The sequence below is a fragment of the Blastocatellia bacterium genome (assembly GCA_035275065.1).
In the GTDB taxonomy this organism is placed as follows: Bacteria; Acidobacteriota; Blastocatellia; order UBA7656; family UBA7656; genus DATENM01.
In genome coordinates, this window is sequence record DATENM010000085.1 from 57,672 (window position 1) to 115,342 (window position 57,671).

The 57,671-nt window shown below is 62.1% G+C and carries 53 protein-coding genes (1 of these 53 only partly in view); 23 read left to right on the forward strand and 30 right to left on the reverse strand.

Annotated features, from left to right (window positions below; genetic code table 11):
- Window positions 1–54: 54 nt before the first annotated feature.
- The 4 genes from VJ464_19790 to VJ464_19805 all read right to left on the reverse strand — a co-directional run bounded on the left by VJ464_19790 (window position 55) and on the right by VJ464_19805 (window position 6,566).
- Window positions 55–1,467: a serine hydrolase domain-containing protein gene (locus VJ464_19790; GenBank protein ID HKQ07377.1), complete on the reverse strand. Its 1,413-nt coding sequence runs from the start codon at window positions 1,465–1,467 to the stop codon at window positions 55–57.
- Window positions 1,468–1,541: 74 nt separating this feature from the next.
- Window positions 1,542–3,356 carry a long-chain fatty acid--CoA ligase gene (locus VJ464_19795; GenBank protein HKQ07378.1) on the reverse strand — a complete coding sequence of 605 codons (1,815 nt, stop codon included), beginning with the start codon at window positions 3,354–3,356 and terminating at the stop codon, window positions 1,542–1,544.
- 225 nt (window positions 3,357–3,581) lie between these two features.
- On the reverse strand, window positions 3,582–6,221 hold the full coding sequence (locus tag VJ464_19800) for an ABC transporter permease (GenBank protein ID HKQ07379.1): 2,640 nt from the start codon (window positions 6,219–6,221) through the stop codon (window positions 3,582–3,584).
- A 12-nt stretch (window positions 6,222–6,233) separates the two neighbouring features.
- Window positions 6,234–6,566, reverse strand: coding sequence for a PadR family transcriptional regulator (locus VJ464_19805; protein ID HKQ07380.1), 333 nt, complete (start codon window positions 6,564–6,566; stop codon window positions 6,234–6,236).
- A gap of 173 nt (window positions 6,567–6,739) precedes the next feature.
- On the opposite strand from VJ464_19805, the gene VJ464_19810 reads away from it, so the two are divergent.
- From VJ464_19810 to VJ464_19835, 6 genes are all read left to right on the forward strand, one after another.
- A complete protein-coding gene (locus VJ464_19810; GenBank protein HKQ07381.1) occupies window positions 6,740–7,432 on the forward strand; it encodes an ABC transporter ATP-binding protein in 693 nt (230 codons plus the stop codon).
- Window positions 7,433–7,442: 10 nt separating this feature from the next.
- Complete coding sequence (locus tag VJ464_19815) at window positions 7,443–10,121, forward strand: ABC transporter permease (protein HKQ07382.1); 2,679 nt, start codon at window positions 7,443–7,445, stop codon at window positions 10,119–10,121.
- On the forward strand, window positions 10,121–11,350 hold the full coding sequence (locus tag VJ464_19820; GenBank protein ID HKQ07383.1) for a lipocalin-like domain-containing protein: 1,230 nt from the start codon (window positions 10,121–10,123) through the stop codon (window positions 11,348–11,350). The genes VJ464_19815 and VJ464_19820 overlap by 1 nt, the downstream gene beginning before the upstream one ends.
- A 39-nt stretch (window positions 11,351–11,389) precedes the next feature.
- Window positions 11,390–12,256 (forward strand): sterol desaturase family protein, encoded by an 867-nt coding sequence (locus VJ464_19825; protein ID HKQ07384.1) that lies wholly within the window; start codon window positions 11,390–11,392, stop codon window positions 12,254–12,256.
- Between the two features lie 167 nt (window positions 12,257–12,423).
- A complete protein-coding gene (locus VJ464_19830; GenBank protein HKQ07385.1) occupies window positions 12,424–13,350 on the forward strand; it encodes a TonB family protein in 927 nt (308 codons plus the stop codon).
- Between the two features lie 66 nt (window positions 13,351–13,416).
- Window positions 13,417–14,517 (forward strand): UDP-N-acetylmuramate dehydrogenase, encoded by a 1,101-nt coding sequence (locus tag VJ464_19835; GenBank protein HKQ07386.1) that lies wholly within the window; start codon window positions 13,417–13,419, stop codon window positions 14,515–14,517.
- 53 nt (window positions 14,518–14,570) lie between these two features.
- On the opposite strand, the gene bshA is transcribed toward VJ464_19835, so the two are convergent.
- Both bshA and bshB1 read right to left on the reverse strand, forming a co-directional pair.
- Window positions 14,571–15,737 carry an N-acetyl-alpha-D-glucosaminyl L-malate synthase BshA gene (bshA, locus tag VJ464_19840; protein ID HKQ07387.1) on the reverse strand — a complete coding sequence of 389 codons (1,167 nt, stop codon included), beginning with the start codon at window positions 15,735–15,737 and terminating at the stop codon, window positions 14,571–14,573.
- Between the two features lie 103 nt (window positions 15,738–15,840).
- On the reverse strand, window positions 15,841–16,584 hold the full coding sequence (gene bshB1 / locus VJ464_19845; GenBank protein HKQ07388.1) for a bacillithiol biosynthesis deacetylase BshB1: 744 nt from the start codon (window positions 16,582–16,584) through the stop codon (window positions 15,841–15,843).
- A gap of 147 nt (window positions 16,585–16,731) precedes the next feature.
- Between bshB1 and VJ464_19850 the strand changes: the two genes are divergently transcribed.
- From VJ464_19850 to VJ464_19910, 13 genes are all read left to right on the forward strand, one after another.
- A complete protein-coding gene (locus VJ464_19850) occupies window positions 16,732–17,562 on the forward strand; it encodes a hypothetical protein (GenBank protein ID HKQ07389.1) in 831 nt (276 codons plus the stop codon).
- Window positions 17,534–18,010: a hypothetical protein gene (locus VJ464_19855; protein ID HKQ07390.1), complete on the forward strand. Its 477-nt coding sequence runs from the start codon at window positions 17,534–17,536 to the stop codon at window positions 18,008–18,010. Before VJ464_19850 ends, VJ464_19855 begins: the two co-directional genes overlap by 29 nt.
- A 207-nt stretch (window positions 18,011–18,217) precedes the next feature.
- A complete protein-coding gene (locus tag VJ464_19860) occupies window positions 18,218–18,733 on the forward strand; it encodes a DUF177 domain-containing protein (GenBank protein ID HKQ07391.1) in 516 nt (171 codons plus the stop codon).
- Between the two features lie 21 nt (window positions 18,734–18,754).
- Entirely contained in the window at window positions 18,755–18,940 is a 186-nt protein-coding gene (gene rpmF, locus VJ464_19865; protein HKQ07392.1) for a 50S ribosomal protein L32, read from the forward strand.
- A gap of 156 nt (window positions 18,941–19,096) precedes the next feature.
- Window positions 19,097–20,149: a phosphate acyltransferase PlsX gene (gene plsX, locus VJ464_19870; GenBank protein ID HKQ07393.1), complete on the forward strand. Its 1,053-nt coding sequence runs from the start codon at window positions 19,097–19,099 to the stop codon at window positions 20,147–20,149.
- A gap of 85 nt (window positions 20,150–20,234) precedes the next feature.
- Window positions 20,235–21,167: an ACP S-malonyltransferase gene (gene fabD, locus VJ464_19875; protein ID HKQ07394.1), complete on the forward strand. Its 933-nt coding sequence runs from the start codon at window positions 20,235–20,237 to the stop codon at window positions 21,165–21,167.
- A 120-nt stretch (window positions 21,168–21,287) separates the two neighbouring features.
- Window positions 21,288–21,530: an acyl carrier protein gene (locus VJ464_19880; protein HKQ07395.1), complete on the forward strand. Its 243-nt coding sequence runs from the start codon at window positions 21,288–21,290 to the stop codon at window positions 21,528–21,530.
- Window positions 21,531–21,557: 27 nt separating this feature from the next.
- Entirely contained in the window at window positions 21,558–22,808 is a 1,251-nt protein-coding gene (gene fabF, locus VJ464_19885) for a beta-ketoacyl-ACP synthase II (GenBank protein HKQ07396.1), read from the forward strand.
- Window positions 22,809–22,961: 153 nt separating this feature from the next.
- On the forward strand, window positions 22,962–23,744 hold the full coding sequence (locus VJ464_19890; protein HKQ07397.1) for an electron transfer flavoprotein subunit beta/FixA family protein: 783 nt from the start codon (window positions 22,962–22,964) through the stop codon (window positions 23,742–23,744).
- Between the two features lie 88 nt (window positions 23,745–23,832).
- Window positions 23,833–24,819, forward strand: a complete 987-nt coding sequence (locus VJ464_19895; protein ID HKQ07398.1) for an electron transfer flavoprotein subunit alpha/FixB family protein — start codon at window positions 23,833–23,835, stop codon at window positions 24,817–24,819.
- Window positions 24,819–26,495, forward strand: coding sequence for an electron transfer flavoprotein-ubiquinone oxidoreductase (locus VJ464_19900; GenBank protein HKQ07399.1), 1,677 nt, complete (start codon window positions 24,819–24,821; stop codon window positions 26,493–26,495). The genes VJ464_19895 and VJ464_19900 overlap by 1 nt, the downstream gene beginning before the upstream one ends.
- A gap of 21 nt (window positions 26,496–26,516) precedes the next feature.
- Window positions 26,517–28,043, forward strand: a complete 1,527-nt coding sequence (gene nadB / locus VJ464_19905) for an L-aspartate oxidase (protein HKQ07400.1) — start codon at window positions 26,517–26,519, stop codon at window positions 28,041–28,043.
- Window position 28,044: 1 nt separating this feature from the next.
- Window positions 28,045–28,503 (forward strand): hypothetical protein, encoded by a 459-nt coding sequence (locus tag VJ464_19910; protein HKQ07401.1) that lies wholly within the window; start codon window positions 28,045–28,047, stop codon window positions 28,501–28,503.
- A gap of 214 nt (window positions 28,504–28,717) precedes the next feature.
- Here the strand turns inward: VJ464_19910 and VJ464_19915 are convergent, their stop codons facing one another.
- Both VJ464_19915 and VJ464_19920 read right to left on the reverse strand, forming a co-directional pair.
- Window positions 28,718–29,272 (reverse strand): CarD family transcriptional regulator, encoded by a 555-nt coding sequence (locus VJ464_19915; protein HKQ07402.1) that lies wholly within the window; start codon window positions 29,270–29,272, stop codon window positions 28,718–28,720.
- Window positions 29,273–29,622: 350 nt separating this feature from the next.
- A complete protein-coding gene (locus VJ464_19920) occupies window positions 29,623–31,137 on the reverse strand; it encodes a trypsin-like peptidase domain-containing protein (GenBank protein ID HKQ07403.1) in 1,515 nt (504 codons plus the stop codon).
- Between the two features lie 212 nt (window positions 31,138–31,349).
- On the opposite strand from VJ464_19920, the gene VJ464_19925 reads away from it, so the two are divergent.
- Window positions 31,350–32,546 carry an AI-2E family transporter gene (locus tag VJ464_19925; GenBank protein ID HKQ07404.1) on the forward strand — a complete coding sequence of 399 codons (1,197 nt, stop codon included), beginning with the start codon at window positions 31,350–31,352 and terminating at the stop codon, window positions 32,544–32,546.
- A 54-nt stretch (window positions 32,547–32,600) separates the two neighbouring features.
- A complete protein-coding gene (locus VJ464_19930; protein ID HKQ07405.1) occupies window positions 32,601–33,350 on the forward strand; it encodes a ParA family protein in 750 nt (249 codons plus the stop codon).
- A 109-nt stretch (window positions 33,351–33,459) separates the two neighbouring features.
- Here the strand turns inward: VJ464_19930 and VJ464_19935 are convergent, their stop codons facing one another.
- The 14 genes from VJ464_19935 to VJ464_20000 all read right to left on the reverse strand — a co-directional run bounded on the left by VJ464_19935 (window position 33,460) and on the right by VJ464_20000 (window position 46,583).
- A complete protein-coding gene (locus tag VJ464_19935) occupies window positions 33,460–34,104 on the reverse strand; it encodes a redoxin family protein (GenBank protein HKQ07406.1) in 645 nt (214 codons plus the stop codon).
- A 33-nt stretch (window positions 34,105–34,137) separates the two neighbouring features.
- Window positions 34,138–35,079, reverse strand: coding sequence for an Hsp33 family molecular chaperone HslO (hslO, locus tag VJ464_19940; protein ID HKQ07407.1), 942 nt, complete (start codon window positions 35,077–35,079; stop codon window positions 34,138–34,140).
- Between the two features lie 47 nt (window positions 35,080–35,126).
- Window positions 35,127–35,627: a MogA/MoaB family molybdenum cofactor biosynthesis protein gene (locus VJ464_19945; protein ID HKQ07408.1), complete on the reverse strand. Its 501-nt coding sequence runs from the start codon at window positions 35,625–35,627 to the stop codon at window positions 35,127–35,129.
- A gap of 54 nt (window positions 35,628–35,681) precedes the next feature.
- Window positions 35,682–36,287 carry an RNA 2',3'-cyclic phosphodiesterase gene (gene thpR, locus VJ464_19950; protein HKQ07409.1) on the reverse strand — a complete coding sequence of 202 codons (606 nt, stop codon included), beginning with the start codon at window positions 36,285–36,287 and terminating at the stop codon, window positions 35,682–35,684.
- A 7-nt stretch (window positions 36,288–36,294) separates the two neighbouring features.
- Window positions 36,295–38,439 (reverse strand): polyphosphate kinase 1, encoded by a 2,145-nt coding sequence (gene ppk1 / locus VJ464_19955; protein HKQ07410.1) that lies wholly within the window; start codon window positions 38,437–38,439, stop codon window positions 36,295–36,297.
- A 3-nt stretch (window positions 38,440–38,442) separates the two neighbouring features.
- On the reverse strand, window positions 38,443–38,817 hold the full coding sequence (locus VJ464_19960; GenBank protein HKQ07411.1) for a VOC family protein: 375 nt from the start codon (window positions 38,815–38,817) through the stop codon (window positions 38,443–38,445).
- Between the two features lie 60 nt (window positions 38,818–38,877).
- Window positions 38,878–40,092: an alanine--glyoxylate aminotransferase family protein gene (locus VJ464_19965; GenBank protein HKQ07412.1), complete on the reverse strand. Its 1,215-nt coding sequence runs from the start codon at window positions 40,090–40,092 to the stop codon at window positions 38,878–38,880.
- A complete protein-coding gene (locus tag VJ464_19970) occupies window positions 40,082–41,308 on the reverse strand; it encodes a trypsin-like peptidase domain-containing protein (protein HKQ07413.1) in 1,227 nt (408 codons plus the stop codon). Before VJ464_19970 ends, VJ464_19965 begins: the two co-directional genes overlap by 11 nt.
- Window positions 41,309–41,556: 248 nt before the next feature.
- The gene (locus VJ464_19975) at window positions 41,557–42,135 is read right to left on the reverse strand and encodes a hypothetical protein (GenBank protein ID HKQ07414.1); all 579 of its coding nucleotides are present in this window, start codon (window positions 42,133–42,135) and stop codon (window positions 41,557–41,559) included.
- 166 nt (window positions 42,136–42,301) lie between these two features.
- Window positions 42,302–43,093: a TlyA family RNA methyltransferase gene (locus VJ464_19980; protein ID HKQ07415.1), complete on the reverse strand. Its 792-nt coding sequence runs from the start codon at window positions 43,091–43,093 to the stop codon at window positions 42,302–42,304.
- Between the two features lie 5 nt (window positions 43,094–43,098).
- A complete protein-coding gene (locus tag VJ464_19985; protein ID HKQ07416.1) occupies window positions 43,099–44,391 on the reverse strand; it encodes a DUF5715 family protein in 1,293 nt (430 codons plus the stop codon).
- Between the two features lie 97 nt (window positions 44,392–44,488).
- Window positions 44,489–45,196, reverse strand: coding sequence for a formylglycine-generating enzyme family protein (locus tag VJ464_19990; protein ID HKQ07417.1), 708 nt, complete (start codon window positions 45,194–45,196; stop codon window positions 44,489–44,491).
- Between the two features lie 89 nt (window positions 45,197–45,285).
- Window positions 45,286–45,480, reverse strand: coding sequence for a YwbE family protein (locus VJ464_19995; GenBank protein HKQ07418.1), 195 nt, complete (start codon window positions 45,478–45,480; stop codon window positions 45,286–45,288).
- 32 nt (window positions 45,481–45,512) lie between these two features.
- Window positions 45,513–46,583 (reverse strand): hypothetical protein, encoded by a 1,071-nt coding sequence (locus VJ464_20000; protein HKQ07419.1) that lies wholly within the window; start codon window positions 46,581–46,583, stop codon window positions 45,513–45,515.
- A gap of 170 nt (window positions 46,584–46,753) precedes the next feature.
- On the opposite strand from VJ464_20000, the gene VJ464_20005 reads away from it, so the two are divergent.
- Together VJ464_20005 and VJ464_20010 are read left to right on the forward strand one after the other, a co-directional pair.
- Window positions 46,754–47,149, forward strand: a complete 396-nt coding sequence (locus VJ464_20005; protein ID HKQ07420.1) for a Dabb family protein — start codon at window positions 46,754–46,756, stop codon at window positions 47,147–47,149.
- A gap of 102 nt (window positions 47,150–47,251) precedes the next feature.
- Window positions 47,252–48,046 (forward strand): zinc ribbon domain-containing protein, encoded by a 795-nt coding sequence (locus VJ464_20010; GenBank protein ID HKQ07421.1) that lies wholly within the window; start codon window positions 47,252–47,254, stop codon window positions 48,044–48,046.
- Window positions 48,047–48,154: 108 nt separating this feature from the next.
- Here the strand turns inward: VJ464_20010 and VJ464_20015 are convergent, their stop codons facing one another.
- From VJ464_20015 to VJ464_20050, 8 genes are all read right to left on the reverse strand, one after another.
- Window positions 48,155–49,129, reverse strand: a complete 975-nt coding sequence (locus VJ464_20015; GenBank protein ID HKQ07422.1) for a DUF58 domain-containing protein — start codon at window positions 49,127–49,129, stop codon at window positions 48,155–48,157.
- Between the two features lie 21 nt (window positions 49,130–49,150).
- A complete protein-coding gene (locus VJ464_20020; protein ID HKQ07423.1) occupies window positions 49,151–50,479 on the reverse strand; it encodes an acetamidase/formamidase family protein in 1,329 nt (442 codons plus the stop codon).
- A 41-nt stretch (window positions 50,480–50,520) separates the two neighbouring features.
- The gene (locus VJ464_20025) at window positions 50,521–51,567 is read right to left on the reverse strand and encodes a MoxR family ATPase (protein HKQ07424.1); all 1,047 of its coding nucleotides are present in this window, start codon (window positions 51,565–51,567) and stop codon (window positions 50,521–50,523) included.
- 145 nt (window positions 51,568–51,712) lie between these two features.
- On the reverse strand, window positions 51,713–52,198 hold the full coding sequence (locus VJ464_20030; GenBank protein HKQ07425.1) for a DinB family protein: 486 nt from the start codon (window positions 52,196–52,198) through the stop codon (window positions 51,713–51,715).
- A gap of 31 nt (window positions 52,199–52,229) precedes the next feature.
- A complete protein-coding gene (locus VJ464_20035; GenBank protein HKQ07426.1) occupies window positions 52,230–54,401 on the reverse strand; it encodes a hypothetical protein in 2,172 nt (723 codons plus the stop codon).
- Window positions 54,398–55,225: an ABC transporter permease subunit gene (locus tag VJ464_20040; GenBank protein ID HKQ07427.1), complete on the reverse strand. Its 828-nt coding sequence runs from the start codon at window positions 55,223–55,225 to the stop codon at window positions 54,398–54,400. Before VJ464_20040 ends, VJ464_20035 begins: the two co-directional genes overlap by 4 nt.
- A gap of 124 nt (window positions 55,226–55,349) precedes the next feature.
- The gene (locus VJ464_20045; GenBank protein HKQ07428.1) at window positions 55,350–57,248 is read right to left on the reverse strand and encodes an ATP-binding cassette domain-containing protein; all 1,899 of its coding nucleotides are present in this window, start codon (window positions 57,246–57,248) and stop codon (window positions 55,350–55,352) included.
- Window positions 57,245–57,671, reverse strand: part of the annotated coding region (locus VJ464_20050; GenBank protein HKQ07429.1) for an HlyD family efflux transporter periplasmic adaptor subunit (this coding region is incomplete at its 5' end). 771 nt of the annotated region lie beyond the right edge of the window; 427 of its 1,198 annotated nt are in view. The genes VJ464_20050 and VJ464_20045, both read right to left, overlap by 4 nt.

A 57,671-nucleotide genomic window follows, 5' to 3' on the forward strand; every position in this document is an offset into this window, starting at 1 on the left:
CAGACAAGATGCCTGCGCTCCCAGGCTGCGCGCGATTGATTATCGCTCTACTCCTTACTGATCCTCGGCCACTTGATACTGCTCCAGCTTCCCGTCCGGCATTTCATAGGTCCAGGCGCGCAGTGTCTTCTGCGCGAAGGCTACGGTGTAGACGCGCAGCGTCATGCCGCCGCGCAGTCCCTGGCGGGTTTGCTTGAACTCTTGCGGCGGTCCCAGTGGCCCCAGGCTACTGGCGAAGTCTTTCAGCGCCTGCTCGCTGAAGTAGAAGTTGGCGTCTTCGGTGAAGAGCGAGCGGTCTATCTTGCCTTGCTGTAACCCCTCGAAAATCTTGCGCGCCTGCTCCTGCTTCTTCGGGGTCGCGGGATCGTCCGAAGCTAGCAAGAGCGGCGCGATGCCGTGCACAATCACGCCGGCAGCGCCGGCGGCGTCCTGGTTAGTTAGCACGGCGACCGCGACGCGCTCGTCGGGGAAGACGAGATTTTCGGCGGTGAAGCCTGAGACCTCGCCATTGTGTGAGATGGCGCGGTGCCCCTCCACTCTGGCGACGCCGACGCCAAGTCCGTACTGCGTGCCCAGGCCGTTCTTGAGCCGAACTTCGGTCTCAAGCTCGTGGTAAGAAGCGGGCTGCATCACCTTTCGATCAATGATCGAGATGTCCCAGCGCGCCAAGTCCTGAGCCGTCATCGCCAGCTCGCCTGCCGCGAACAGCCAGCCGCGCCCTTCCTTTGGCGCCGGGCGCAGCGGCGCGAGGGCATAACGCATGTAGCCGGTCGGATCGCTCTCTGTAAGTTTTTCTTGATCGATGTCCGTGACGCTTCGCATGCCGAGCGGCGCAAAGACTTTTTCGCGCAGGAATTCGAGCAGCGGCTTACCGGCGGCCTTTTCGACAATCACCCCGGCGATGACGTAGTTGGTGTTACTGTACTGCCATTTCGTGCCGGGATCGAAGTCGAGCGGCTTGCGCGCCCAGCGGTCGAGAATCTGCTGCGCCGTCACCGGCTTCAGCATAAAGGGCATCACATAATCCTGCGGCCAGTAGTCCTGATAGCCGGAGGTGTGCGAGAGCAACTGGCGGATGGTGACTTCGTTGGCGCGCGTCAGGTCGGGGATAAACCGTGCAACACGGTCGTCGAGCGACAGCTTGCCCTGCTCCTGCAAGAGCAGGATGGCCGCCGCCGTGAACTGCTTGCTGATCGAGCCGATGCTGTAGCGCATCTCCGGTGTGGCCGCCGTGCGCGGCTCGGTGCGCGCATCGCCGTAGGCTTTGACGTAAACGATCCGGCCATTCTTGACCACCGCAATGGACGCGCTCGGCACGCCGCCTTTAGCCAGCGCTTCGGCGGCGAGCTTATCTATCTTCTCGCGCAACTCGGCGGAGAGCGGCGTCTGCGCGGTCGCGGTAAGATTCGCCAGTGTCAGGACCAAGACGAAGGTAAGGCTGTAAAGCAAGCCATAAGGTCGGCGCATGGAAGTCTCCTTGAGGATGATCATTATTCAGCGCGAGCCGATTCATTTTACGAGCCGTCGGCGCTGACAAGAAACTAATCGTTGCCGGTGTAGAGCGATTCGATCAGGCTGGAATACTTCTGCTCGACGACGCGGCGGCGAATCTTCAGCGTCGGCGTCAGCTCGCCGCCGTCAATCGTGAACTCGTCGGCAAGCAAAGCGATGCGCTTCACCTTTTCGTAGTCGGCCAGCTCGCGTGTCAGCCGCGTGACTTCGGCTTTGAAGAGATCAAAGACGCGGCGGTCCTCGACGAGCGTCGCCTTGTCTCTGGTTTCGATGCCCTGCGCTTTGCTCCAGGCGCGCAGCCGCTCAAAATCCGGCACCAGCAGCGCCGACACATACTTGCGTTTGTCGCCGACGATGACCGCCTGCTCGACGTATTCGCTCTGGCTGAGCAAGCCTTCGATCATCTGCGGCGCGACGTACTTGCCCGCCGAAGTCTTAATCAAATCCTTCTTGCGGTCGGTGATGAAGAGAAAGCCGTCACGGTCAATGTGACCAATATCACCGGTCTTGAACCAGCGCAGGCTCGCGTCGGCCTCGTCTGTGAAAGCGGCGGCAGTCTCTTCCGGCTTATTGAAATAGCCCTGAAAGACGTGCGGCCCGCGCGTCAGGATTTCGCCGTCTTCGGCAATCCGCACTTCGACGTCGGGCAGCACGCGACCGACCGCCCCCATGCGATTGTGACGCAAGGTATTCACGGCGATGACCGGCGCGGTCTCAGTCAAGCCATAGCCTTGCAGCACCGGCACGCCGGCGCCCGTAAAGACTAGCGCGATCTCCATAGGCAGTGCCGCGCCGCCCGACACCATGCGCCGAATGCGCCCGCCGAGCGCGGCACGAATCTTATGAAAGACCAGCCGGTCGGCGATGTCGCGTTGCAGCTCAAGCAGCGGCGGCACGCGCTCGCCGCGGCTATAAATCTCGCCCAGCCGCCGCGCTATGGCGAGCGACCAGTCGAAGAAACGCTTGCTCAATCCGCCTTTGTCCGAAGCGCTCTTCTGCATGCGCGCATAAACTTTTTCGAGCAGGCGCGGCACCGTCGACATCAACGTCGGGTGGACATCGAGCATGTCGTTGGCCACGGTTTCGATGCCGCCGGCGTAATTGATCTGCACGCCGCGGTGCAGGCAGAGGTACAAAACCATGCGCTCGAAGATGTGCGACATCGGCAGGAACGACAGCATCGTGCCGCCGGCTTCGATCTCCAGAAACTTGCCGGCGGCGTAGGCGTTAAAGGCGATGTTGTCATGCGTCAGCATGGCGCCTTTCGGCTCGCCGGTCGTTCCCGAAGTGTAGATGATCGAAGCGAGGTCTGACGACTGCACGTCAGAGGCGATCACGTCGTAAAGCTCCGTTCGTTCGGCGGCGATTGCTGCGCCGCGCGCTTCGATAGCCGAGAACGGAATGCTGCCTTCGCCATTGGCGTTCGCCTGAAACGGCGCGATACGCAGGTCGGGAAAGTGTTTGAGAACGGCTTCGACGCGCTTCATCTGCCGCGCCGTCGAAATGAAGAGCAGCTTGGGCGCTGACTCTTTCAAAATATATTCGACCTGATGCGGCGGCTGCGTCGGATAGATGGGCACGTTTACCGCGCCGTTTGAGAGGATGGCGTAATCACTGATGCTCCACATTGGGCCGCTTTCGGCAAGGATGGCGACGCGGTCGCCTTTGCGTATGCCAAGGTCGTAGAGGCCGAGCGCGACGTGGCGCACGCGGTCGAGCAACACCTGACCGCTAAGACCTGTCCACTGCTTGTCTTGCTTGTAACGGATGACCTCTGCGGCAGGGCGCGCAGTAGTAGCGCCTTTGAGCAGATCAACCAGCGTCCTGGGCCGTGAGTCAGTCATGTAGTTCGCTCGGGTGATTGATTTGACGACCTGAAAAGCGCGCCTATTGTAATGCGCCATCGCGGAATTGTAAATCGGGAGTCAGGAGGCAGGAAGCAGGAAGCTGGAGGCAGGAGGCAGTCAGGACATCCGTACAAATGCAGAAGGCAGCAGGCCATGATGCGAAGATCACATGCCTTGCTGCCTTCACGGCTTTATTCCTGCCTCCTGCTTCCTGCCTCCTGCTTACTCGTAGCGGAGCGCGGCCATCGGATCGATGCGTGTGGCGCGGCGCGCCGGCAGGTAGCTGGCCGTCAGGGCGACGGCGATCAGGATGACGCAGATCGAAGCGAAGGTTAGCGGGTCGGTGGCGCTGACGCCGAAAAGCAGGCTCGACATGAAGCGGGTCAATGCCAGCGCGGCGGCCAGTCCAATGGCAACGCCGATCAGGGCAAGCTGAATGGCCTGGCTCAAGACGAGCTTCAAGACGTCGGCGCGGCTTGCCCCTAAAGCGACGCGGATGCCGATCTCATGGCGGCGCTGCGCGACCAGATAGGCGATCACGCCATACAAGCCGATGGCCGCTAGCAGCAATGCCAGCGCCGCGAACATGCCGAGTAAGGTGACGGCGAATCGCTTCGTTTCGAGCGAACGCGCCAGCCGCTCGTCCATCGTCTTGATGTCGTAGACCGGCAGATTCGCATCCACCGCTTGCACCTGCTCGCGGATAGTTTGCGCCAAGCGGTGCGGGTCATCCGTAGTCCGAACGACAAGCGCCGAAGAGCTCACCACGGACCACGGGAAGTAGATCGTGCCTTCAGGCTCTTGGATCAGGTCTTTCGGGCGTACCGTGCCGACGACGCCGACAATCCTCGCCCACGGCCCCTTGCTGCCCCAGCCGAGGCTCGCGCCAATCGGGTCGCGGTCCGGCCAGAAACGCTTCGCCAGGGCTTCATCAATGACGACCGCGGAGCCGTCGCCTATGGGGCCGTCAACGCGCATATCCGACGATTCGAGCAGCCGCCCCTTGACCAGCGGTATGCCCATCGCACGGAAATAATCCCAGGTGACGTAGAGGTATTCGGCATGTGGCGGCGGCGCGTCCGGGCCTGCCTGCCGATCACGGATTGAAAACATGGAATTGTCGCCGCCCATAAACGGCGGCTGGAAGGCGACTGCCGCATGCTCGACGCCCGGCGTCGCCGCGACGCGTTCAAGCACCGCATCCATGAAGCGTGCGACCTGCGGCGAGTCGCTGTACTGCGTGCGCGGCAGCGCCCAGCGCAGCGTCAGGACGTGATGCGGCTCGAAGCCCGGACTGACGTCGAGCAGCCTGGCGAAGCTGCGCAGCAACAAGCCAGCGCCGATCAACAGGACAACTGCCAGCGAGACTTCGGCGACCACGAGGGCGCGGCGCAAGCGGTGGCGCGAAGGGCTGGCGGTGTCCGAGCGGCCCGATTCTTTGAGCGAGCTGACGAGGTCTGTCTTCGATGCAACCAGCGCCGGCACTAGGCCGAAGATGATGCCCGAAAGTAACGAGACGGCTACCGTGAAGCCCAGCACTCTGGCGTCCAGGCGCGCTTCGCTGACGCGTGGCAGGTCAGCCGGCGCCAGGGCGATCAATGCGCGCAAGCCCCAGGCGGCAAACAGCACGCCGAGCGCGCCGCCGCCGACCCCCAGCAGCACGCTTTCGGTGAGCAGTTGTCTTAGAATGCGGCGGCGTCCGGCACCTAGCGCCGAGCGGATGGCCATCTCGCGGGAGCGCACGCTCGCCCGCGCCAGCAGCAGGTTGGCGATGTTCGCGCAGGAGATCAACAACACGATCATCACCGCGCCTAGCAGAAGGTAGAGCGGGCGGCGCACGTCGCCAACCTGCTCGTCGTCGAGGGGCCGCACTTCGATGTTGAAATCATCGAGTTTCATGCCCTTGGCGTCCTGCGCCAGGGCGCTCATCGCCGCCTGCGCCTGTGACAGCGTGACGCCCGGCTTCAGCCGCGCGAGCATCGAATAAGCCAGGCTCGAACGGCGCTCCTCTGAAAGCTCTCGCGGCGAGAACGCCATCGGAATCCAGAGGTCGGTGTACGGATAAAGCTCCGCGAAGCTCGGCGGCAGCACGCCGATGATCTGATAGCCTTCGCCGTCGAGTTGCAGCGTCCGACCGATGGCCGCGGCGTCGGCGTTGAACAGGCGCTTCCACAGGCTGTGACTGAGCAGCGCGACATGCTGATTGCCGAAGCGGTCTTCTTCATCGCTGAACGCGCGCCCGACGAGCGGTGCGACGCCGAGCATCGGGAAGAGGCTCGCGGTGGCGCGCCCGGCCTGCAATCGCAAAGGCGCGTCAACGCCCGTGAGGTTAAAGTTCCTCTGGGTGAGCGCCGCCGTCGCCTCGAAGACGTCAGTCTTGCTGCTGTAGTCGAGGTAGTGCAGCGCCGACACAGAGGTGCGCGGCAGATTGAGCCGGGGCAGTTGATTATGAATCACCACGACGCGCTCAGGCTCGCTGATCGGCAGGCGGCGAATCAAGACGGCGTTAACGACGCTGAAGATAGCTGTGGTTGCGCCGATGCCCAGGCTCAAGGTCAGCACGGCGATCAGGCTAAAGCCGGGCTGCTTGCGTAACACGCGAGCGGCGAAGCGCAAATCCTGCAACAGAGTTTCCAGATAATGACCCACACGCACCTCCCGCACGCTCTCTTTGACCTGCTCGATGCCGCCGATTTCGATTAAGGCTTGCCGGCGGGCCGCTGCCGCTTCCATCCCCTGAGCGAGCTTTGCCTCGATCAGCAAATCGAGATAGGCAGTGACTTCTTCGCTTAGCTCATGCTCAACCCGTTCCTTGCGAAACAGGTTGCGGCAGAAACTCGTCAGGCGCGGCCATAGCGACATTTCGTTGCCCCTTTACGTGGCTTTCAAGGCGGCGCTGATCGCCACCGAGATCAACTGCCACTCGCGCGTCTCGGCCTCCAACTGGCGGCGTCCGGCGGCGGTCAGGCGATAGAACTTCGCTCGCCGCCGGTTCTCGGATTCGCCCCACGATGCTTTCAGCCAGCCGGCCTCTTCCAAGCGGTGCAGGGCGGGGAAGAGCGAGCCGGGCTTGACCTGAAACGTTCCGCGCGTGATCTGTTCGATGCGCTGCGAGACCCCCAGCCCGTGCAGCGGCCCCAGCGCCAGCGCCTTCAGCACCAGCAGGTCGAGCGTGCCTTGCAAAAGATCTTTCTTGTAATCCGTCATCGTCCGCCTCCTATAGACAGCCTGTAGGTTACGCCGGCTCGTATAGAATGTCAATAGGAGGCGGCCGGCCAGGCAAGCGCCGGGGTTGCCGAGAAGCGCCGTCTTGCCTGGGCGGCGTGGCGAGGTAATACTCTCTGGTTGACGCTTCCATCTTCATCCTGGGAGAGGCTGCCTTGCCGCTTCTGCTGGTTGCTCAGGTCGAGAAAGTTTATGCCGGTGGGCGCGGCGGTGTGGCGGCGCTGCGCGGCGTCAGCTTTGCGGCGGAGGCCGGTGAGTTCATTGCGCTGATGGGGCCGTCGGGCTGCGGCAAATCATCGCTGCTGCATATCGTCGGCGGCATGGATCGTGCCTCTAGCGGGCGCGTGACGCTTGCCGATATATCATTCGCCTCGCTTAGCGAAGAAGACCTGGCACGGCTGCGGCGGCGGCGCATCGGTTTCATCTTCCAATTCTTCAACCTGCTGCCGACGCTCACTGTGGCAGAGAATGTCGCGCTGCCGCTGTTGCTCGATGGCGCGCCGGAACGCGAGACCGACAATCGCACGCGGGATTTGCTCACGCGCGTCGGCCTTACGGACCGCGCCGATCATTATCCGGCTGAACTGTCGGGCGGCGAGATGCAACGCTGTGCGGTCGCCCGCGCCATCATCACACGGCCTCAACTCCTGCTTGCCGACGAGCCGACCGGCAACCTCGATTCCGAAAACGGTCATCAGGTCATGCAACTGCTCGCCGAGCTGAACCGTGAAACCGGCGTCACGATTATCCTGGCCACACACGCGAGCGAATCGGCTGACTATGCGCGCCGCATCATCCGCATGCGTGACGGCTTGATCGCAAGCGACACCGCCGAGCCGCGCGCCTGAAGTCATCACGATGAAGGCTTACGTCATCCTTTTTCGTCAATTCATCCTGCGCGCACTGCTGCGCCAGAAGCTCCGCACCTTGATCACGGCGCTCGGCGTGGCGCTCGGCGTCGGCGTCACCGTAGCGATCCGGCTGGCGAATGCGAGCGCCCTGGAATCTTTTCGCACCGCGACGGAATCGATAGCCGGGCAGACCTCGATTCAGATCACCGGCGCCGCCGGTCGCTTCGATGAGCTACGGCTCGGCGACCTCGGCTGGCTGCGCGATTATGGCGATATCAGCCCGGTCATCACCGGCTACGCGATGACCGATCCGCGGATGCGCGCCGATAGCCCGCCCGCCGCGCCTTCTTCATCTGTAAGCAATGCCACAAAGCCGCTGCCGCGCTATGGCGAGTTTCTCGAAGTCCTCGGCGTAGACGTGCTGCGCGAGCGGCCATTCCGCGAATACCGATTGATCCGCACAGGCGAGGGCGAAGCGCAGCCGAACGCCCGCGATTTTCTGCTGCTGCTCGCCGACCCTTCGTCCATCGTCGTTACTGAAACCTTTGCCGCGCGGCATCGCCTCAATATCGGCGACCGGCTGGCGCTGACGATGGGCGAAGCGCGCCGCGAATATGTCGTGCGCGGGCTGCTCGCGAACGAGGGCCCGGCGCGCGCCATGCAGGGCAACTTCGTTTTGATGGACATCGCCGCCGCGCAGTGGGCGTTCAACCGCCTCGGCTTGCTCGACCGCGTTGACGTGAAGCTCAAACGCGACATCCCGCGCGAGCGCGCCGAAGCGGAAATCAGCAGCCGGTTGCCCGCCTCACTCGTCGTGCGCCGTCCCGAAGCCGGCGCCAGCGAAGTAGAGAAGATGATCGCGGCGTTTCACTTCAACCTCAACGCGCTTGGCTCGATTGCGCTGGTCGTCGGACTATTCCTGATCTACAACACGATATCGATTTCCGTCATCACGCGGCGCGACGAGATCGGCACACTGCGCGCCCTCGGCACCACGCGGCGGACGACGCTGCTGCTCTTTCTGGGCGAAGCGATCTTGCTGGCGCTCGCCGGCACGATTGTTGGCCTCGTGCTTGGCCGCTTGATGGCGGCGGCGGCAGTCAAAGCGACGGCGACGACCGTAGAGATATTTTTCATCGCCACCGCCGCCACCCGCGCCGCCGCGCAGCATGCCCTGAGCCTGAGCGAAATCGCGATTGCTTTTGCCGTCGCGTTGCCGCTATCGCTGCTTGCCGCCGCGGTGCCGGCGCTCGAAGCGGCGCGGGTTCGCCCCATCGAAGCCATGCGCGGCGCGGAACGCTTGGAAAAGACCTTCAAGCCATCGCGCAAGTTTCTTGTGGCGTCGCTTACATTGCTGCTCGCCGGCTACCTGCTGACCCTGCCGGGGCCTGTCGGCGGCATCCCTGTCTTCGCTGACACGGCGGCGTTAGTTTTGATGTTCGGCGGCGCGGCGCTCGCGCCAAATGCCCTGTGGCTGGCCTGTCAGATGGCCAGCCGGCTCATTGCGCGTTGGTTCAGCTTTGTGCGTGTCGAGGCGAAGCTCGCCGCCGCCAATCTGCGCAACGCCATTCCGCGACTATCGATTTCCGTCGCGGCGCTGGCCGTCGCGCTGGCGATGATGACGGCGATTTCGGTCATGGTCGGCAGCTTTCGCGAGACCGTCGCTTACTGGGTAGACCAGACGCTTGTGGCCGATGTTTACGCCCGCCCGTTGACGCAGAGCGCCACAAACTTCGCGGGCGAGATTGACGCGCAGGCCATCGCGCTGGTTAAGAAGGACCCGGCGGTCATCACGGCTTATGCTTCGGCGTCGCAGCCGGCCACTTATCAAGGCGAAGCCATCGTCGTCAGCGGCGGCGATTTCACCGCGCTCGCAGGGCCTTGGCGCTTGCTCTTCAAGTCGCCGGCAGACGGGCGCGCGGCGGCGCTCACGGCCATCGGCACGGATCGCATTATCGTCAACGAGAGCTTCTCGCTGCGCTACCACAAGCGCGTCGGCGATGTGATTGAGCTGCCGACCGCCGCCGGGCCGCAGCCCTTCGAGATCGTCGCCATCTATTTCGACTACGCCAACAGCCGCGGCGTCTGCTTGATGGACGCGACCGCTTATGCGCGCCATTATCCCTACGCCCGGCCCAACAGCCTGGCGGTTTACTTGAAGCCAGAGGCCGACGCCGACGAAGTCACGGCGCGGCTCGCAGAGAATGTCGGCGGGCGCTATCAGTTGTTGTTTACGACCAACCGCGTCATCCGCCGCGAAGTGATGCGCATCTTCGATTCGACCTTTGCCATCACCTACGCGCTCGAAGCGATTGCCCTCATCGTCGCCGCGCTCGGTGTCATCTCGACGCTGATTACCTTGATCCTCGAACGGCGCGGCGAGATCAGCGTGCTGGGATTTCTGGGCGCGACGCGCCGCCAGATTCGCCGCATGGTGGTGATTGAAAGTTTGTTGATCGGCGGCGTCAGCCAGGGCATCGGCCTTCTCATCGGGCTGATGCTGTCGCTGGTGCTGATCTACGTCATCAACGTGCAATCGTTTGGCTGGACGATTCAATTCCATCTGCCGGTCGGATTCCTGGCGCAGTCAACGTTGCTGATGTTGCTGGTCACGGCACTGGCCGGCCTCTACCCGGCCGCCCGTGCCGCGCGCGTCGAAGCCGTGCGCTTCGCAAGAGAAGAGTAATGGGCAGAAGTCAGAAGTCAGAAGTCAGAAGTCAGGAGTCGGGAGCCGGCGGCCATGCCAAGCGGCGTGTGTGGTGGGCGGTGGCCGGTGGCTGCTCGCTCTTCATCATGCTATTGCTCAGGCCCCTGGCCTTCGGCCTTCTCCCGGAAGGCGAACAGGAGCCGGGACCTCAGGGGGTAAGTAAAGGCGAATGGCGCGAGGCCGAAGCGGGCTACCGCTACGAGTTCCCGCGCGATCACGCGGCGCACCCGGACTATGGCCTGGAGTGGTGGTATTACACGGGCAACTTGCGGGCGGGCAATGGGCGGCGCTTCGGTTATCAGTTGACCTTCTTTCGCGTTGGCGTGACTCGCCATCCCGTAAATCCGTCGCGCTGGGCGGTGCGCGATCTGTACATGACACACTTCGCGATCTCGGACATTGATCGGCGGCAGTTTCATTCATTCGACCGCATCAACCGCGCAGGGCCGGGTTGGGCTGGCGCGGCCACCGATGCGTATCGCGTCTGGAACGAAGACTGGTCAGCACAACTTGAAAGCGGCGCTCACCACTTGAGCGCGAGTGATGGCGATTACAAGATCGATCTGCGGCTCACAACGGCGCGGCCCGAAGTGATTCACGGCGAGGACGGCATCAGTCAGAAGGGGCCGTCCGCCGGCAACGCTTCGCATTATTACTCGCTGACCCGGTTAGCGACGACGGGGCAGATGACGGTTGGCGGCGAAGCCTTCGAGGTCGAGGGCTTGAGCTGGATGGATCACGAATTCGGCACCAGCTTTCTCGAAGCCGAAGCCACCGGCTGGGACTGGTTCTCGATTCAACTCGACGATGGCCGCGAGCTAATGCTGTTCGAGATTCGCCGCCGCGACGGCCAGATTGATCCGCGCTCAAGCGGCACCCTGATTGATCGTGACGGGCGCACGACACATCTGCGCTTCGGGGAATTCACGCTGGCTGCAAGTGACGTGTGGCGTTCACCAGCCAGTCAGGCGGAATACCCGACGGCGTGGACGATTGAGCTGCCGCGCTTTCAATTGCATCTTGAAACGCGCGCCGCCTTTGCCGAGCAGGAATTGCGCACCACCGAAAGCACAGGCGTGACCTATTGGGAAGGCAGCATTAACATCATTGGCACGGCGGACGGCCAGCCGGTTACAGGGCGCGGCTACCTTGAGATGACCGGCTATGCCGGCCAGAATATGGGCGCTATTCTTAAGGGCGACAGATGAACGGGGCAAGGGGCAGAGAAAAAGGAGCAGAGGAGGAATATGCTAAAAAAGATTCTGGCCTTCGCTGCCGCGCCGCTCGCCGCCATCGGATTCGGGGTGTTGCTGCTTGCCGAAATGCGCCGCCCGTTGCGCCGGGCGACATCGAATAAATCGCAGCGCGTGCCGCGCAACCTGGCGCTCGGCGCGGTGACGGCGCTGGGGGTCAACCTGTTATTCGTGCCGTTCGTTGCGGTCGTTGCGCAGTTTGTTCAGGAGCGAAAACTCGGCCTGCTCAACTTACTGCCATTGCCCCGGCCTGCACGTTTCGTCATCGCGCTGGTGCTGATGGATTACACGTTCTACTGGTGGCATCGCTGGCTGCATAAGAGCGATTTCTTGTGGCGCTTTCATGTCGTGCATCACGCCGACCTTGACATGGATGTTTCAACGGCGGCGCGCTTTCATTTCGGCGAGTACGTGCTGTCTACACCTTATCGCGCGGCGCAGATTCTAGTGATCGGCACCAGTCCTGTCGCGGCTGCCGTCTTTGAGCTGACCTTCATGCTGGCCGCCGAGTTTCATCACAGCAACCTGCGCCTGCCGCTGGCGGCGGAGCGGCGATTGGTCAGGTGGATCGTTACGCCGCGCATGCATGGCATTCATCACTCGATCATCGCCGCCGAAAGCAATGCGAACTACGCGACGGTTTTGACGCTGTGGGACAGGCTACACCGAACCCTGCGGCTCGGCGTGCCGCAGGACGAAGTGACCATCGGCCTGGCCGCCTATCGCGACGATAGCCAATTGACCGTAGGCCGTCTGCTCCTCATGCCTTTCGCGCCGCAGCCCGATGCCTGGCAACTCGCCGATGGCACGCGGCCCGTGCGCGGCGCGCGGCCTGAGCCTGACCAGGTGTTGCCCGCCTGACCTGGGCCTGCCGGCATCGGGCATTGACACGCTTTCGCACATATGATGAGATTGGCCTGTCCGTAAACGTCTCTTACCTGTTGCCCGCGAGATTGAATTACGCTTGAGCGATTCGAGTTAAACGGTCAACAGAACAAGCCGAGCGCCGCCTTGAATCCTGGAGGTCAATGATGAAACGAAACCTGCTGCCAATGGGGATTGCGATTGCGCTGATCATTGTCGCGCCGTGTATGTCCGTGCCGGCTCGCGCTGCCCAGCAAGATAAGCTGGAGCCTAAGCCGGAGCCGCCGAAGATCATTCGCAAATCGGGTGGCGTCCTTCAAGGCGCGGCCATCAAGCGTGTCGAGCCGGTTTACCCGCCGCTTGCCAAAACGGCGCGCGTCAGCGGCCCGGTCGTCGTTGAAGTCACGGTGGACGAAGAGGGCAAGATTATCACGGCCCACGCCATCTCCGGCCACCCCTTGCTCCAGCCTGCCGCCGAAACCGCGGCGCGCGGCTGGGAGTTCAAGCCGACGCTGCTGCAAGGCACGCCGGTCAAAGTTATCGGCACGATCACCTTCAATTTCCAACTCTACTCGCAAGCGGACATTGACCGGGTGAAACAGCAGATCACCCAAACGCCGAAGGACGCTGAGCTCTATGTCCAGCTTGGCGATATCTATACGGAAATGTGGCGGAACGAGGAAGCGCTCGGCGCTTACCGGCAGGCGCTGGCGCTGGAGCCCAAAGATTTTGACGCCTGGATGGGCATCGGCAACGTCGAGCAACGCCAGGGTCAGTTAGAAGCCGCCATTGAAACGTTTAAACAGGCGGCACAGACTCAGGCTTCTGATAATCCGAAGTACGCCGCCATTGCACTGACTCGCCTTGCCGAAATCTATTATGGGCAGCAACGCTATCACGAGGCCGTTGAAGCTTATAAACAAGCGTCTACCTACGCCACGGATTTCGATTCGGAATACTATAGGCGGCTGGCAAAGGCTTACCTCAAGCTGGGTGACAAACAATCGGCGATGGAGCAATACCGCAAGCTTAAGGAGATGGACTCTCCCTATGCCGAGCCATTGCTAAAGCAGATCAAGAGTCAGCCGTGACCGCTGGACGCTGCCGAGTCGGGCAAGGTAGTCTTGAAGTGAGTTCAACGGGAGTCACAAACACGCTTGCACGACTCAAGCCGCGACCCATTTCTTCAATCGCTCAGAGAGAACGAGCCGCTCGCGCCGCTGACCACGCTCGGTGTCGGCGGCGCGGCGCGCTTCTTTGCCGACTGCTCGTCGGTTGAAACGCTTGCCGCCGGCGTCGCCTGGGCGCGCAATCAGGGATTGCCGGTCTTCGTGCTGGGCGGCGGCAGCAACGTCGTCGTCAGTGACCAGGGATTCGCCGGGCTGGTTCTGCGCGTGGCGATTCGCGGCGTCGAAGCGCGGGTCGCCGGTGAAGAAGCCCTCGTCACGGTCGGGGCGGGCGAGACCTGGGATGACTTCGTCGCTTACACCATTGAGCGCCGCCTCGCGGGCCTCGAATGCCTTTCAGGGATTCCGGGGCGCGTCGGCGCGACCCCGATGCAGAACGTCGGCGCCTATGGGCAAGAGACCAGCGAAACGCTTCATTCAGTCGAAGCCCTCGATTTAGAAACCGCAGAGCTTACCCGCTTCGATAACCGCGAGTGCGAGTTCGGCTACCGCGCCAGCCGTTTCAAAGGGCGCGACCGCGGGCGCTACGTCATCACGCGCGTCAGCTATCGCTTAAAGCCGAATGGCCCGCCCGCCGTGCGCTATGCCGAGTTGCAACGCGATCTGGCCGATCATGGCGCGACCGATCCCACCCTTGCACAAGTCCGCGACGCGGTTATCGCCATTCGCCGCCGCAAAGCGATGGTGATCGATCCTGTGGATAGCGATTCGCGCAGCGTCGGCTCATTCTTCATGAACCCGACGGTGACGGCGGAAGCATTCGAGCGCGTGCACTCAACCGCTGCCCGCTTCCTGCAAAGTGGCGAGGCGATGCCGGCCTTTCCCGCGGCGGATAATCATATGAAGCTATCGGCGGCATGGCTGATCGAGCGCGCCGGCATCCACCGCGGAACTGTCTACGGTAACGTCGGCACTTCGACAAAGCATGCGCTGGCGATCATCAATCGCGGCAACGGCACGGCCCGCGAAGTTTTGGAGTTGTGCCGAATCATTCAGGCGCGCGTCCGCGACACGTTCGCGGTTGAGCTGACGCCGGAGCCAGTCTTCGTAGGAGTGACGAGTGACGAGTGACGAGACATTGTTGCTTCGCATCTTTGCAGGCTTGGATGCGCGCAGCCCTTTTGTCACTGGTCACTGGTCACTATCTCCCGGTACAGCGTTTCGTATTGCGGGATGATCTCGTCGGTCGTAAAGCGCGTCAGGGCGATCTCGCGGCCTCGCGCGCCGAAGCGCCGATGCAGCGCCTCGGCGTTCAACAGAGACAACGCCCCTTCTGCCATGCCATTCACATCGCCGATCTCAAACAGGTAACCGCAGCCGCCGTCTTCGACCACTTCAGGGACGCCGCCGACGCGGGTGGCGATCACCGGGACTTCGCAGGCCATCGCTTCGAGCGCCGACAGGCCGAAGGATTCTGACTGGCTCGGCAGCAAGAACAGGTCGGCGATGGATAGATAGTCGCGAATCTCTGACTGCGGCTGTTTGCCGACGAACTGCACGACATCGCCGACGCCCAATCGCGCCGCAAGCTGCTCGGCGTCGGCGCGCTCCGGCCCATCGCCGCACATCACCAGCCGGACGCCGAATCGGCCACCGGAGCCACTTTCAAGCTCGACCATGCGCGCCACGACTTCGATGCAATCCATGATGCGCTTGATCGGGCGGAAGGTCGAAATATGCAAGATGACGCGCTCGCCTTTGGGTGCGATAGCGCGGCGCAAGGCTTCGTTGGGAGCGCGGCGATAGTAATCCGCATCAATGAAGTTATAGATGACCTCGATGGGCCGGCCGACGCCGAAGGTCTCGCGGGTGGCGTCGCGCAGGTAGTCCGAGATGCATGTGACGGCGTCTGATTGTTCGATGCCAAAGCGCGTGATCGGCAGAAATGACGGGTCGCGCCCGACCAAGGTGATGTCGGTGCCGTGCAGCGTCGTCACGACAGGCACATAGCGTGTGGGGCGCAACATCTCGCGCGCCAGAAACGCGCTGACCGCGTGCGGGATCGCGTAATGCATATGCAGCACGTCGAGTCGCTCGGCCTGAGCAATCTCGAACAGGCGCGAGGCGAGCGCGTCCGTATAAGGTGGGTACTCGAACAGCGGATAGCTCAACATATCCACGGCGTGAAACGTGATGCGCTGCTTTCGCCCGGCCTCCGTGCCCAGGCGCATCGGCGGCGCATAGCTGATGAAGTGAATCTCGTGGCCGCGCTTCGCCAGCTCAAGCCCAAGCTCGGCGCCGACCACGCCGCTGCCGCCATAGGATGGATAACAGGTGATTCCTATTCTCATGAAGTCAGGAGTCAGGAGTCAGGAGTCAGGAGTCAGAATGAGAAGCGCGACAAGTGTACTCATCGCCGCCGGCTTCCTTTCCATTCTGACTCCTGACTTCCTTTCAAGAATACATATTCATCCGCCGCGTCAACAGCTCGACGGGGTCGTGAACGTTGAGCGCTTCTTTGACGACGAAGGCTTCGGCGTCGGTGACGTTAATCAGCGTGCCGAAGAATTTCTGGCGCGCTTCCAGGCGGTGCAGGAACGCTTTTGAGCTTAAAGCGGTTTCCGGCTCCTTGCTGGTCGGGTCGTAAAGCTGCGAGCGGTAGCAAGCCACGGCGCGCTGCTTCTGCTCGGCGTAATCGGTGATGTCAACGACGAAGGTCGGCGCGACGGTGCGCGGGAACATGAAGTGCGCGACCGTTGACGGACGGAAGCGCTCCTGCCCGGCGTCGGCGTCGTACTTCATCAAGCCGGCGACGTGCGCCGCCTCGCGGACGATCTGGCAAGTGTGAACGTGGTCGGGGTGCGGGTCGTCCCAGAAGTGTGTGAAGATGACGCGCGGGCGGTAGAGGCGAATCTTGCGCACCATGCGGGTGCGCGTCTCTTCGTTGAGCCAGATGTGGCTGTCGGGCAGTTCGAGGTTGTCACGCACCGCGAGCTGCAATTCTTTGGCGGCGGCGGCGGCCTCCACGGCGCGTATCTCCCCTGTGCCGCGCGTGCCGGATTCGCCGCGCGCCATATCGAGGATGCCGACCTTGTAGCCGAGCGCGGCGAGCTTTAACAGCGTCCCGCCGCAGGAAAACTCCACATCGTCCGGGTGCGCGCCGATGGCCAGGGCGTCGAGATGGATGGCTTCACTCATTTTTTTGTCCCCTTCAATTACATAGCAACTGGGCGGCGTCAGTTCAAGTGCCGGCGAATCCAGAAGCGAGCGAAGTTAATTCCCCTTGCCATCGTCTGAGATTCAACTAATATTCCTGCGACGGCCTTGAACGACGCGAGGCTTGCGATGAAAGAGTCAGAAGAACCGTCAGATGACCAGACCACACGTGTAGAGATCAAAGGCGACCGCAGCGTTGCCATCGGCGGCAAGGCGCAAGGCGTAACGATCATCACCGGCGACGGCACGATAATCGGTGGCCAACCCACCGCGCCGCCACCGCTGCCGCGCGATAAGATTTCCATCGCCCGCTTGCCCACGAGCGGCCCCGACCTGTTTGGCCGCGGCGCGGAGTTGCAATTGCTCGATGATGCATGGGCGAATCCCAATATCAACATTGTCACGTTCATCGCCTGGGGCGGCGTCGGCAAGACGGCGCTCGTGAACCACTGGCTCAAGCAGCGCATGGCGCGCGACAACTACCGCGGCGCGGAGCGCGTCTACGGCTGGTCGTTCTACAGTCAAGGGACGAGTGAGCGCGCGGCTTCTGCTGACCTGTTCATCGATCAAGCGCTGCGCTGGTTCGGCGACACGGACCCGACGGCAGGCTCGCCGTGGGGCAAAGGGGAGCGGCTGGCGCGCTTCATCAGGCAATCACGCACGCTGTTAATTCTTGATGGGCTTGAACCGCTGCAATACCCGCCGGGGCATTATGAGGGCCGCTTGAAGGACGCGGCGATGCAGGCACTGTTGGTCGAATTAGCAGCGGGGCAACCGGGTCTGTGCGTCATCTCGACGCGCGAGCGGGTCGGCGACTTAGTCGAGTTTGAAAACGGCACGGTTATTCAACACGAGCTTGAGCAGCTATCGCCGCAAGCCGGCGCACAACTCCTACGGGCGCTGCTTACTCGGTCAGGGACAGGCGCAAGAAGTGAAAGAACGCGCTACCCAGACGCTTGAATTGGCAAAGCGAGGTATGGGGTTGATCGCCAGCGCATTAGATAATCTCTCGCTGGGACGCGCCTTCCTGCTCGAAGCGCAACATGCAGGCACAGGCGATACGACGCAGTCTGCGGTGTTTTTGCAACGCGCTGTGGACGGGCTGCGACAAGCAGGGCAGATACAGGAATTGCCGCGCGGACTGCTGGCGCAGGCGGAGTTGCACCGATTCAATGGCGATTACGAGCGGGCTGATCGCGATCTCGCCGAAACTCTGCGCATCGCCATACGCGGCGGCATGGGCTTGCACCTTGCTGATTATCATCTGGAATCGGCACGGCTGCGGCTGGCGCAGGGCGACCGCGACAAGGCCCGCGAACACTTGGCGACTGCCCGCAAGATGGTCGAGCGCATGGGCTACCACCGGCGCGACAACGAAGTCAATCAGCTTGCCGAACAACTCGGTTGAAGAGACCGGACACTTCCTATTCTCTATCCCACTTTCAATGCACGCATTAACCGCGCGGCGTATCGCCGTAAGTTGACAAAGCTGTCACGGCAAATATAATGAATATCTTTTGCGCTGGGCCGATTTTTTGTGTGAAGATACTAGGTGGGTTGGCTTTGCCGGCGGCGCTCGTTAGGCTACCTTGTGACGCCCGCGTTGGCTTTTGCGATGGAAATTCAGGTCGCACAGATCAGCGAAGATGAAGGATTAGACGTCCATCATCTCTACCCCGAAGGCAAGCCGGTTCTGGGCGATGATGCGCGCCTCGTCGGGCAGACAGAAGTGGATTTGCAGGCGATCCGCGCCGCCGAAAAGGTGCGCCTCGTCGGCAGCCTCGCGGCCAATGTGGCCTTTGAATGCGACCGCTGCCTAGCGCCGCTGGCGGCGAAAGTCGAGCAGAGCTTTGACCTGCTCTACCTGCCGCCGCTCGGCGCCGGCGAAGAGCACGAATTGCACGACGACGATCTTTCAATCGCTTTTTATCAGGGCCAGGCCATTGACCTGGACGACCTGGTGCGCGAACAGATCGAGCTGGCGCTGCCGATGGCCCGCCTCTGCGGCGAGGCGTGTCGCGGCCTCTGCGAGCATTGCGGCGCCAACCTCAACGAAGGCCAGTGCGCTTGCGCCGCCAAAGCGATAGACCCGCGCTGGGCGGCGCTCAAAGATTTAACGACAAAACATTGACGAACCATTGAGGAGTAAGTAATGCCGAATCCGAAACGTAAACATTCGAAATCACGCACCGGCAAGCGCCGCGCTCACGATCACCTGATCCCGGCCAATCCGAGCGCCTGCCCGAACTGCGGCGAGCCGCGCCTGCCGCATCGCGTCTGCTCGAAGTGCGGATACTATCGCGGGCGCGTTGCCATCGAGATGAAAGAAGAAGAGTAATGGGATTGCGGATTGCGGATTGCGGATTGCGGATTGTTCTGGGTTGGTTCAGTGCCGCAATTTTTGCAATCTGCAATTCTATAACCGGAATCTCGCTGTCCTTCTCTGAATTCCGCAATCCGCAATCCGCAATCCGCAATCGAGTGTCGGACGCTTATGATCAAGATCGCGGTTGACGCAATGGGCGGCGACTTCGCGCCCACCAGCGAAGTCGAAGGCGCGCTTGAAGCGGCGCGCGATTTTGGCGTCGGCGTCATTCTGGTCGGGCGCACGGACCTGATCCAGGACGAGCTCGACCGCCACCGCCGCAACCGCACGCTCGGCGACAAGCTCTCGTGGCGCAGCTCGCAGGTCGAAATCGCCGAAGCGCCTGAAGTCATCACCATGAATGACCCGGTGGCTCAGGCCGTGCGCCGCAAGAAGAACAGCTCGATCCGCGTCGCCGCCAAGCTGGTTCGCGATGGTGCGGCGCAGGCGCTCGTCAGCGCCGGCAATACGGGGGCGGCGATGATGACCTCGAAGCTGGTCATCGGCGCGCTGGCCAAAGTAGACCGGCCCGCGCTGGCGACGGTGCTGCCGACGCTGACCGGCCAGGGCGCGGTGATCTTAGACGTCGGCGCCAATGCCGATTGCAAGCCGCAGCACCTTTATGATTTCGCGGTGATGGGGGCGCTCTATTCGACAGTCATCGTTGGCGTCCGCAACCCGCGCATCGGCTTGCTGTCAATCGGCGAGGAAGAAGTGAAGGGCAACGATCTGACGAAGGAAGCCTTCAAGCTGCTGCGCGGCTCGTCGTTGAACTTCATCGGCAACGTCGAAGGGCGCGATATGTTCAGCGGCCAGGCCGACGTGATCGTTTGCGACGGCTTCACCGGCAATGTCGCCTTGAAGACCAGCGAAGGCGTCTTCGAATTCATTATGAAACTGCTGCGGCACGAGATGATGGCTTCGATTCAGACCAAGGCCGGGGCGCTGCTGACGCGGCCCGCTTTTCGCCAATTCAAGAAGCGGCTCGACTATGCCGAATACGGCGGCGCGCCGCTGCTCGGCATTAAAGGCGTCACGGTCATCTGTCACGGGCGCTCCAGCCCGAAAGCCATTCGCAACGCCATCCGCGTGGCGCGCGATTACTGTCTCGGTGAAGTGAACCATAAAATCGAGGCGCAGCTCGGCGCGGCCGTCGCGGTGGCGCACGACGGACACCGATAGGAGGAAGGAAGCAGGAAGCAGGAAGCAGGAAGCAGGGAGAAATTGTCGCCTGCCTCCTGCCTCCTGCCTCCTGCCTCCTGCCAGAATGAAAACCGCGTTTGTATTTCCGGGGCAGGGCGCGCAGAAAGTCGGGATGGGCCAGTCGCTCATCGAAGCCTGCGCGGCGGCGAAAGTGGTCTTTGAACAGGCAGACGAGGCGCTCGGCATGCGCTTGTCGAGCCTCTGCTTTGAAGGGCCGGAAGAAGAACTGCGGCTGACCGAGAATACGCAGCCAGCCATCCTGGCGACTTCGATTGCGGCGCTACGCTGCCTGGAAGCGGCGGGCGCGCGAGCAGATTTTGTTGCCGGCCATTCGCTCGGCGAGTACAGCGCTCTGGTGGCGGCAGGCGCTCTGCGATTCGAAGACGCCTTGCGCGTCGTTCGCCAGCGCGGCCAGTTTATGCAAGAGGCGGTGCCGGCGGGCGAAGGCGCGATGGCAGCGCTGCTCGGCGCGGATATTGAAATGGTCGAAGCGGTCTGCCGCGAAGCCAGCGAGCGCGGCGTCTGTTCGCCGGCCAACATCAATTCGCCGACTCAGGTGGTGGTCGCCGGGCATAAGCCGGCGGTCGAATACGCCGTGACGCTGGCGAAACAGCGCGGCGTCCGGCGCGCGGTGATGCTCGCCGTGAGCGCGCCGTTTCATTGCGCGTTGATGCAGCCGGCGGCTGAGCGGTTAGCGGCGGTGCTGGCCGGCACTGCGTTCGCGGATTTGAATGTGCCGTTGATTACCAACGTTGATGCGGCGACGATTACCTCAGGCGAGCAGGCGCGCGCCGCGCTCGTTCGCCAGGTCGCGTCGCCTGTGCGCTGGGGCGAGTCCGTCAAACAGTTGCTCGACGCCGGCGTAACGCGCTTTGTCGAGCTTGGGCCGGGCAAGGTGCTTTCGGGTTTGATTAAACAGATGCAGCCCGAAGCGCAGATTCTCAATGTCGAAGACGCGCCGTCGCTTGAGGCGACCGCCGCGAGTGTGGGATTCTAAATTTTGGATTTTGGATTTTAGATTTTAGATTGAGGGACAGACAGGATCGTTGGATGCTTTGATCTGCGAATCCAAAATCTAAAATCCAAAATCCAAAATTGAAACGGGAGGAGCTAGGAAATGGCAGAAGGTACGGTTGAGGAGAGGGTAAAGCAGATTATTGTTGACGAGCTGGGCGTTGACGAAGGCGAAGTAACGGCGAACGCGCGCTTCATTGATGACCTCGGCGCTGATTCGCTCGATACGGTCGAGCTGGTCATGCGTTTCGAGGAAGAGTTCGGCATCGAGATTCCCGACGAGGACGCCGAAAAGATTCAGAGCGTGCGCGATGCCGTCGATTACATCGAGAAGCACTCGAAGTAGAGTGCGTTTCTCGGGGAGGATTCTCACTTGAATCGTCGTGTAGTAGTGACCGGCATCGGCCTTGTCTGCGGTTCGGGCCGCACCAAAGAAGAAGTGTGGTCGAACCTGCTTGCAGGCCGAAGCTCCATCGGCTCGATCAGCCGCTTTGACGCTTCCGCCTTTCCTGTGCGCATCGCCAGCGAGGTGCAGGGCTTTGACCCGCTCAAGTTCATCGAGAAGAAAGAAGTCAAGAAGATGGACTTGTTCATCCACTACGCGGTGGCGGCGGCGCAAGAGGCGATGGACGATTCCGGTCTACGCCTCGACGCCGAAAATGCCACGCGCGTCGGCACCTACATCGGTTCGGGCATCGGCGGCTTCGGGGTCATCGAGCGCGAGCACGAGAAGTACTTGAAAGGTGGGCCGGGCAAGATTTCGCCGTTCTTCATTCCGGCGGCGATTGTCAACCTGGCGTCCGGCCACGTGTCGATTCGCTTCGGCGCCAAGGGGCCGAACTCGGCGACCTGCACGGCCTGCTCTACGGGAGCGCATGCGGTCGGCGACAGCTTTAAGATCATCCAGCGCGGCGATGCCGATGCGATGATCTGCGGCGGCGCCGAGGCCGCGATCACGCCGATGGGCGTCGGCGGCTTTGCGGCGATGCGAGCCCTGTCGACGCGCAATGACGACCCGGCGCGGGCGAGCCGCCCGTTTGATGCTGACCGCGACGGCTTCGTCATCGGCGAAGGCGCCGGCATCCTGGTGTTGGAAGAACTGGAGGCCGCCCGCCGGCGCGGCGCTAAGATTTATGCGGAAGTCGTCGGCTACGGCATGACCAGCGACGCCTTTCACATCACCCAGCCGTCGGAAGACGCCGACGGCGCGGTGCGTGTGATGACGATGGCGCTCGGTGATGCCGGGGTCGAGCCGCATCAGGTGGATTACATCAACGCGCACGGCACCTCGACCTACTACAACGACAAGCTGGAGACGATGGCCATCAAGCGCGTCTTCGGCGACTCGGCCGCTTCGATCCCGGTCAGCTCGACGAAATCGATGATGGGGCATTTGCTCGGCGCGGCGGGTGGCGTCGAAGCGGGCCTGATCGCCCTGGCGCTGCGCGACCAGGTGATTCCGCCGACCGCCAACTACGAGAAGCCCGACCCGGAATGTGATCTCGACTATGTGCCGAACGCGGCACGTCGCGTCGAGATGAGTCACGCGCTATCGAACTCGTTCGGCTTCGGCGGCACCAACGCCGCTTTGCTGTTAAAGCGCTACGACGAGGGCGAGCCATAAAGGCAAGCAATCACGGATGGGGCAGGGCATCGCCGCCCGCCCCATCGCGCTTATGGCGCGACACTGGCCCACGAATCATCATCTATCCAGACCACCTGGCCGCGCGGCGACCGGCAATCAGCGCGCGCTTGAGCGAATGATTAAGGATTCATTATGAACATCGTCGTTTGCCTGAAGCAGGTTCCCAAGAAGGACTCGATCCTGAGAATCGCGTCCGACCAGAAGTGGATTGACGAGCGCGACCTGAGCTACGAAATGAGCGAGGCCGACGCCTACGCGCTTGAAGAGGCGCTGCGCCAGAAAGAGAAGCACGGCGGCGAAGTCATCGTGCTGTCGCTCGGCCCCGAGCGCGTCAAGCAATCGATCAAGGAAGCGCTGGCCAAAGGCGCCGACCGCGCCATTCACCTGAATGATCCGATCTTCGAGCAGGCCACCGACGCGCCGGCCATTGCCCGCGCCCTGGCCGCCGCGCTCAAAGATGAAAAGTTCGATCTGATCTTCACAGGCTTGCAGTCGGACGATTATGGCTTTGCACAGGTCGGCTTGATCGTCGCCGAGTTGCTGGGGGTGTCGAGCGCCACCATCGTCATGGAAGTGCAGCCCGAAGGCCAGGAGGTGCGCGTCAAGCGCGAGCTGGAATCGGGGTGGTTTCAGTGGGTGAAAGTCCCGATGCCGGCGCTGCTGACGATTCAGTCGGGCATCAATCAACTGCGCTACGCGACGCTCAAAGGCATCATGGCGGCCAAGAAAAAAGAGATTCGCGACGTCAAAGCCGCCGACCTCGGGCTGGCGGCGGAAGACCTGAAACCGCTGCAAGCCATCGAGCGCGCCTACCTGCCGCAGAAGTCAAAGCAGACCGAGATGATCGAAGGCAAACCCGCCGAAGTCGCTGCCAAGCTGATCGAGAAACTGCGCTTCGACGCAAGAGTCTTTTAGAAGTGACAAGTGACGAGTGACAAGTGACAAGAGGGCTGCTGCTTTTCTTGTCACTTGTCACTCGTCACTTGTCACCTTCGGAGGAATTATGAGCGAAGGAATACTATTTTTTATTGAGCAGCGTGACGGCGCGCTCAACCGCACTTCGTTTGAAGCCCTGGTGGCGGCGCAGCAGATTGCCGCCGCGACTGGCGATAAGATCAGCGCCGTCGTCCTCGGCAAAGGTGTTGGTGGTGTCGCCGCCGAAGTCGCCGGCAAGCAGCTTGAAGTCATCTATACGGTCGAAGACGACAGGCTCGCCGAGTACACGCCCGACGGTTACGTCGGCGCGTTGAAGCAGGTGGTCGAGCGGCTCGATCCGCGTTACGTCATCTTCAGCCACACCTACCGCGTGCGCGACTTCGCGCCGCGCCTGGCGGCGGCGCTCGGCAAGGCGTTCGTCACCGACTGCATCGGCTGTCGCGTGGATGGCGGCGACGTGGTCTTCACGCGGCAAATCTTTCAAGGCAAGATCGCCACTGACGTGCGCGCCAGCGCCGCGCCGCCGATACTGGCATCATTTCAGGCGGGCGCTTATCGCGCCGACAAAGCCGAAGCGGGCACGGCTGAAGTCAAGCCGCTCGAAGTCAACTTGAGCGACGTGGTGATTCGCTCGAAGCCGGAAGAGAAATTCCAGGAAGCGAAGCAGGCGGTTGACCTGACGCAAGCGCCGCTGATTGTCTCTGTCGGTCGCGGCATCAAGAGCCAGGAAAATATCGCCATCGTTCAAGAGCTGGCGACAGCGCTCGGCGCCGAGATTGCCGCGTCGCGCCCCATCTGCGACAACGAATGGCTGCCGATGGATCGGCAGATCGGCAGCAGCGGGCAGACGGTTGCGCCCAAGCTCTATCTCGCCGTCGGCATCTCCGGAGCGATTCAGCACGTCGTCGGCATGAAGAACTCGCAGACGATTGTGGCGATCAACAAAGACCCGGAAGCGCCGATCTTTGACATTGCCGACTATGGCGTCGTCGGTGATTTGTTCGAGATCGTCCCGGCGCTCACCGCCGAAGTCAAGAAAGCCAAAGGCGAGTAATGGCAATCGAAAGAGACACGCTCGAAATGGATGTCCTGCTCGTCGGAGCGGGGCCGGCGAATCTGAGTTGTGCGCTGCATCTGACCAACCTGATCAATACGCACAACGAAGGCGAGAAGGCGGCGGGCCGCAAGCCGCTCGACGAGATCAACATCGCCGTCATCGAGAAAGCCGCCGAGATCGGCTCGCACCAGCTATCGGGCGCAGTGCTCGACCCCATCAGTTTGCGTGAGTTGATTCCCGATTTCGAGAAGCACGGGCAGGCGCCGCTCGAAGCGCCGGTGGGCGAAGAGCATGTCTACTATCTCACCCGGCGCGGCAAGCTCGAATTGCCTGTGCTGCCGCCGCCGCTCCGCAATCATGGCAACTATGTCGTCTCGCTCAACAAGCTGATTCGCTGGCTCGGCGACAAGTGCGAAGCTGCCGGCGTCAACATCTTCCCGGAGTTCCCCGGCGCCGAGATGCTTTATGACGGCGAACGGGTCACGGGCGTCCGCACCGGCGACAAGGGCGTTGACAAAAACGGCAGCGCCAAGCCGAACTTTGAGCCCGGCGTTGACATCGTTGCGAAAGTCACTGTGCTGGGCGAAGGCGTGCGCGGCTCGCTCACCAAGCAGCTCATCAGCCGCTTGAAGCTCGATGACGTGAGCGACCCGCAGGTCTTTTCCGTCGGCATCAAAGAGCTATGGGAGATGCCGGACAATCGTTTTCCCGCGGGCTCGGTGATTCACACCCTGGGCTGGCCGTTAGATTCGCACACTTTCGGCGGCTCGTGGATTTATGGGATGCGCGACCGCATCATCAACATCGGCCTGGCCATCGGCTTGGATTACCGCGACCCGCGACTCGACCCGCACCACGAGTTTCAAAAGTTCAAGACTCACCCGTTCATCGCCGACCTGCTCAAAGGCGGCAAGCTGATCCGCTATGGCGCGAAGGCCATGCCGGTCGGCGGCTGGTACACGATCCCGCAACTGGCCGCCGACGGCGTCATGATCGTTGGCGATTCCGGCTCGTTGCTGAACGGCGAACGCTTGAAGGGCATCCACACAGCGATTCGCAGCGGCATGATCGCAGCCGAGACGATTCTCGAAGCGCTCATTGCTGATGATTATTCTCGCAATGTGCTTGGCCGCTACGAGACGCGCTTGAAAGAGAGCCACGTCGGCCGCGAGCTTTACAAGGCCCGCAACTTCCATCAGGCATTTGATCGCGGGCGCAACATCGGCCTGGTGACCGCGGGCATTTCGACGCTGACCGGCGGGCGCTTGCCGGGCCGCTTGAAGATCAAGGCCGGCCATCAGCACATGGAGAAGCGCGAAGGCTTCAAGGGTGACCGCTACGACGGCTTGAAGTACGACGACAAGCTGACGTTCGCCAAGCTCACGGACGTTTACTATTCCAGCACCCACCACGACGAAGATCAGCCGGCGCACCTGAAGGTCGTAGACTTCAACATCTGCGTCGAACGCTGCACGGCCGAATACGGCAACCCGTGCCAGAACTTCTGCCCGGCCAGCGTCTATGAGATGGTCGAGGACAAAGGCGCGCGGCGCTTGCAGATCAACTTTTCAAACTGCGTCCACTGCAAAACCTGCGACATCATGGACCCGTACCAGATCATCAACTGGGTGACGCCCGAAGGCGGCGGCGGGCCGAACTACCGCAATATGTAAACGGCGCGCAACTGATGGGCTATGACCGAAGAGACTGATTTCATCGTCGTCGGCAGCGGCATCGCCGGGCTTCGGGCGGCGGTCGCGCTCGCCCGCTTCGGGCATGTGGCGGTGCTCACAAAAGATCAGATTACCGAATCGAATACCGAATACGCGCAAGGCGGCGTGGCCGTCGTCTTGAGCGATGACGACGCCATCGAGCTGCATTATCAGGACACGCTCGATGCGGGCGCGGGACTCTGCGATGCCGAGGCCGTGCATATCCTCGTCGAGCAGGGGCCGCATTACATCACCGAGTTGATCGAGCATGGCGCCGAGTTCGACCGCGAAGATGGCCAGCTCTCTTTCACACGCGAGGCGGCGCATTCGCGCTCGCGCATTCTGCACGCGCGCGGCGATGCGACGGGCCGCGAGATCGTTCGCGCCCTGGTCGCCTGGTCGAAGAAGTTTTCAAACATCGAATACCTGCCGCATGCTTGCACGCAATCGCTCGTCGTCAAGGACGGTCGTTGCGTTGGCGTCACCTTTGTCGAGCCGGCGACCAACCTGATCCGCGCCCTCTATGCGCGGGCCGTCGTTCTGGCTACGGGCGGCGCCGGGCAGTTGTATCTGCACACGACGAACCCGGATGTCGCGACCGGCGATGGCATGGCGATGGCGTATCGCGCCGGCGCGGTGATGGCCGACATGGAATTTATTCAGTTCCACCCGACGGCGCTTTGCGTGCCGAACGCGCCGCGCTTTCTGATCTCGGAAGCCTTGCGCGGCGAAGGCGGCCATCTGATCAACCTCGATGGCGAACGCTTCATGCCGAGTTACGATCCGCGGGCAGAACTGGCGCCGCGCGACGTGGTCAGCCGCGGCATTCACTTCGAGATGGCGCGCACCAACGCGCCGCATGTCTGGCTCGATATGCGCCACCTCGACCGCGAGTTCGTGCGCGGGCGCTTCCCGAAGATTTACCACACTTGCTTGATGTACAACATAGACATCACGCGCGACCTGATCCCCGTGAGCCCGGCGGCGCACTACACGATGGGCGGCGTGCGCACGGACACGTTTGGGCGAACTTCGATTGCCGGGCTGTACGCCGCCGGCGAAGTCACCTGCACAGGCGTCCACGGCGCGAATCGATTGGCGTCGAATTCATTGCTCGAAGGATTGGTCTTCGGGGCACGTGCCGGCGAAGCGGCGGCTGGTGAAGCGGCGGCTGCCATCGAATCCGCCGAGCCGCGCGATTGGGACATCGGCGAGAAGGCCGACTGGCGCATTGACGACCCGACGCGTGCCGAAGTCAAGCGGGTACTGTGGGACAAGGTCGGCATCGTGCGCAATGAGCAGACGCTTAAAGACGCGATTGCCGAATTGGAAGCCATTGCGGCGCGCCCGCTCAATACGCGCTCGTGGAACTTTGTGACGCTGGCGCGTCTGGTCGCCGAGGCGGCGCTCTCGCGGCACGAGTCACGCGGCGCGCACTATCGCAGCGACTACCCAGAGCGGGATGACGCGAACTTTCAGCATCACACCCTACAGCAACGGGAGGTATAAAATGACTAGCGAATCCAAAGCGACTTACGAAGATGCTAATCTTATTCTCAGGCTCTACGAGCTGCGCCGCGAACCCAAGATGCGCGAGGCCCGCCAGTGGTTCGCCTCCGAGTTCCGCCCGCAGACTTTCGACGACGTGAAGGCTGTGCTAATGCCCGACCATCCGAACAACACGGCCTTCCGAATGGTGATCTCCTACTGGGATATGGCGGCGTCGTTCGCGGTGCGCGGGCCGCTCGACGCCGGCCTGCTGCTGGAATCGGCGGGCGAATTGATCGGCGTCTGGACGCTCCTCGAGCCGTTCATCGCTGATCTCCGCGAGTTGGTCCAACTGCCCGAATTCCTGCGCAACCTCGAAGAAGTGATTCAACAAGTCGAGTGGGCGCCGCGCCGCGTCGAGTGGATCAAGGCGCGACTCGCCGCCCGTCCAGCGAGCGGCGAGTCGCCGCAAAGCCGCTAGTTTGATTCAGCCCACACGACACCTCGGCGGGCGAAGACTTATCTTCGCCCGCTTACATATACCAGCCTTCACGCGAAACCAGCCGGTGACCGTGGGTCGTGGCTTATGGCACACCACACCCAGGGCGACCGAGGCTTCGCTGGCAAGCAGTGGGCTTAAATTGTCGTTCGAAGAGGATCGAAGCGGGCCGGGCTTCAATCCTAAATGAAACGCTTCAGTGAGCCGTCACGGCGCTCGATGGCTTAAACGTCTTGGCCACCGGCACGGTGCGCGTGTGCTTCGAGCACGACTTCCGCAGCGCTTCGTCCACCATCGGCTCGACCAGGCATTCCGTCTTGCGACAGACCGTTGCCAACTCCGAGACCACGAGATAGCGGGCGCGTTCCAGCATGCGCTTCTCGCGGAACGAGAGCGGCTTGCTGAGGGAGAGATACGTGAGCGTCTTTAAGACTTCAGCGACGTTGAAGATGTCGCCGGTCTTCATCCGTTCAAGGAATTCCTTATAGCGATCTTTCCAATCCACCGGCGGGCTGACGAAATCGGCTGAAAGGGCCTTCAGTAATTTGTCGCACTGGTGGTTATCGATGGGAGAGCGGAGACCGATTTCAACCGCGTTGGCAATCGGCACCATGACGGTGGATTCGGTTGCCTTGAGGCGCAGAAGATAGAAGCTGCTTTGATTTCCTGCAATCTCAGCGGTGGTGATCTTTTCGATGACGCCGATACCGTGGTTGGGGTAAACAACCTTCTCGCCTATTTTGAAGCTCACAGAGACCTCCTTGTGACCTTTTGAGCGGAATTTTCCCTGAGCAGTAACACTTCAGCGGTGACGTGCTCTCGAACATAAGAGTTGCTCTTAATTGACCAACAAGCCGCGAACGGACTCATTAATCGAGGGGTGTGCTTGATACGTCGAGCAATGGCGGTTTTTGAACCTCCGAACTTGCTCTTCACCTAAATGCTGTGTTCGCAACACGGAGTGTACAATAGGCGGATTTCCAGGGTCAAGCAGAATGGAACGGCGGCAGGCCGCAAGTGACGAGTAACAAGAAAGACGCAACAAATCAGAAGCTTGGTAATCTAAACCGCATTACTTGTTACTCGTCACAGTCAGTCATCTCAGGGCATGGTCAACGAAACGATCCAGGCGCGGCGAATGGCTTCCGACTGCGGGCGGTGCAGCACCTTGATGACCACATCGTCGCCACTGTGCAGCTCGCGGATAATGCGCTGGAAATCATCCGCCGAGGTGACCGGACGATTGTTGATTTCGACAATCAAGTCATCCTGCGCGAGGCCGTTCTCGTCGGCGACGCTGCCCGGATCAACGCTCATCACAAACGCGCCGTGCGTGCCTTCGAGGCCGGCCTGCCGGGCAATCTCCGGGGTCAACGTCCGCACATTGATGCCGAGCGTCGGCTTCGGCTTCGCCCGCTCGGGGCGGCCGTTTTTATCCTGCGGGCCGCGCGGGTTGCGCGGGTCGGTCGGCAGCAAACGCATCTCCTGGCGGTCGCCACTCTTCTCCTGGCGTTCTTCAAGCGTGACCGCGGCGTTGCGGATTTCGCCGGCGCGAATGTAAGTAATGTTCGCCACGCTGCCCACAGGCAAGGCGGCGATCTTGCGGATCAGCTCGCGGATGCTTTTGACCTTTTGATTATTGATGCTGGTGATGACGTCGCCGCTGCGCATGCCGGCGCGCAGGGCCGGGCTCGCTTCGCCGAGCGTGTCTTTGATGACGACGCCCTGGCTTTCGGCGAGCCTGTTGACGCGGACGATTTGCGGCGTCAGCTCTTGTAGCTCGACGCCCAGGTAACCGCGCCGCACCCGACCGCTGGCGATCAACTGGGTGTAGGTGTCCGCGGCGGTCGAAGCCGGCAGCGCGAAGCCGATGCCGCTATAAGCGCCGGTGCTGGTCGCGATCTGCGTGTTGATGCCGATGACTTCGCCGGCAAGATTGACCAGCGGGCCGCCGCTGTTGCCGGGGTTGATGGCGGCGTCGGTCTGTAGAAATTTCTGGAAGGGGGTCGAGCCCTGCTCGGTGTCGCGATCTTTGGCGCTGATGATGCCGGCGGTGACCGTCTGCTCAAGTCCGAAGGGCGAGCCGATGGCCAGCACCCAGTCGCCGACCGCCAGCTTGTCGGAATCGCCGAGGCGGGCTGCCGGCAGCGTCCGCTTCACATCGATCTTGATGACCGCCAGGTCGGTTTGCTGGTCAACCCCGATCACTTTGGCCTCGCTTTCGCTGCCGTCGCTCAGCTTGATGCGCAGGCGCGTCGCGCCGTTGACGACGTGGGCGTTGGTCAGAATGTAGCCGTCGGGATTGACGATGACGCCTGAGCCGGTGCCCTCGAGCTGGTAGCCATTGCTCATCTTGATGTTGACGACGCAGGGCTCGACTTCCTGAGCGACGCGGGCGAAAGACGCGGATAGCGCGTCCATCGCCGCCCTCGGGTTGCCGGGCGACAGGTGGCTGTCGGTGCCGCGCGCCAGGCTGGCGCCGCGCAGCACCGCGCCGACGGCGATGCCGACCGACAGGCACAGCAGCGCGACCAACACCATCACCACGCGCCGGTGATGTGCCGGCGTGATCGTCTCCGTCGAAGTCTGCTCTTCAGCTTGCCTTGGTTCCTTCATGGTACTCCCTTACAACCACGATTGAGGATGGTTCTGTTTGCCTCGGGCGCCTTGAATGGCCGGGATCACTGATCCGCTAGGGATTATATCAAACAATCAGAAAGCGTTTCTAGCGCCTGCCGGCGCGGCCTGGACGGCCCGACTTGGCGGCATCGGGCGATATGTTATACTGACCGCAGAAGCGCGTCGCCTCGTCACTGTAGGAGGAGAGTTTGGAAGAGAAAGCGCTCGAACAGTCCGTCATGGTTCGCGTCTGGACGCGAGTTATTGCGCGCGTCTTTCTAACGCTCGCGGCGGTGATCGGCGGGCTCTGGCTGCTTTATCAGCTCAGCACCGTCCTGCTGCTGTTAATCATCGCCATCTTCTTCTGTTACCTGATTGCCCCGCTGGTGCGCCTCGCCGAGCAGCCGGTTTACTTCGGCAAGCGCGAGCTGAAGCTGCCGCGCAGCCTGGCCATTCTCCTGGTCTATCTGGTCATCGGCCTGTTCCTGGCGCTGGCGATTCAATTGCTATCGCCGCTGGTCAGCGATCAGGTCGAGTTGCTCAAGTCGCAGTGGCCGGCGTATCAGAAGTCCGCCACCAGCACCTTCAACGACGTCACCATCTGGCTGCGCCACCTGCGGCTGCCACAGCAATGGCGCGACGACTTGCAGACGCGCACCGGCCACCTGCTTGAATCGGTCGGCACCTGGCTCGGCGACGTTCTGCTTGCCTCTGTAAGCTATGTCACTTATCTGTTATGGCTGGTGCTGGTGCCCATCTTTGCTTTCTTCCTGCTGAAAGACGCCGCGCGCATCGAGCAGGGGCTGGTCGCGCTGCTGCCGAACGAGCGGCTACGCAAGCGCATGCACTGGCTCTTGCTGGATGTCAGCCGGACGTTGGCGGCCTACATCCGCGCGCAGATCACCGCCTGCGTCGAGATCGCCGTGCTGGTGACCATCGGGTTATCGGTGATCGGCTCGCCCATTGCCATCGTCCTGGGCCTGATCTCCGGGCTGCTAGAGTTCCTGCCGATGATCGGGCCGCTGGTCTTCGCCGTCATCGCCTTCGTCCTGACGATCACCGTGTCGTTCAAGAAAGCTCTGCTGGTTCTCGGCTTCCTGGCGGTGCTGCGCATCACCCAGGATTACATCATCTATCCGCGCATCGTCGGCCACGGCATCGAGATGCACCCGCTTGTCATCATCGTAGCGATCCTGGCGGGCGCCGAGCTTGGCGGGCTGGTGGGCGTCTTCCTATCGATCCCCTTCCTCGGCTTGATGATCGTCGTTTACAACCACTTCGTCGCTTACAAGAACTTGCAGGGACAGGCCGGCCCGGTTCATCCCGAACAATTCGAGCGCGAGTTGCAGCGCGACCCGGCGCCCGACCTGCCGCCGGCGCCAGTCGCCACGGCGCTGGAAAAGTAATCTTTATCGCAATGGCCGCCCACCCGCCTCGGCGGTCATAATGAGGCAAATCAGATGAGCAAGCGCATCGCCATTGCCGCGTCGAAAGGCGGCACCGGAAAAACGACAACGACATGGAATCTCGGCTTCGGCCTGAGCCTGGCCGGCGCGCGCGTCTTACTGATCGATTGCGACCCGCAAGACAATCTGCGCTTCATTGCTGAAGTCGAGGAGTCGCGGCAGACGCTGGCCGCGGCGATTGATGGCGGCAAAGTCGAGCCGATTGCGGTGCGCGAAACCGTTTCGCTCATCCCCAGCGGCGGGCGCCGGCTATCGCAGGTGGCAACGGACGCCGAGAACTTTCGCGACCTTGCCGCGCCGCTCAAGCGGGTGCTCGGGGCGCTCGACGACGCGTATGATTTCATCCTCTTCGACTGCCCGCCGGAGTTCGGGCGCATGACCTCTGTGGCGCTGTCGCAGGCGGATTATCTGCTGATCCCCTGCATGGCGACGTGGCTCGGCCTGCGCTCGATTGAGCAGATGGTCGAGTTCATCGACACGCACGCCCGCGACGCGCACATCGCTGGCGACCGCACGGGTATCGTGCTGACCTTCTACACGACGCGCAAGGCGGGGCCGGAGATGGTGCGCCAGGACGCGAAAAAATTCTTTAAGAGCCGCCTGCTCAAGACGCTGATCCGCGAGCGCGCCGAGATCGATTACTCGCAGGAAGCGCACAAGTCTGTCTTTGAATATGCGTCGGGCAGCGATGCCGCCGAAGACTACGGCGCGCTGGTCAAGGAAGTGATCAAGCGGTTGGGCTAACCCGACTTGTGAGTGAAGCCTGAATAGACTAACCGCAGAGGTCGCAGAGGGGCGCAGAGGCTGAATCAATCCTCTGCGCCCCTCTGCGACCTCTGCGGTTAAGGATGCTCTATTTTGCTGCCAGATGATTTTCGATAAACGCTTCGGCCTCGGATTCGACGATCTCGCCTGAAACCGTCCAGACGCGGCGCGCAAGCACGGGGCTCGCCGCCGCCCTTTCAATGTCGCGCGAATCAATCAGCACATAAAACGGCGTGCCCCACTTGCGCCGATCATCCGCCTGTCGGCGGTACTTGTAATGCTGCGAATCTTTGCGCTGGCCCTGGCGGCTGGTTTCGACAACCACCGGATAATCGATGCCGATGCGGTTAATGTGAATACTGATCTCGCCCGGGTCGGAGTATTCCATCACGACGACCACGCCCAGGCCGCGCTGATGGTACTTATCATAAAGCCGCTTCAAGATGTGCCCGTTACGGTTGCTGTTGGGGCACCAGCCGGCGACGTAGGCAACGATGACCAGCGGCTTGTCCTGCGCATACTCGCGCAAGTTGAAGGCGCGCCCGTCGGTCGTCTTCAGTGTAAAGTCCGCTACCTCCAGCTTGCGCTCGACAATCGGAGCGGGCTCCGGATCATTGCTGAACGTCGCGCCGGACGACGGCGCCGATTGCAGGCAGAGCAGGGCAGCGGCGATAAGCACGGCCCGGCAGGCGAGCCGGCGGAGCCTGTGAGAATGAACCTTTCTTGCGCGCATCAACCAACCTCCCCTGTGCGGTACCACAGCGGTTCACTCGGCGGCGAGAATCCCGGTCAGCTCGTCGCCGGTGATCTGGTAGGCTTCGTTACAATAATGGCAGATCAGCTCCGCGCCGTTTTCTTTCGCCAGCATGTCTTCGACCTCTTCGCGGCCCAGCGACGAGATGATCTGCAAAACGCGCTCGCGCGAGCACTGGCAGTAAAAGCTCGGCTCGCGCTCCTCCAGCGCCTGTAGGTCGAGGCCGCCAAGCGCCTCGCGCAGCATCGCTTCCGGCGTGAAACCCATCTTGATCATTTCGGTCGAAGCCGGCGCTCGCGCAATCGTCTGCTCGACCTGCCGAATCAGTTCCTCGTCGGCGCTCGGCAGCAATTGAATGATGTAACCGCCGGCTGCCACAACTCGCAGCCGGTCAAGCGTGAATTCGGGCGCGTCGTCGCTGGCCGATGGGGCAACCGACATCAGCACGCCGAGGCTCACCGCTGACGGAATCTGCTCGGACTTGGCCAGATAGTAAGCGATATCTTCGCTGATCTCGCCCGAAGTGATCGGCACAGAGCCGCGGTAGGCGTCTTTGTGCAGGCCGATCTCGAACCCCGCGTCGCGCGTGACAAAGAGTGTGCCGCCGCCGACGATGGCGCGCACGTCGAATTTGCCGAGCGCGTTGGCCAACGTCGTATCGGCTTCGGGGTTGGTGACGTAGCCGCGCACGCGTCCCGCCGGGTCGGCCTGGGCGATGATATTGCCGATAGGGCCATCGCAGTGGAAATGGACAGTGATCTTCTCAAGGTCTTTGACGCCCGCGCCCAGCAGCAAGCCGCCGGTCAGCGTGCGGCCTAGAGCGACCGAGGCGGTCGGAAAGGTTTGATGGCGGCGGCAGGCCTCGCCGACCAGTCGCGTGGTGACGGCGGCCATGCAGCGTAATTGATTGTCGGCAGCGATGGCATGAATCAGTTTATCCGGCTGTGATCCCATTCCCCTGGTTCTCCGTTGTGGCGCAAGCTAACCGCCTTGCGCCACATTCAACTGGCGCACTTGCGCGACTGTTCGGTGAGCAAGCCGATGGCGTGCGGCAGCGAGCTGCGAATGGCGGTGAAGTTCTGAGTCGCGCCGCGCGTGCTGCCCGGCAGGTTGACGATCAACGTGCTGCCGCGAATGCCGCAGACGGCGCGCGATAGCGGCGCGAGCGGCGTCGCTTCAAGACTGCGCATACGCATCAACTCGGCAAGTCCCGGCGCTTCCTTCTCGATCACCTCGCGCGTCGCTTCGGGCGTGTTATCACGCGGGGCAAAGCCGGTGCCGCCGGTCGTGCAGATGAGATTGACCGCGCCGCCGTCGGCGAAATGTCTGAGGCGCGCGGCGATGACTTCGCGATCATCGCTGATGATTTCGGTCGCCGCAATGCGCGCGCCGAGCTTTTCCAGCTCGGCAACCACCGCCGGGCCTGATCGGTCTTCGCGCTCGCCACGCGCTGCCGAGTCACTGATCGTTACGACGACGGCAACAATCTCTACTTTAGCCATTCACTCGCTCCCAATGGTTTTCTGATGGAGTGCTCAGATGAAGTATTATAGCGGTTATTCGGCGGAGAGAGGAACGACCGCCTGCGGGGCGTAGATTGACCCGGAAGGGTGTAGGTCGCTGCGCATCACGATGACTTCCGTCGCAGAAAAGGTTTCGGCGGCGAAGCCTGCGGCCAGCAACGCTTCGACCGTGGGCCGGGCTTTGAAGGGATCGCGGACGCGGGCCATCGTCAGGTGCGGCGCGAAGCGTCGGGCCTCGCGCGCAAAGCCCTCGCACTCAAGCTCGGCTTCGATGTTGGCGTGCAAGCGGCGCAAGGTGTCGGGCATCGGGTCGAGCCCGACCCAAAGCACGCGCGGACTTTTCAGAGAAGGGAAACAGCCCGCCCCCGTGACCGTGATGTCGAAGGCGGAGACCGCCTGACAAGCGCGCGCGACCGCGCGGCTGACGTCGGCGATTCGTGAAGCCGCCACATCGCCCAGGAATTTGATCGTCAGATGAATATTCGCCGGCTTGACCCAACTGATCGGCACACCGCTGCGGCGCAGGCTGCCTTGCAACGCTTCGATGCGTGCTTTGACGGTCGGCGGAACTTCGATGCAGACGAAGGTACGAATCCCCGCGCCGCCTGCCCGTTCGCTCGCCTCAGTCGTCCGCCGCATCGTTGCCTCAGTCGTGAATGGCGCTGTAATGCTCCATGAAGTAGGTCTGCGAATTCAGCCGCTCGCTGCCTTCGGGCGGGATGATGCGCTGATAGTTGCCGTTCAACAACAGCCGCCGCCCCTTGACGTTGTCGCGCAGGCAGACGTCGAGCACCTCGTTCTTCAGATGGTGCTTCAATCGCGGGTCTTCGATGGGCACGAGGATTTCGACGCGGCGATCCAGGTTGCGCTGCATCCAGTCGGCGCTGCCGATGTAGATGTCTTCGTCGCCGCCGTTCTCGAAATAGATGATGCGGCTATGCTCAAGAAAGCGTCCGACGATGCTGACGACTTCAATCTTATCGGAAAGCCCCGGCACCCCCGGCCTGAGCGAGCAGACGCCGCGCACCAGCAGATCGATCTGTACGCCGGCCTGCGACGCTTCATAGAGGTGACGGATCACCTTGGTATCGGTCAGGCTGTTGATCTTGGCGATGATGCGCGCCGGTCGCCCGGCTTTCTGGTGCTCGATCTCGCGGTCAATCAATTCGGCGACCTGCTCGCGCATGTTCACCGGCGCAACCATCAGGCGGCGGTATTCGGTCTGCCGCGAGTAGCCGGTCAGGAAGTTGAACAGGTCGGTCGCGTCGGCGCCGATCTGCTCGTTGGCGGTGAACAACCCGAGGTCCGTGTAGATGCGCGCCGTCGTGGCGTTATAGTTGCCCGTGCCGAGGTGGACATAACGGTGCAGCGAGTCGCCTTCGCGGCGCACCACCAGCGCCAGCTTGCAATGCGTCTTCAGTCCGAGCAGGCCGTAAACCACATGGACGCCCGCCTGCTCCAGCCGCCGCGCCCAGCCGATGTTGCTCTCTTCGTCAAAGCGCGCTTTCAATTCGACCAGCACCGCTACCTGCTTGCCGCGCTCGCTGGCTTCCATCAAGGCGCGGACGATGGGCGAATCCTGCCCCGTGCGGTAGAGCGTCATCTTGATGGCTAAAACGTCAGGGTCTATGGCGGCGCTGCCGATGAAATCGACGACCGTCGAAAACGAGTTGTACGGGTGATGCACGAGCAAGTCCTGGCGCTTGATGACGTCAAAGATCGGCTCGTTCGAGCGCAGCGCCGCCGGGATCGAAGCGATGAACGGCTTGTCTTTCAGCTCCGGGCGTTCGAGCTTGTAGAGCGCCATCAGGTCGGGCACATTCAGCGGGCCATCAATCACATAAACATCATCGCTCGTCAGGTCGAGCGAATTGGTAAGATAAGCCACCATATCGGGAGGCATGGTGGCGACGACTTCCAGGCGCACGACGCTGCCGAAGCGGCGGCGACGGCGCAGCTCCTGTTCGAGCGTGCGCAGCAGGTCGTTGGCTTCGTCTTCGCGGATTTCAATGTCGGCGTCACGCGTCACGCGAAAGGCGTGAACCTCGCCAATCTTCATGCCGGGGAAGAGGTTGTGAATGTTGGCAGCGACCAGTTCTTCAAGCAGCGTGAACTCGGTGCCCGAATCGCCGACGGGGACGAGGCGCGGCACCAGCGGCGGCACTTTGACGCGCGCAAAGCGCGGCCCGGTCATCAAGAGCGGGTCGTCCAATCCATCAGATGGCTCGATCATCACGCCGAGGTTCAGGCTGAGGTTCGAGATGTAAGGGAATGGGTGGCTCGGGTCTACGGCCTGCGGCGTCAAGACCGGGAAGACGTTTTGCAAGAAGTAATCGTTCAGGCCGCGGCGCTCGCGATCCGAGAGCGCCCGGTAGGGCGTGACGGTGATGTCGCGCGCCACCAGTTCCGGCAGGATGTCGTCTTTCAGGCAGCGCATCTGATCGGCGAGCATCGGGTGCAGGCGGTCGGCGATGACTTTCAGCTGCGCCCCCGGCGTCAGCCCGTCGAACGACAATTCGGTGATGCCCTCTTCGATCTGCTGCTTCAAACCCGACACGCGGATCATGAAGAACTCGTCGAGGTTGGTCGAGAAGATGGCCAGGAACTTCAAGCGCTCAAGCAGCGGGTGCGATTTGTCGAGCGCCTCTTCGAGGACGCGAGCGTTGAAGTTGAGCCAGCTCAGCTCGCGGTTGAACAGCAGCTGGCGGTTGAGAAAGAGCGTCGGCGGCAGCGCCACTTTGGCTGCCTCTTGCGCCTGATTTTTTTCCTTACGTTTGGCGGAATCTGCCATAGCTTAATTCTCCGAAGCCCCCCCGGTAATCTCTATGCGGTTGCCGCCGGGGTCGCGCAGGAAGAAACGCTTGATGCCCTTGATGGGGCGCTCGTCATCGAGGACCTCGATGCCGGCGTCGCGGAAGTGGCGCTCGGCAGCCTCGACATCGTCAACCTGATAACAGACGTGTCGCCGGCTCGGCGGCTGTGCGGCTTCGATAGAGAGGTGCAATTGCGCGGCGCCGAGCTGATACCACGCGCCGCGCGAAAGCGCCGCGTCGGGCTTATAGATCTCTTCTAGGCCGAGGACACGGCCATAGAAATGCTTCGCCTCGGCCTCCCGCTCAGGCGGCACGGTGACGTTGACGTGATGCAGTGCGACTCCTCCGAGCGCCATAAGTCTCCTCTCCCCTCGCGACGCGGTTTCTCAAGTATAGCAAGCCGATCAAGCCTCACTCTAGCTTGCGGCTCCGGATTCATAGACGCGCTCGGCGGCCTCGGCACCCGAGGCGCAAGCGAAGCCTTCGGCCTGAAGCGCCCGCTGCAAGGCGTCCAGCACCAGCCGCACATTTTGGCGTGCGCTGCCAGAGCCCATCAGGCCGATGCGCCATATCTTGCCTTTCAACGGCCCGAGCCCGCCGCCGATTTCGATGTTGTCGTCGTTCAACAAGCGGGCTCGAACGCGCCCGTCGTCTACGCCATCGGGGACGCGCACGGCGTTCAAGCTCCACAGCCGGTCGGGCGGCGCGACGTTCATCGCAAGCCCCATTGCTTCGACGCCGGCAACCAGGGCGCGGTGGTTGCGCTCGTGCCGTGCCCAGCGCGCTTCCAGCCCTTCCTCGTAGACGATTTGCAGGGCTTCGCGTAGCGCGTAGTTCATCGAGATCGGCGCCGTGTGATGATACGTGCGCTCGCCGCCCCAGTATTTTTCGACCATCGAGATGTCAAGATACCAGCTCTGCACCTTCGCCCGGCGATTGCGAATGACTTCAAGGGCGCGCTCCGAGAATGTCACCGGCGCAAGTCCCGGCGGCGCTCCCAGACATTTCTGCGTCCCCGAATAACAGACGTCAATGCCGTTGCGGTCAACGCCTACGGGATGGCCGCCGAGCGAGGTCACCGCGTCAACGATCAATAGCGCGCCGTGATCGTGCGCCATCCCGCTCAGCCCTTTTAAGTCTTGCAGCACGCCTGTCGAAGTCTCTGCGTGAACGATGGCGACAGCCTTCGGTTTACTGCACGACGCGAGCGCCGCGCGAACCTGTTCCGGGTCAATGGCTGTGCCCCACTCGGCGCGCACCGCCGTCGGGCGACCGCCGCAGCGCCCGACAATGTCTAGCATGCGCTCGCCGAAGACGCCGTGGATACAGACGACGACTTCATCACCCGGCTCGATAGGGTTGACGAGCGCCGCTTCCATGCCGGCGCTGCCGGTCGCCGAGATGGGGATGGTCACGCGGTTCGCGGTCTCGAAGACAAAGCGCAGCAGTTCTTGAATCTCGTCCATGCAGCGCAGGAAGACGGGGTCGAGGTGGCCCAACAAGGGCGCGGCCATCGCCTGCAAGATACGCTCTTCGACCGGGCTGGGGCCGGGGCCGAGCAGCACGCGGCGCGGCGGGGTGAAGGGCTCATAGGTTCGGCGCTCTGTGGCCGGTTGTTTTTCACTGGTCATGCTGAATCCTTTCGCTGAGCGCCTCGCGGGCGCTGAGGGTTGCCGGGTTGCGGATCAATTCGAGCGCGGCGTTGATGGGGGTTCCGAGCGCGATGTCCTGTGTGCTGGTGACGTTCGCCGTCAGGATGCCGATGACTTCGCCTCTGCGGTTCAGCACAGGCCCGCCGCTGTTGCCATGATAAGCCCGCAGGTTCAGTTGAATGAAGTCCTGGCCGATGCGGCTGACGATGCCGGTTGAAAGCGACGGCTCGACCTGCTCGTCGTGCGTCTGCTTCAACAGATCAAGTCCGAACGGATAGCCGATCACGACGACATCTTCGCCCTGGCTGACCTTGCTCAAGTCGGGTTCGACGCCGCGCACGAAGCGCAGTTGCGGCGACTTGACGCGCAGGATGGCCACGTCGGGCTCGATGGCGTCTTTGGCAACGCGGTAGACTTCAGCCGGGATGGCGTCTTCGCGCCGCTGGCCTGACTGAATGACTTCGAGCCGCGACAATCGGCCCGTCCACTCTTGCGGCGGTTTGTTATATTCCCAGTCGCGCACCAGATGACGGTTGGTGACAATCAGGCCGCTCGCAGAAATGACGAAGCCTGAGCCTGTGCGGGCGTCGGTCTGCTTGACTTCGCCGTTCTCGTCCACCAGCTCGAACTCTGCGCGGATGAAGACGACCGCCGGGCGGGTCTGCTCGGCGACTTCGGCAAAGCTCATCTCTTCGTTGTTCGAGCGCACCGGCAGGCGCATCGATAAGAGCACGCCGCCACCTGCGCCCATCAACATCGCGACGACGATGGCCGTGACCAGCCAGCCGTTGGGGCGCGGCATGGGCGGCGATAAACGGTCGGTCGTGGGCCGCTTGACCGTCGGCGTCGCGTCCCCACTTGCCGCAGCCGCGGCAGCCTGCTCGCTTTCGTCAAGCTCGACGCCGAAGCGCAGCAGCGGCCCGCCGGCGCCGAATTCAATCATGTCGTCGTGATTCAGCTCGCTGGTGATGACCCGGCGTCCGTTGATCATGGTGCCGTTGGTCGAGCCGAGGTCTTGCAGCAGAAAGCCATCACCGCGTCTCAGAATAGCGGCGTGGTGCGACGACACGCGCCGCTGGCCGTCGCTAAAGCGCAGGTCGTTGTCGGGCGCGCGACCAATCGAGATGCGCTCTTTATCGAAGCGCTCGCGCCGTCCTTTGTCGCTTCCAACCAGATAAGTGAGGATGGCTCGCATGGGCAATCATCCGCAGGTTTCAATCAGCGTCTCATTATAGCCGACTCTCTGGCCGGCACTAGAGCAGTTTTCGATTGGCGATGGCCTGGGAGCGCGGGCGTCTCGCCCGCCGGTCTTTCGCATGCGCGCAGCTTGCGGGCAAGATGCCCGCGCTCCCAGGCTGGCAATAAAATAAAAGGGCAGCCGGCAGGCGCTGCCCTTGATCCGCAAGCCGCTGCCACTCAAGTGAGCCGCGGCGTTGTCGGCGCTTATTCGATCTTCTTGACGCTGTTGATGATGTTTTCCGCGTCGGTGTTCAGAGCCTCGCCGGCGGCTTTGTCGATGACCAGGACAATAGAGACCATCTTTTCGGCGCTCAGCAGAAAATATATTCCTTGCACCTCATGGCCATTGTTCTTGCCTTCGTAGGGGCGCAGCGACACGCGCATTCCGCCCATCGTTTCATTGGCGACATAATCGCCCAGCTTCGCGCCGGCAGGCTTGCTCTTTTCGACAATCGTATTAAACAGGTCGGCGCGATCTTCATCACTCATATCCTTACTGATCGGTAGGGCGATGAAAGCAATCTGCGCCATGCCGCCACTCTTGGGCGAGACCTTGACCGCGCCTTCTTCGGCTTTGGCTTCCCATCCAGCCGGAACGGTGAATTGAATGCCGGCTTCTTTGAACTTGTAAACGCTGGCCTGGGCCGGCCGACTCGCACCGGCCGGCTGGTTCGTATTGGCTTTCGGATTAGCGGCACGGGCCGCGAACAACATTGAAGCTGGCGCGCAAACGGCGGTGAGCAATATGATGCCCAGCACACTTGAAAGCGGTCGTTTCTTCATGAATTCTCCTGAATGAATTGATGGAACATGATTTCGGTTGCCCTCTCCGCGTTGAGCCGATTTCGCGTCTGAGATGGACAGGCGGCAGGGTCAAGTAATAGTAGTCGGAAAGCCCCACCTTGTAAAGCAGGGCTGCCAGCGCCTTCGTCGCGATAACCGCAGAGATTCAGGGCGTCAGCGCGATGATCTGCGCTTCAACCGTTGGTTGCATGGCTTGCGCCACGCCGGTCTTTTGCAAATGCATCAAGAACTCGCGATTGCCTTCAGCCCCGAGGATCGGCGATTCGATCACGGCAACCGGCAACAGGCTCATTGATGCCGCGGCGCGAGCGATGTCGTAGAGCACGCGCCGATGCTTCTGCGCGTCGGTGACGATGCCGCCGCGCCCGACTTCGCCGCGCCCGACTTCAAACTGCGGCTTGACGAGCGCAATGACCGCCGCGCCATCGGCAAGGCACGCGGCGAGCGCCGGGAATATCTTCGCCAGCGAGATGAACGATACATCTATGGTTGCCAGATCGAAGAGGGCAGGGAACTGAAGAGGGTCGAGGTCGCGGGCGTTCTGGCCTTCGATGACGACGACGCGGGCATCCTGGCGCATCTTCCACGCCAGTTGGTTGTGGCCGACATCAATCGCCCACACGCGCGCCGCGCCATGTTGCAGCAAACAATCGGTGAAGCCGCCGGTCGAAGCGCCGACATCGATGCAGGTGCGGTCGCTCGGATCGATATGAAACTCGCGCAGCGCCGCTTCGAGCTTCAAGCCGCCGCGGCCGACGTAGCGCGGCAGCTCGCCTTTGAGGCGTATCTCAAGCGCCGCATCGATCATCTGGCCGGGCTTGTCGGCGCGCTGCTCGGCGACCAGCACATGGCCGGCCAGAATCAACGCCTGCGCCCGCGTCCGGCTCTCGGCCAGGCCGCGTTCAACGACCAGTTTATCGAGTCGCTCCTTAGCCATTCACCCTAATGCCGGTGCTTGCGCGACGGCGCCGCCGCCGCGTGGCGCTTGCCGCCATTGCGAGTCTTGCCGCCATTGCGAGCCGCGTGCGCGGGCTTGGTCTGCGTCGCTTTTCGCGCCTTGCTGGCGGCAGCCAGCTGGCTGCCGGTTTCACTCAACGAGCTGGCGATGAGCTTTTCATCAGGCCGCGCGCCGTCGGCAAAAGCGAAGACATGGATGTGGTCGCGGTTCTCGCGCAAAGCCTCGACGCGACCGGCATCCTTCATTCGGGCAATGACCGCCATCAGGTAGTCTTGCTCCGTAGCCGTCATGAAAAAGTTATAGACATCAAAAGCCAGCCCCGTCGCATGCGGCGGCGTGCTGATGCGCGTGGCGTTCGGGTTCTTCTCGCCGAGCCGCCGTTGATACTGCTCAGGGCGCACCATCGAAGTGATCGGCAGCGGGCGATTGAATGTCGTCTTGTACTCGTGAGCGATCTCAAGCAGCACGTCACGCGCCGGCGGGCGCAGATAACTGAGCAGCCGCACCTTGAAAGCGCGCCGCGATGCCGCGTCGTCCAGGTTATAAGATTTGCCGTTGAAGTCCGCGGCAAGCTGGGCGAGCGTTTGATAATCATCGGCCATCTCGCGCCGCCGGTCGCGGTTCAGATAGAAGGAGTCAAGCAGTTTCTTGCGCGCCGTGTTCTCCTCTGTCGCGCGGTGAATTTCGGCAATCTGGTTGGTCAACGATTGGCGGCGGGCGCGGTCACGCTTTCCCGCGCGCTGCAACTGGTTCTGTAAATCGGCCAGCCGCGCCTGCGGCTCTTTCAATGACTCATCCAGCCGCGCGGCTTCGCGCTTGAATTCGTCGTCGCTGGCAAACAGCGGAATGTTTTGACCCGTCGCGGGGTCGTAATGCATGAAGCCATCATCGCTGGCGTTACCGCCGACGCCATAAAGAATGTAATCGTCGCCAAGCGGCGGCATCTCGACCAGCTCGCCTTTGCGAATGAGCCGGGCGAGGTCCGCATAATCTTGCGGCATCTCCAGGCGTTGCTCGTGGGTTTCGGCGACCTGAATGGCGAGAAAGCGCCGCCGGTCGCTGTAATGCTGCAACTCGGCTGGCGTGTTGATCGTCGCCTTGCGGCCCGTCGGCTCGCCGCGATCTTCTTCGACCTTGTGAGCGGCGGCTTTCCAGGGATCAACGAGCGGCGCTTCGACCGTGGGCGGCGGCGGTTGTAACGAGCGCGGTGCCTTGCGACAGCCGCTGGCGATCAAGGCCGCCAGCAGACAGGTAGCGACGAGCAAATGAATCGTCAACCTTTTCACTCCTGGCTCTCGCATCGCTACCGAACACCTCTAAGGATAGATTACTTGACAAGCAACCTTCGCGCCATGCGTGGCGAGGCAGCGCCTGCTACAGACTCAGGGCACAGCGGAAACCATAATCGCTGTATCGAAAATCGGGAGGGATGCTGCTGCGCGCAGCGACGCGGGTAATCTTGATCTGGTGACGCCACGAGCCGCCGCGTGACGCCTTGCGCGTTCCCGACGCCGGCCCTTGCGGATTGCGCGCCGCCGCCGCACGATAGTACTGCGAGTCATACCAATCGGCGCACCACTCGTGCACGTTCTCTGAGACGTCAAAGAGGCCGAACCCGTTCGGGCGGCGCCGCCCGACGCGCTCCGGGCCGTCGAGCCACGAGGTAAAGTAATGCGACTGACTTTGCGGCGGCTCGTCGCCCCAGGTGTAGAGCTTGCCCTCTAAGCCGCCACGCGCGGCACGCTCCCACTCGGCCTCTGTCGGCAGGCGGTACGGCTTGCCCGTGCGCTCGGCGAGCCAGGCGCAGTAATCCGCCGCGTCAAACCAGTTGACGCTAGTGACCGGCTGATCCGGGTGGTTGAACTTTTCGTCGAAGAAGGCAGGCGGTGCAACACGCGCCGCCTCTTCGGTGAAGCAACGATAGAGGCGATTGGTGACGGCTGTGCGAGCGATAGCGAAACCATCAACCCACACGCGATGTGCCGGGCGCTCGTTGTCGGCTCCCCCGTCACAGCCCATCAGGAAGTCGCCCGCGGGGATCGTGACCGTCTCCGGCTCAAAGTCTGTGGGCAGTGGTTTCACGAGAGCGGTTTTCAATCGGGTGTAGCGCAATCTGTTAGATTGCGCATTGGCTCGCGCAATCTAACAGATTGCGCTACATGGCAACGGCGTTATTCGACGATCTCCTGAACTCTGCCGACCTCGCCGCTCTCCAGGCGGACTTTGATGCCGTGCGGATGATGCGGCGATTTGGTGAGGATGTCTTTGACGACGCCGCGCGTCCGCTTGCCGGTGCGCTGATCGGCTTTCAAGACGACCTCGACTGTAAGCCCTGGCCGTATCTCTTTCCGGTTCTGACCGCTCATACGAAAATCACCCCTTGTTGCCGGCCTCGGCGTTACTGATCCAGCACCTTCATCTTGCCCTCGAACTTGTGATAGTTGCGGAACTCGATGACGTTGCGCGTATAAACGTGAATGCTGTCGCGCCCCATCAACAGCTCGGCGCGGGTGGGCAGCATGTAACGCTGCTCGCCGATAGTCACCCAGTCATACTCGACGGCGTTCTCTGACATATTGATCGGGAAGCGCGGCGGCATTCCTTCGTAAGCCACTTCGACGCGCAGCACCTGTTTGCTCTCCGTATCGATCCACAGGCTGCCGCTATAACCGGCGATGGTTTTCTGGCCGGACTCCTTGTCTTGAATGATCGCGTTCGAGTCGGCCTTCTTGACCGTAAAGTCGTACAAGACCGTAGGCCGCCCGCGGTACGTCTCATGACGCACTTCTTTGAACTGCGCCTTCGACTGCGGCACGAAAACCGCCATCAGCATCGAGCCGAATTCGCCCGTCGAAGTCGAGCCGCCCAGCTCTTCATAAGTTTGCGTCGTCGGCTTGCCGCTGACGCGCAGCAGCTTGAACTGTTCGCCGCGGTCGGCTTGATAAGTGATCTCGACCTCTATCGTGTCATCCAGTTTCCAGTCTTTGTATTCCGGCGTGCGCAGGTAGCGGCTGACGGTTTGATTGACGATGAAGTTGGGCAACTCCCTGGCGCTTTCCAGCACATAATGGCGCGTCTGTTCGAGCAAAGGCAGGCGCGCGAAATCATCGGCTTGCACTCGTTCAGCGCCGGCCTCGTCGCTCACCCCGGTCGGGTAGGATTCGGGGTGGCCGCCATTCTTGCCGAGCCGCCGGACGGATTCAAGCAGAAAGGTGCGCGCCCCGGCTTGCTTCAGCTCATTGATGGTTGGCTCGTCTACGGCAAAGGCGATGCCGCGCTGCTCCAGTTGCTCGATGATCTCGCCCTGCGACATGTGGCGCTGCCCGCTCTGGCGCAGCAGCGTCAGCAACTCCGCTTTGCTGAAAGGCGTGACTTTGTCCTGCGCCGCGGCAATCGAACGGCTCGGGCTTAACGAGCTGAAGAAGAGTGAAATCAGAACCAGCGAGACAATGAATCGGTGTTTTGACATTGGCGGTTATTGAGTACTCCTTGTTGGAAGCTCTGCGCTGTCATCCCCTTACAATTCTACCGCAGCCGCGCCGATTTGATAATCCATTGCCGTCGTTGCGCGCCAGGGGCAAAGGCGGTACTTTGTACGACGTGACCGCTTGCAGCTTCAAAAAATAAGGTGGAAGGTTGATGAGAAGAGTCCTTACGTTGACCGTGCTGGCCGCACTGTCATTGGGGAGCGTGTTGGTTATGAGTGTTGCAGCCGACAAAAAAGAGAGGGTTCGCCACATCGTCGTCTTCAAGTTTAAGCCCGGCAGCAGCGAGGCGCAGATCAAGCAGGTGACCGAGGCTTTCCGGCAATTGAAAGACAAGATTCCCGGCATCCTCGCTTTCGAGCATGGCGTCAACAACAGCCCGGAGAAAAAGAATCTCGGCTTCACGCATGTCTACCTGCTGACTTTCAAAGACGCCGCGGCGCGCGACGCCTACTTGCCGCACCCCGAGCATAAGAAGTTCGGCGAGTTGCTGGGGCGGCTCGGCGTTTTTGAAGACGTTTTCGTCGTTGATTTCGCGCCCGAGAATTGAGGCCGCCGCCGCAGCCCTGGCGTTTTGGCGAAACTTTCTTCGCCGAAAGATGGTTTATACTAGGCATGCAGGGTGATAAGATCCCACACACTGGAGGCGGAAATGTACTGTCCGAAATGTGGCGCTGAAGCGGTCGAAGGCCAGCGGTTCTGCAAAGCCTGTGGCACCAACCTGCAATTAATCATCAACGTCATCCAAGGCGGCGGCAAAGGGCCAGGCCCCTGGCAATTTGACCCCGAAGAAATGAAGCGCAACGTCACGGATTTCGTTGAAAGCTGGAAGAAAGGCTTTCAGCCCGTACACCCCGGCAAGCCCTGGGAAAAGATCGAGCAGAGCCGCGCGCGCCGGCATTCGACGCGCGAGCTGCGCCGCCAAGCGCGCGAAGAAGTGCGCCGCCGCAACCTGCCGCAGCCCGGCCAGTGGTTGAAGTATTCGCGGCAGCACAACCTCAAGGAAGGGCTGATCAGTTTGTTCAGCGGCGGCGCTTTGTCGTTCGCCTTTTTCAAGATCGGCCAGGAAGTTCTCAACTCCGGCGTCATTCATGAAATCCCGCGCATTACCGACGCGCAGATTCATGGCCTCGAAACCCTGGCGCGAATCTTCTGGCTGTTCATGCTGATTCCCCTGTTGAAGGGGTTTGGGCAAGTGATCTATGGCACCTTCTTCGCCGAATCGATGCGAACGCTCAGCGAACGCTTCACCATCCCTGCCGACGAGCTGAGGGATGAGGATCGCCTCACCGCGCCCGCTGTCGAGCGCCACACCGCGCCGCAAGCACCGCCGAACACCGCGCCGCCCGGCTTCGAGCAGGCCGCCGAGCCGCCGCCGAGCGTCACCGAAAACACGACGCAGTTTTTTGAAGAGGCCGGCGTGCCGCGCCGCCGCGAAAGCCAGTAAAGTGACAAGTGACGAGTGACAAGTGACAAGACATTGTCGCTTAGACTCCGGGCATGCCTCAGCATGCGCTGTCCTCCTTGTCACTCGTCACTTGTCACTTGTCACTGATTATTCGGCCATTCGCGCTTCGATCAGGTTCTTCAACAGCAAGTCTTCAAACGACGCGTCGGCGCTGACCAGCGTGTAGCCGATGCCCTGCGAGCGGCAGAACGATTCCAGACCATGCGTATATTCGCCGAGCGCCGCCTTGTACGCGCCGACCAGCCGCTCGTTGACGGTGATCTCGCGCGTCTCGCCGGTCTCGCTGTCAACGAACAGCAGGTCGCCGGCGACGGCCGGCGATAGCTCGTCAGCGGCGAGCACTTGAATCAAGTTCAGATCGAAGCCGCGCCGCGCCAGCAGCTTCATCTCTGTGCGGAAGCCGCCGGCGTCGAGAAAATCAGAGATCACAAAGACGATGCCCGCCCGCCCGTTGATGCGTTGGAAGCCGCGCAGCACGGCGCTCAAATCCGTCCGCCCGCCCGCGCCGGCAATGTCTGTCGCCGGTCCGCCTTGTGCCGCATTCGTCTGCCCGTCGCTTGCCGGCATATTGTTTTCATCACCGCTTGCCAGGCCATCGAGAAAACGCAGCACGTTGAGCAAGTGACCGCGCCCGCGCAAGGCTCGCATCCGTTCTCGCAGCATGGAATCGAACGCCGCCACCGCGACACGATCAAGGCTGCTGATACCGAGAAAGGTCAAGGCCGCGGCGGCGCGCCGCGCAAAGTCGAGCTTCGAGCGCGGCTCGCCGAAGCGCATGGACTGGCTACGGTCAATGAGGATGTCTATGCGCACGTCCTCTTCTTCGATGAACTGCCGCAGCATCAGCCGCTCCAGTCGCGCATAGATGTTCCAGTCAACATGGCGGAAGTCGTCGCCGGCTTCGTACTTGCGAAAGTCCGCGAATTCGACCGACGCGCCGCGCCGGGTCGAACGCCGCTCGCCGCGCATAGTGCCAGGGAAGGCGCGGCGAGCCTGGATGCGCAAGCGTTCCAGCTTTCTCAGAAAGGCGGGGTCGAGCAGGCTGTCTTTTTCCTGGTTCATCGGCTGTACTACGCGGCGGCTTTATTTGCTCTCTTTGTTGATCTGCGCCAGGGCGCTCTTCCTGATCTTAGCGACAACGTTGATGTGTGGGTCAACCAGCTCGGCTACGTCGTAGCGGATCGAAGTTCCCAGGACAACCGCCACTTCGGCGGAGTTCAACTTGTAATCACGTTCGATCCATTGCGCCAGGCCGGTCGTGGCGTGCTGTAGCGCTTCTTGCAATGAACCACCGATGCCGAAAGCCATCAAGTACTCGTCATTTTCGGCGCGCGGCCCGCCCGCAGATTTGCCCTGGATCACGTCCACCGCGAATTCAATCTCCATCGAGGTTTCAAGCGCGTTGCCGGTCAACTCGCCGTCGCCCTGCGCGGCGTGAGCATCGCCCATAAACAGCAGCGCGCCAGTCTGAAAGACCGTCAGGTAGAGCGTCGTGCCTTCGCGGACTTCGTTGTAATCCAGATTACCACCGTAAGGCCCCAGGTCGCCGGTCGCAAAAGCCTGATTGCGCGGCGGCGCGACGCCGACGCAGCCGAGCATGGGCCGCAGCGGGATCGAGAAATTCTTCAGCTTCTCGGACGGGTTGGCCAGCGTCGCCACGCCGCGCTCGCGATCCAGCTTCCACTTGCTGTCGAAGTTGGGCACCTCTTTAATGTCTGCGAGGTAGTACGGATCAAGCGCACTGCCGACGATAGACGAGCTGCTGATTGCATAATCCCTGTTCAAACGAACCCGCTTGAGATGCACGACGAGCGTGTCGCCCGGCAATGCGCCTTCGACATAAAAAGGCCCGGTCTGTGGGTTGCCTCCCAGCGAGCGGCGGACGGATTGATGATCGGTGCCTCCGGCATCAACGCTCCAGGTGTGAACGGTGTCGCCGGGAAAGATTTTTAAGACCGGCTCGATGTTGCCGGAGAAGAGGCGGTGGAACTGCTTCGGCTCGAAGGTGTGAGAGCGCGGCGCATCGGCTGGACGAGCAGCCGGACGCTGCGCCGTCCATGTGCCCGGCTGGCCGTTGAAGACGACCGTGCCGCTCATCTTGCCGTTTTCGAGCGTCCCCTTCAGCGTAGCGCGTGGCGTCCCCGATGGCGTCCACAATCCAAACTCCAGTTTAGATTCGTTCAGCTTCCCAACAATCGATAAGTCGTTAAGCCCTGTGCCGGTCAGCTTTTCGCCATCCACCTTAAAGGTGAAGCGACCAACTCGCGGCTCGCCCATCACGATTGCTGTCACCACCCAGAGGCCAGAGATGTCAGCCGATTGCGCCGGCTGGACTGCTTGAGCATGGGCTTTTGAAACAATCGCCGGGCACAGCGTAAGGATCAGCAGGAAGGCTGCAAATCGGTTTTGCATGTTGTCTCCTTACTTTCGGTCTGGGCACTGAGGGATTGCGTTCAGGCGCGCGACGGCTCGGCCTCGCGCGGCCGCGTCGCCGTGCGTGTGGCGGCAACCTCGTTCAGCACCTCGTCAAGTATCGCGTCGGTGCTGATGCCATCGGCTTCGCCTTCAAAGTTGCGAATGATGCGGTGCCTGAGCGACGGGCGGGCGACGGCGATCACGTCGCCGGTCGAAACGTTATAACGGCCCGCCAGCAAGGCGCGCGCTTTTGCCGTCAAGACCATCGCCTGCGCGCCGCGCGGGCTGGCGCCATAACGAACGTAGCGGCGTACGATGTCGGTCGCGCTGTCGCTGGTCGGATGCGTCGCCAGCAGAATGTCCGCCGCCATCTCTTCGACGTGCGGCGCGATGATGACTTCGCGCACCAGCCGCCGCATCTCGATCAGCTCTTCGGGGGTGATGACTTCCTGGGCGTGCGGCACGTCTTCAACCGTCGTGCGGCGCAGCACTTCAATCAAATCCCCGCGTGACGGGTAGTCCATGAGCAGCTTGTAAACGAAGCGATCCAGTTGCGCTTCGGGCAGCGGGTAGGTGCCTTCCATCTCAAGCGGGTTCTGCGTCGCCAGCACGAAGAAGATCGATTCCAACGGGTAGGTCTGACCGCCAACCGTCACCTGCCGTTCCTGCATGGCTTCAAGCAGCGCGGATTGCGTCTTCGGTGTGGCGCGGTTGATCTCGTCTGCGAGCAGCAGGTTGGTGAAGACCGGGCCGGGCTGAAACTGAAACATCTTCTCGCCGGCTTCGCCTTCGATGACCAGATTGGTGCCGACGATGTCGGCGGGCATCAGGTCGGGCGTGAACTGCACGCGCGCAAAGTGCAGCCCCATCGTTTCGGCAATCGTGCGCACGAGCAGAGTCTTGCCCAGCCCCGGCACGCCTTCCAGCAAGACGTGGCCGCCGGCCATCAGCGCCAGCAGCGCGCCTTCGACGATCTCTTGCTGGCCGACGATGACGCGGGCGATCTCTGCCTTCAGCGCGTTGAACTTGCCGACGTAGCCTTCGACCTTCTTCTTAATGTCACCGAGCGTCTGTGATGAATCCATAATCTCTAGGAAGTCAGGAGTCAGGAGTCAGGAGTCAGGATGGAAACGGAAGGGGAGTCTAAAAGATTGAATAGAGGCGGCGGACAAGCGTACTCGCTGCCGCCGACTTCCTCTTCCATTCTGGCTCCTGACTCCTGACTTCTTCTCACCAGGGCATTTTCAGGCGCACGATGTCCTTCATCTGCACGAGGTGGTTCATGTCGTTGCCTTTGATCTGCCGCACCGCCAGTTGTTCGATGCTGAGGGGGCCGTCTACTTCGTGGACGCCGCTGCGCGACCATGCGTCGGGCGGCACGCTGTCGAGCAGGTTGACGGTCTCTGTGCGCCGTTGGCGGAATTCATCGAGCGCCTGCCGCGCGTCCTGATTGATGTAATCGCGCTCGTAGGCCAGTCGGTCCTGATCGATGTTCGGCATCCACGGCTGCTCTTCGCCGACGATGCGCTGATAGCGCGCCAGGTAAGCCTCGCGCTCCATATCGCGCAGGTGGCACATGATCTCCTTGATTGACCACTTGTTCGGGATCGGTCGCCAGCGCAGCGTCTCTTCATCCAGGTCTTTCAGCAGGTCTTCAAGCTCGTTGGGCAGCGACCGCAGATTCCACAGCAGCCGGTCTTTCTCGCGTTGATCCATGTACCCCTCCGATTCTCTTGTGATGAATCTTTTATTGCTTCTTTGCGGCGTCGGGATTGATGGCGTCGAAGTAGCTCTTCACCACCGAGCGCAGGCGTGGCGGCACCTGGCTGCGCTCGACCGCGCGCTCGGCCTCGCGGCGATACTGCGGATAAGCCGAGGTGTAAGGGGCGCGTGACGCGCCAGGACCGGCTGGCGATTTCAAGTAGAGAAATTCGCCGCCCGTGCCGCGTTGCGGGTTGCCGCTCAAACGCGCATCGCGGCCCTGGCCGGTCGGCTGGCGCGGCCCGTCGGCCTTTGCCGTCAGCCCGCCGGCAGCGCGCATAATGTCGCGCCCGGCCTGCTCGTCTTTCGCATCCATCACGCCGCGCCCGCCGCGGTTGTTGCCTTGCGATTGTTCGGGCTTGCCGTCATTCGGCTGGCGATTACCACTGCCATTGCGGTCGCGGCGGTCGAACTGCTCGCCCCACTTTGCGAAGCTTTGCGCCATGCCCGCGACCGTTGATTTCGCCTGCTGATTCTCCATCATCAATCGCGCGGAGGCTTGCAGCTCGCGCTTCAACTCTTCCTGGTTGCCGAGGGCGCGGGCGAACTGCTCGATCTGTTCGGGGGTGATCTGCTTGGCGAGCTGTTCGGCCAACTGCTGCATCTCTTTCGACTGGGCGATCTTTGACAGGTCGCGCGCCAGAAACTCGGCAGACTGTTGCAGGCGCTTGATGTCATCGGGCGACAGCTTGCCGTCGCGCAGCTCGGCGGCCTTCTTCAACAACTCCTGCGAAAGCTGCGGCAGCATCTTGCCGGCTTGCTCGGCGGCGAGGTTGGCCAGCGGGTTGTTGCTCTCTTGATTGGCTTCCGGCTTTGCTTCCGGCTTCGGCTGCTCGCCTTGCGGGCTCGGCTGGCCGTTTGGCTGGCCGTCGGCTTTGGCCGTCGCCTCTGGCGCGGACGGCGGATTGCCGCTTTGCGGATTGCCGCCCTGCGGCGGATTGGCGCTTTGCTTATTCGCCTCGGCGGTAGCGTTTGCCGGCGGCTGCCCTGAAACCGGCTTCTGTGGCGGTTTCTGCGGCGACTCCTGCGGCTGGCCGGGGTTGTTCTTGCCCTGCGACTGCTGATTGTCTGATGGATTGCTTGCAGACGGCGGCGGTTGATTCGCCGCTGTCGTCTGCGGTTCAGCCGGATTCGCGTTCGGCGGAGTGGGCTTACCCCTCACCTTACGGGCTGCGTCGTTTGTCTGGGCCATCGCTGACGATGGCTTCGGCGGTTCTTTGGCGTTGGTTGCTCGCCGCTTCGCCGCCGACTTTTGCTTATCCGTGTCGTTTGCGCCGGCGTTCTGGTTCTCATCCCGAACGTTTGAATCATCACCGGCCTGAGCCGCATCGTTCACTTCGTCCTGGCCGCTCTTTTCTTTGCGCGCCGGTTCGATGGCGTTGCGCATTCGTTTCTCGGCGACGCTGACGATCTCGTCGGCGTGGGTTGCGGCAAGCTCCGAATGGCGTTTGCGAATCCGCTCTTCGAGGGCGCTCAACTGCCGCAAGGCTTCAGCGCGCGATTCGGGCGACATCCGAAACGAGCGGCCAAGCGCGGCCTGCTCTTTAGCCAGCTTCGCGGTTTCGCTCTCGGCGGGCGCAAGTTTGGCAATCGCTTCGCCGACCTCTTCCATCTGCTCGCCGGCGCTCTGGATGTCGGTCTGCGCTTCAACAATCGCTTCACCGCCGGGAAGCTGTCTGGTCGGCATGGCGACCGCAACAACAAACGCCGCGATGCCGGCAAGCGCGACCACATGCCATGCGCGCAATCGGTAAGGCACAACGGCGGCGGCGCGCTTATCGTCAAGACGCGATGCCGCGTCATCCATCAAGGCTTGCTCGACATCGCGCCGGACCTCGCCACGCGCAAGAATCTCGTGAGCCGTTGTCACGCGGTCTTCGAGCGCGAACGCCTTATCGATTAAGAAGGCCGCCTCTTTGCCGGTGGCGCGCTTTTGATGCCAGCGCCATGCAAGCAGGCCCGTCACCGCAACGGCCGCGAGAATTTCTACAGACCAGTGCAGCCGCGCGATTTGCAACCGCGACAGCACGACGAGCGCGGCGGCAATCAAGCCGCTCGCCAAGAGCGCCAGCGCCAGGTGATCTTGCAAGGCCAGCCATCGCCTGCGCCACATCACCGCGCGCTCAAAATGCTGCAATTTCGTTGCTGCTTCGTTCATATCCAGTTCCTAGCATTCTTCAAACGCCGGTAGCTCAAGAACAGGCTCAGTGCGGTCAGCAACATATAGAATAGCACCTGGCACACCCAGACCGGAATGCCGACCAGCCACGTGCCCACCGCAGGCGGGCTCAACAGCAAATAACTGATGGCCGCATACGGATTGGTCCGCATCAACAGGTCAACCATATTCAAAAAGGTCACCGACGGCCCGCCGTTAAAGCTGCCTGCCAACGCCGAAAAGAACAACGCCAGCGCCGGCATCGCCGCGACCAGGAAGATCACGGTAATCAAGCTGGTCAACTGCGCCAGCACGCCGCGACGAATCAAGGTTGACCACAGGAAACTGAGCGAGCAGAAGGTCACGCCTGACATCAACATCACCAGATACGCCTTCGCCACATCGCCCAGGTCAACGCCGCCGAATGAATAAGTCAGCGCGATCAGCGGCAGCGAGCCGAACAACGTCAGCAGCAAGTAAGAGAGCGCCGCGCCGACTTTGCCGAAGACGATGGTCGTCGGGCGTGCCAGCGAAGCGATGAGCAGGTCAAAGGTTTGCTGCTCGCGCTCCGATGAGATGGCGCTTGCCGAAAACGTTGGCGCGATCAAACAGATCAAGCTCATCTGCACATAGATCAGCACCGGCGTTAGCACGCGGCCCGATTGATTGACCACCGCCGCCGGCGCATTCTTCGTGAGCACCAGGAAGATCAGGCCGAGAATCAAGCTCAACGTCACGACGTAGCCGGTCAGCACCAGGAAGGCGCGCTTGCCGCGCATCCGCGTGCGCATCTCTTTAATCAAAATCGGATTGTACATGTCCATAGTCTTTCAGAAGTAAAAAGTAAAAAGGTAAAAGTAAAAAGTGCGGAGCCAGAATGATAGATAGGGTCGTTTTATCTATTCCATTCTCTTCCTCACTTTTGCCTTTTTACTTTTTACTTTTGCCTTATGCGACGACGCCGCGCGTCACTTTCAGGAAGATGTCTTCGAGGTCGGCTTCGGTGCGTCTGAAGCCGAGGACGCGAACGCCGCGATTAATCAAGTATTCGAGCAGCTCGTCCACCTCATCGGGCTGGCCGGTATATTCGGCATGAATGGTGCGCCCGTCGCAGGTCGTGCGCGTGACCTCGGGCCGTTCGGCCAGCACGTCGAGCGCGATTGCGGCGTCGCCTTTCACAGTAATTTCGATCATGACATTGCCGGCGAGCTTGGCCGTGATGTCTTCGATGCGCCCGGCGGCCAGCACCTGACCGGCTTCGATGATGCCAATCGAAGTGCAAAAGTCCGCAAGCTCTGTGAGGATGTGCGAGCTGACGAGCACGGTCTTCCCCATGCGGCATAGCTCGCGAATCAGCTCGCGGATTTCGATGCGCGCGTGCGGATCGAGTCCCGACGCCGGCTCGTCGAGCAACAACACCGCCGGGTCATGCAGCAAGGTCTTGGCTAAACAGAGCCGCTGTTTCATGCCGCGCGACAGGCTCATCACCTGTGCGTTGCGCTTGATGGTGAGGTCGGTCAGCTCTAGCACGTCGTCAATCGCCCGCTTACGCTGCGCCGGGTTCAGGTGATAGAGCGCCGCGAAGTAGTCGAGATATTCCCACGCCAGCAGGTCTTCGTAGACGCCGAAGCTGTCGGGCATATAACCAATAATGCGCCGCACGTCATAAGGCTGGGTGACGACGTCAAAGCCGCCGACGGTCAGCCGCCCTTCCGAGGGCAGCATCAAGGTGGCGAGCATCTTGATGGTCGTCGTCTTGCCCGCGCCGTTCGCGCCGAGCAGCCCGTACACCTCGCCATAGCGAACCTCGAGGTCGATGCCCTTCACCGCCTCGAACGCGCCGAACCGCTTGCGCAGCCCGCGGGCGCCGATGGCCACCGTGTCGCCGTCGCGCACGGGCTCGCGGCGGTCGGGAAACGGCGGCACGCGCGTCTCGCCCTGCAGCCCGCGCAGCATGGCGACGAACGTGTTCTCGAGCGTCGGCGGCGCCGCGCGCACGCTGGTCACGTCACCGTCGAGCGCCTCGCGGACGACGCGCTCGCCGGCGCTGGCCTCGCGCACGAGCACGTCGAGGCGGTCGCCGAAGCGCTGCACGTCGGCGATCCCGTCATGGCCGCCGAGCGTCGTCTCCGCGCGCCGTAGATCGCGCGCGTGCACCTCGAGGCGCTCGAGCCCGAGACCGCGGCGCAGCTCGGCCGGCGTGCCCGTCCGGTGCAGGCGTCCGTCGTGCATCAGCGCCACCCGATGACAGCGCTCCGCCTCGTCGAGGTACGGCGTCGCGAGCAGGATCGTCATGCCGTGGCTCGACAGCTGGGCGAGCGCATCCCAGAACTCCCGTCGCGACACCGGGTCGACGCCGGTGGTGGGCTCGTCGAGCAGGAGGATCCGCGGCTCGGCCACCAGCGCGCACGCGAGCGCGAGCTTCTGCTTCATGCCTCCGCTGAGTCGCCCCGCGAGACGGTCGAGAAAGCGCTCCATCCCGAACATGGCCAGGTAGCGCAGGCCGCGCGCCTCGATGTCGGCCACCGGCACGCGTCGCAGGTCGCCGACGTAGCGGAGGTTCTCGGCGACGCTGAGGTCCTGGTAGAGGGTGAACGTCTGCGTGAGGTAGCCGACGTACGAGCGCGCCTGACGCGCGGGCGCGCCGAGCAGCTCGGCGTCGCCGGACGTCGCCTCCATCACGCCGCCGAGGATCTGGAAGGTCGACGTCTTGCCGGCGCCGTCGGGTCCGATGAGGCCGAAGATCTCGCCCGTCCGGACGTCGAGGTCGATGCCGCGCACGGCCTCCACCGCGCCGTAGCGCTTGGTCAGCGCACGCGTGCGGATGGCGACGCCGGCCTCGCTCACCGGCGCGCCTGACGCGCGGGCCACTGCTCGCCGTCGACGAGGATCTCGCCGTCGGCCGGCATGCCCGGCTTCGCGAAGCCGACGGCGCCGCGCAGCTGCAGCTTCACGCCGACGACCTGCTTGACGCGGTCTTCGCGGAAGTAGGTGTTCTCCGGCGTGAACGAGGCTTGCGGGTCGATGCGCATGACATGGGCATCGATCGGCGTCGCCGGCGCGGAGTCCAGGTAGACGCGCGCCGGCTGGCCGATGCGCACGCGTCCGATCTGGCCCTCGGGGACGAACGCGCGCAGGTACACCTGGCCGAGGTTCACGAGCGTGATGACGGGCGTGCCCGCCATGACCACCTCCCCGGGCTCCGCGGTGCGCGTGGCGACGGTGCCGTCGAAGGGCGCGATGATCTGGAGGTCCTTGCGGTTGGCGCGC

Bases quoted from the DNA above. Each gene is read 5' to 3' on its own strand.
- VJ464_19790 (HKQ07377.1), bottom strand. From the start codon at position 1,467: ATGCGCCGACCTTATGGCTTGCTTTACAGCCTTACCTTCGTCTTGGTC.
- VJ464_19795 (HKQ07378.1), bottom strand. From the start codon at position 3,356: ATGACTGACTCACGGCCCAGGACGCTGGTTGATCTGCTCAAAGGCGCT.
- VJ464_19800 (HKQ07379.1), bottom strand. From the start codon at position 6,221: ATGTCGCTATGGCCGCGCCTGACGAGTTTCTGCCGCAACCTGTTTCGC.
- VJ464_19805 (HKQ07380.1), bottom strand. From the start codon at position 6,566: ATGACGGATTACAAGAAAGATCTTTTGCAAGGCACGCTCGACCTGCTG.
- VJ464_19815 (HKQ07382.1), top strand. From the start codon at position 7,443: ATGAAGGCTTACGTCATCCTTTTTCGTCAATTCATCCTGCGCGCACTG.
- VJ464_19820 (HKQ07383.1), top strand. From the start codon at position 10,121: ATGGGCAGAAGTCAGAAGTCAGAAGTCAGAAGTCAGGAGTCGGGAGCC.
- VJ464_19825 (HKQ07384.1), top strand. From the start codon at position 11,390: ATGCTAAAAAAGATTCTGGCCTTCGCTGCCGCGCCGCTCGCCGCCATC.
- VJ464_19830 (HKQ07385.1), top strand. From the start codon at position 12,424: ATGATGAAACGAAACCTGCTGCCAATGGGGATTGCGATTGCGCTGATC.
- bshA (HKQ07387.1), bottom strand. From the start codon at position 15,737: ATGAGAATAGGAATCACCTGTTATCCATCCTATGGCGGCAGCGGCGTG.
- bshB1 (HKQ07388.1), bottom strand. From the start codon at position 16,584: ATGAGTGAAGCCATCCATCTCGACGCCCTGGCCATCGGCGCGCACCCG.
- VJ464_19850 (HKQ07389.1), top strand. From the start codon at position 16,732: ATGAAAGAGTCAGAAGAACCGTCAGATGACCAGACCACACGTGTAGAG.
- VJ464_19860 (HKQ07391.1), top strand. From the start codon at position 18,218: ATGGAAATTCAGGTCGCACAGATCAGCGAAGATGAAGGATTAGACGTC.
- rpmF (HKQ07392.1), top strand. From the start codon at position 18,755: ATGCCGAATCCGAAACGTAAACATTCGAAATCACGCACCGGCAAGCGC.
- plsX (HKQ07393.1), top strand. From the start codon at position 19,097: ATGATCAAGATCGCGGTTGACGCAATGGGCGGCGACTTCGCGCCCACC.
- fabD (HKQ07394.1), top strand. From the start codon at position 20,235: ATGAAAACCGCGTTTGTATTTCCGGGGCAGGGCGCGCAGAAAGTCGGG.
- VJ464_19880 (HKQ07395.1), top strand. From the start codon at position 21,288: ATGGCAGAAGGTACGGTTGAGGAGAGGGTAAAGCAGATTATTGTTGAC.
- VJ464_19890 (HKQ07397.1), top strand. From the start codon at position 22,962: ATGAACATCGTCGTTTGCCTGAAGCAGGTTCCCAAGAAGGACTCGATC.
- VJ464_19895 (HKQ07398.1), top strand. From the start codon at position 23,833: ATGAGCGAAGGAATACTATTTTTTATTGAGCAGCGTGACGGCGCGCTC.
- VJ464_19900 (HKQ07399.1), top strand. From the start codon at position 24,819: ATGGCAATCGAAAGAGACACGCTCGAAATGGATGTCCTGCTCGTCGGA.
- nadB (HKQ07400.1), top strand. From the start codon at position 26,517: ATGACCGAAGAGACTGATTTCATCGTCGTCGGCAGCGGCATCGCCGGG.
- VJ464_19910 (HKQ07401.1), top strand. From the start codon at position 28,045: ATGACTAGCGAATCCAAAGCGACTTACGAAGATGCTAATCTTATTCTC.
- VJ464_19920 (HKQ07403.1), bottom strand. From the start codon at position 31,137: ATGAAGGAACCAAGGCAAGCTGAAGAGCAGACTTCGACGGAGACGATC.
- VJ464_19930 (HKQ07405.1), top strand. From the start codon at position 32,601: ATGAGCAAGCGCATCGCCATTGCCGCGTCGAAAGGCGGCACCGGAAAA.
- VJ464_19935 (HKQ07406.1), bottom strand. From the start codon at position 34,104: ATGCGCGCAAGAAAGGTTCATTCTCACAGGCTCCGCCGGCTCGCCTGC.
- hslO (HKQ07407.1), bottom strand. From the start codon at position 35,079: ATGGGATCACAGCCGGATAAACTGATTCATGCCATCGCTGCCGACAAT.
- VJ464_19945 (HKQ07408.1), bottom strand. From the start codon at position 35,627: ATGGCTAAAGTAGAGATTGTTGCCGTCGTCGTAACGATCAGTGACTCG.
- thpR (HKQ07409.1), bottom strand. From the start codon at position 36,287: ATGCGGCGGACGACTGAGGCGAGCGAACGGGCAGGCGGCGCGGGGATT.
- ppk1 (HKQ07410.1), bottom strand. From the start codon at position 38,439: ATGGCAGATTCCGCCAAACGTAAGGAAAAAAATCAGGCGCAAGAGGCA.
- VJ464_19960 (HKQ07411.1), bottom strand. From the start codon at position 38,817: ATGGCGCTCGGAGGAGTCGCACTGCATCACGTCAACGTCACCGTGCCG.
- VJ464_19965 (HKQ07412.1), bottom strand. From the start codon at position 40,092: ATGACCAGTGAAAAACAACCGGCCACAGAGCGCCGAACCTATGAGCCC.
- VJ464_19970 (HKQ07413.1), bottom strand. From the start codon at position 41,308: ATGCGAGCCATCCTCACTTATCTGGTTGGAAGCGACAAAGGACGGCGC.
- VJ464_19975 (HKQ07414.1), bottom strand. From the start codon at position 42,135: ATGAAGAAACGACCGCTTTCAAGTGTGCTGGGCATCATATTGCTCACC.
- VJ464_19980 (HKQ07415.1), bottom strand. From the start codon at position 43,093: ATGGCTAAGGAGCGACTCGATAAACTGGTCGTTGAACGCGGCCTGGCC.
- VJ464_19995 (HKQ07418.1), bottom strand. From the start codon at position 45,480: ATGAGCGGTCAGAACCGGAAAGAGATACGGCCAGGGCTTACAGTCGAG.
- VJ464_20000 (HKQ07419.1), bottom strand. From the start codon at position 46,583: ATGTCAAAACACCGATTCATTGTCTCGCTGGTTCTGATTTCACTCTTC.
- VJ464_20005 (HKQ07420.1), top strand. From the start codon at position 46,754: ATGAGAAGAGTCCTTACGTTGACCGTGCTGGCCGCACTGTCATTGGGG.
- VJ464_20010 (HKQ07421.1), top strand. From the start codon at position 47,252: ATGTACTGTCCGAAATGTGGCGCTGAAGCGGTCGAAGGCCAGCGGTTC.
- VJ464_20015 (HKQ07422.1), bottom strand. From the start codon at position 49,129: ATGAACCAGGAAAAAGACAGCCTGCTCGACCCCGCCTTTCTGAGAAAG.
- VJ464_20020 (HKQ07423.1), bottom strand. From the start codon at position 50,479: ATGCAAAACCGATTTGCAGCCTTCCTGCTGATCCTTACGCTGTGCCCG.
- VJ464_20025 (HKQ07424.1), bottom strand. From the start codon at position 51,567: ATGGATTCATCACAGACGCTCGGTGACATTAAGAAGAAGGTCGAAGGC.
- VJ464_20030 (HKQ07425.1), bottom strand. From the start codon at position 52,198: ATGGATCAACGCGAGAAAGACCGGCTGCTGTGGAATCTGCGGTCGCTG.
- VJ464_20035 (HKQ07426.1), bottom strand. From the start codon at position 54,401: ATGAACGAAGCAGCAACGAAATTGCAGCATTTTGAGCGCGCGGTGATG.
- VJ464_20040 (HKQ07427.1), bottom strand. From the start codon at position 55,225: ATGGACATGTACAATCCGATTTTGATTAAAGAGATGCGCACGCGGATG.